Below are 42,898 nucleotides of genomic sequence, written 5' to 3' on the forward strand. Positions count from 1 at the left end.
GGTGGTTTTCAGTTTGCTCTGGCAACAGCCGCCAACTCTACCTATGATGACGAAAGCTTTGATCTTTACCATGCCGCTGTAAAATATAGCAACGGCGGGTTCTATGGCGCTCTGGGTTACATCGACTACAACTCTGAAGCCATGAATGGTGACAAAGAGAGCGAAATGGGTCTTGCCCTGGAGTATGACTTTGGTGTCGGTACTATCGCGGGTGTCTACTCACACGTTAAAAATGACGTCGCTGATGACTACAAGCCTTGGGATATTGCGGCCACTTACAACGTCGCAGAAAACACTACTTTGAAAGCCGCTTATGCTGATTTCAAAGACGGTGCTAAAGGCTTTGGTGTTGAAGTTCAGCACGACCTGAGCAAAATGGTTAACCTGTTCGTAGGTTATGGCGATGCCAATGAAGACCTTGGCGATGGCGACATTTTCAGCACCGGTATCCGTGTACGTTTCTAACAAGTAGAAGCTGATTTGAAAAAAGGCCCTCATTTATATGAGGGCCTTTTTTATGTACAGAATGTACGGGCAAGAAAAGCTTTATTCACAGATTAAATCAGAATCCTGCAATAACAAAACCCCTCTGCTTTTTTAGATTGTTTTTTTGCATCGGCGGCAAAGTCAGCTATCTGGTCCGGCTTGTAATCGCACGGGGATTCAATGCGAATAACGGCGGACGCTATAGAAGTGAGTGGAAAATTGCGCTGCATACCGTCACGATCCAGAGCAGTCATATACCCCTGCTGAATCATCGCCTGAGGGTACAGAGAGTGCGTTGCTGCTTTGAAAGCGAACTGCACTTCACGAGTCAGCGCCTCCACGCCCTCTCTTTCCGTCATAACGACAAAGTCGTCTCCACCTATGTGACCGACAAAATCAGTGCTGCTATTAAAGTGTTTCAACAGCAAATCCGCTATCCGGGTAATAACCAAATCACCTATCTGGTATCCAAGCACATCATTGAGTGGTTTGAAATCATTGATGTCGATATAAATGAATGAAAAGGGCAGTTGCCGTTTTAAGCGCTTATCCAACTCGTTATTGATCGGCACATTACCAGGCAGTTGTGTCAGCGGGTTAGCATAGCGTGCTTTCTCGATACGCTCCTGGGTAATCTGTTTTAACAGGGTGCGAGCGGTACCCATTCCCGTATAGATGCCTTGATTGACAACAATAAAATGCTGTTTAAGGTAGTGGAAATCTTCTTCGATCAGTTTACGACTGATCTCATCCAGTGTGGAGTTCTGATCGACCACCAGTGAATCACGCCCGATAAAGTGAATAACCGGACGCTTCTCAAAGAGTGCCCGACCATACTGACTGCCATAGAGTTCCAATACCCGCCACTTATGCAGCAACCCCAACGGCCTACCTTCATGCACAACAGGTAAGGAGAAAATATTAATCTCCTTTTGCAAACGCTCCCAGGCTTCACGCAACGAAACATCCGGCTCTACAGGCTCTATGTATTTACACAGGTCTCGAGCCAGCTTACCTGTCGTTTTATGCACCACCTGTTGTCTATCCGGCAGGCAACTCAGATCGGCTGTTGGATAGGGTTTGGGACGCCCTACCAAAAAGCCCTGAATCAACACAATACCCAGGTCCATAACTACATTTAGCTCGGCCTGATTTTCGACACCTTCGGCGATCAGGGCACAACCTAAGCGACTGGACAAATCCACCAGTGAGCGCACAAATTCGAGTTTTACCAGATCATCGTGAATATCACGAATAAAGTGCCGGTCTATTTTGACAAAGTCAGGCTTGAGGTCAGACCAGAGCTTCAGGCCGGAATACCCCGTTCCCAGATCATCAATGGCTATTCGAAAGCCCTGCAGTTTAAGCGCATTTATGGCGTTTTTCAGCTCCTGAAGCTGCAACGCAGGGTAACGCTCAGAGATTTCTATCACTATCTGCTGCGGCTGTAAATTGTACTGCCGGATCAGTTCCATCAGTCGGATGCCGCGGAAGCGTGAGGGCAACAACATGCTTGGGCTCATATTGACAAACAAATAACTGTCGAGCGCATGAGCCGCCCAGTTCTTCGCCGCCGCTGTCAGACAGGCCTCTTCCAGATCCCCTGAAGAACCTGACTTTTCAGCCACATCAAATAAAATCGGAGCAGCGTGCAATGGACTGTCGGACGGCCCTCGACTCAGCGACTCATAACCAAACACTTCCTGCTTATCAATATCGACGATGGGCTGAAACAATGAGGTTATCAGCCCATCACTCAGAATGTGTTTAAGTTCGTCCTGTAGTCTGTCTTTCATAGATGCCTTCTGCTTCGCAAATACCAACTGGCGTAATCAATTGAGCCGCGCTTTACACAAGCATCAGAGACAGGATTAGGACGCCTCTTGTTTAAAATGCTCTGTACACAGAACTGTAACGAGATTATGTGACAAAAATATTACTGATGATTTTATAGGGTTTTTTACTCACTGATTTTTCTGTGTATTTACACTGATGGTGAGTACATCATGCAACCAAAACTCTTCATCAAATTCAATACAGGCACCATCGTCTGTTTTACCTATACGGGTAATATATAAGCCAGGACAGCCAGAATTCACCCCCAATGCCGCTGCAATGCTACCGGTCAAGGCTGTCGGGGTAATGGTGATCTGTTTGCGGGTCAACCTGATGCCATATTTATCAGCCAACAACTTCCACAAAGACTCAAACCGCTCCTGTTCGATTCCCGGCAAGTAGCGTGGATTCAGCCAGATAGTCTCAACAAACACCAAACGCTCATCCACGAAGCGGCGACGACGCAGCAGGTAAACATCATCCCCTGGCTGCAATGCCAAGGCTGTCGCTACTGAGGTACTAGCCTGCATTTTCTCGATACCCAGCACCTCCGTACGCGGTACTCGCCCCTGTTCAGCAACGTAATGAGTAAAGCTGACATCATTTACCGGCTCATAGGTCAGGCGTGGCGAGGACACAAACCAGCCGCGCCGATTACTGCGATAAATAGTCCCTTCACTTTCCAGTTGTGCCAATGCCTGACGCAGGGTAATGCGCGTAGTATTAAAGCTATCGGCCAACATACGTTCTGCGGGCAAGCGCGAGCCCACCGGCAGATCGCCGGAGGTAATGCGCTGCATCAATTGATCTCTAAGCTGCAGATATAACGGTTGTTCTGCCATGAACCGGTCCATATCAAATAATTGCTACAATATTAACGGATTATTGACTCAATATGACAGTATATGGCTCGAATGACGCTGGTCATAAAAACGCCATATTACTGTCATCACCCGGTCACCTGTATCAGCAATGATCCATAAGGTTATTATCCCGGGGGTGAATCATGTTGAATATAGAAGCGTTGGTATCTGAAAAATACCCGGCGCTGGCACACAAGCCTGCAGTGCTGAAAACACCCGTGATGCAATTATTGCGTCACCTGTTCCATGAAGACGAGGTCAATCAGTTTCTTCACACCCATCAGGACCTGGGCGCGTTTGAATTCACCGATAAGGTGCTCGAACATTTCCGCATCAGCTATTTAGTCTCTGCTCGGGAAAAAGAAAATATACCCTCTGAGGGGCGTGTCGTGATTGTTTCCAACCATCCGCTCGGAACGCTGGATGGGCTGGTATTACTTAAGTTAGTCGGCGAGGTAAGGCGTGATATCAAGATCCTGGCCAATGATCTTCTATGGCAATTTGCCCCGCTGAGACCGCTACTGCTACCTGTGGATAATTTGACCCAAAGCGGTTATCGCAAGACCGTCAGAGAAGTCACCGATTGTCTGAAAAAAGAGCAGGCGGTGATCATTTTTCCAGCCGGTGAAGTCTCCCGAGCCACGGCTACCGGCATCAAGGATGGTCCTTGGCAAAGTGGCTTTGTACATTTTGCCCGTAAGACCAATGCGCCAATCCTGCCAATTCATTTAAACAGTAAAAATTCGGCCATTTTCTATTCGCTGTCGATGATCTACCGCCCGATTGGCGGACTGATGCTGGTCAACGAAATGTTTAAGAAAAATGCCGAAGATATGCCGGTCAGAATCGGGGAACTCATCCCGCTGGAACGTTTTGATAATAACGAGTTACCGTTAAAAACCCGGCTAAAATTATTACGTAAACATGTATACAGACTGCCAAAAAACAAAAAGTCCCTGTTTGTAACTGAAAAACCTATTGCTCACCCTGAAGAGCGTCAGTTACTGCGGCAGGAATTACGTAAAGCCGAATGCCTGGGGAAAACCCAGGATGGAATGCAGATTTACCTGTTTGATTATGCCTCAGACTCCCCGGTGATGCGTGAGCTAGGCCGCCTTAGAGAATTAACCTTCCGTCGGGTAGGTGAAGGTACCGGCCAGCGCTTTGATCTCGACAGCTATGACCGTAACTATAAACACCTGATTCTCTGGGATGAAGAAGCACTTGAACTGGTCGGCGCTTACCGTATTGGCGAGTGTGCTTCCGTTATCAGGGATAACGGCTTACAGAGTCTCTATGCCGCCAGTCTGTTCAGCTATCAGCCGGAACTCGAGCCACTGCTGGAAAATGCCGTCGAGTTGGGGCGCAGCTTCGTTCAGCCCCGCTACTGGGGACGTCGCAGCCTGGATTATCTCTGGTACGGAATAGGGGCTTACTTGAAAAGCCGACCGCATATTGACCGTATGCTGGGCCCCGTATCGATATCGGCCAAGCTACCACAAATTGCCCGGGATTTGCTGGTGATCTACTACCGCCACTACTTTGGCCTTGAACAGATGGCCAAAGCCAACGCGCCTTACTGCCCGTCTGACGCTGGACTGAGTGAAGCACAACGGCTGTTTTGCTTCAACGATGCCCGCGAAGATTTTATTGCACTGAAAGAGCGACTGGATCTCTACGGTGTCACTGTGCCTACACTGTACAAACAATATACTGAGCTCTGCGAAGACCAGGGAGTTAACTTCCTGGACTTCAGTGTCGATGCAGACTTCGGTTACTGTATTGATGGTCTGGTGATGGTGAACGTCGCGCAAATCAAGGCGAAAAAGCGCCAGCGCTATATGGGTGATCTGAACGCTTGATGACTAAACTCTTGGTAAGTGGATGGGGCTTAAGGCAACCGGGTCAACCCCACCCACTCTACCTGTGAAAAGCTGCCATAGGGAGTTTCTTCTTGGCGGATCCGGGTCAATCCGGCATAAGGCAAATCAAAGAACAAGGCTTTTTCAATCGGCTGCTGCAGAATCTGGCGCAACAAAAAATTACAGGTAAACAGATGGGCTACGATAAGCAGATGCTTACCTGGGTATGTCTCGGCCAACATCTTCCACACGCCGCGAATGCGGAAATCAAAGTCATGCAAGGTTTCACCCTGAGGTGGGGGGTTTAGCAGCGGGTCGACCCAAAAGGCGGTCACGCCATCCGGTTTATTGACCAGCGCAGGGAACGACTGACGCGCTTCTACATGAGTCAGACCTTCCCACTGGCCTAGAAACAGCTCGGCCAGGTCCTTGTGCTCCTGCACCGGAATTTGATGCTGGGCACCTAACCAAGTGGCAAACTCGCGGCAACGGCGCAGTGGCGAGGTGATAATGATATCCCAGGGCGCCTGATCTCCGACGGCCTGGCGCATCTGCAACCAACCTTCACGACTGAGCGGATCATCCGTTGCACCGCGGAACTTTCGTCCACCTTCAGGCTCACCGTGACGGATCAAATCAAACGTTGTCACTACCGCATCCATTGATCGCATTGCAATTCCTTAAATAAACGCTTTGCGCACTTTGGCAGAAATATATTCTGAAACCAGCACCGTGGCAAAAATCATAATAAAGATAATACTGACCTTGTCCCAGGCCAAGGTATTGATAGCCGCATTCAACTGCAGACCAATACCACCGGCACCTACCAATCCCAGCACAGTTGATTCTCTGATATTAATATCCCAGCGATAAATACTGATCCCTGCGAAAGCTGGCATTACCTGTGGTAACACGGCGTAGTTCATTACCTGCAGGCGGCTGGCACCCGTTGCGGTGATGGCTTCTACCGGTGTGGGATGAATTTCCTCTATCGCTTCATAAAGTAATTTACCCACAAAGCCTATAGAACGCAGAGCAATGGCAAGAATACCAGCCAGCAAGCCAGGTCCCAGAATAGTCACCAGCAGCATGGCCCAGATCAGTGAGTTGATTGACCTGGATGATACGATGATCATCAGCGCCACACTACGAATCAAAGGGTGTGGCGTGGTGTTACGTGCCGCCAGGAAGGCACAGGGAAAAGCCATCAGAATACCCAGCAGGGTTCCCAGCGTAGCGATATTGATGGTGTCCCAAAGCGGCTGCCAAAGGCGGCTGGCATAGCCCCACTCAGGCGGCATCATCCGGCTTAACAGATCAGCGCCCTGACGTGGAGCATCCTCGACAAACACCCACATGGTATTATCAGAAATCTGCTTCCAGCACAGTAGAAACAACGACACGCCAGCTAACCAACCCAGCCAGATCAACCATTGCTAACGCGAAGTACGCAAGGTCCATTGAGCAGGGCTCGAACCTGTATCTGTTTGTATGTATTTAACCGGCATTACTGCACCCACTTACGCACATAACCCGACGCATATTCCGTCAGCATTACGATACCAATAATAATTAACAGAACCGCTGCCGCCGTATCATATTCATAACGACTCAGAGAGGTATTCAAGGTGGCCCCTATCCCCCCAGCACCGACGATACCGATCACCGCCGATTCACGAAAATTAATATCCAGCCGGTACATAGACAAGCCGATCAGTCGCGGCATAACCTGTGGCTGCACCGCATAGTTCATTAGCTGCAACCAGCTACCGCCGGTGGCCCGAATGGCCTCAACCTGACGTTCATCAATATCTTCAATATCTTCAGCCAACAACTTGGCCATAAAGCCGATCGTGGCAAACGCCAAGGTTATCATTCCCGCCAATGGTCCAAACCCAAACATCACCACAAACAAAATGGCGATAATAACCTCCTGAAAGGTGCGTGAGACGGCAATAATAGATCGGCAAAACAGATATATCGGCCAGGGAGCCATATTGCGCGCGGCACCGATACCGACAGGGATCGCCAGTAAAATACCGATGGTGGTCGAGGTGAAGGTCATGGTCAGGGATTCAATGATGCCCTGCTGTATATCACCCCAGCGACTAGTAAAGTCTGGCCTGAGAAAGGCGGCAAAGAAATTCAAACCACGAGAGGCACCTTCCGCCACTCTCGCCCAGTTCACCTCAATACTGAGAGTAGCTAAAACCAGGTAAATCAGGCATACCGCTACCAATGCCAAGCGATAACGCCAATCGGCAATTAAGGGCGGACGTCGCCAACGCCCCTGCGCTGCCATGGCCTGTCGATCAGTGGATTGATGCACAAGTCGACTACTCATAGGGCGGCGGTCCGCATCAGACTGGACATGGTTGTAGCGGTTTTACCAGGTTGTTCCTCTGACTCCCCTGCCTCTGCATCAGGCCGGGTATTCCAATCCTCTTCGCCATAGATACGGGTCAGAATCTCGGCATCCAACTGGTCTGGCAAGCCATCAAACACCAGTTCGCCGGCACGCAGTCCGATGATCCGATCAGCATATAACTGCGCCAGCTGGACATCATGTATATTGATGATGGCGGCGAGCTGTCGCTCGGCACAAAGTTCTTTAATCAAGCGCATAATCTGCCGCGAGGTTTTCGGATCGAGACTGGCGGTCGGCTCATCGACCAGCAGAATATCCGGGCTTTGCAGCAATGCACGGGCAATACCGACACGCTGGCGCTGACCACCGGAAAGCTCATCGGCACGCTTATCAATAAAATCGCTAAGCCCCACACGTTCCAGCAAGCGAAAGGCTTCTTTGATCACATCCTGGGGGTAACGGCGTAAATAACTGCGCCAGAAGCCGGTATAACCTAAATAACCGGACAGCACATTTTCCATTACAGTAAGGCGATCGATCAGTGCATATTCCTGAAAAATCATCCCCATGCGGCGCCGTGCTTTGCGTAACTGACGCTGACTCAAACCAGTCAATTCGGTCTCACCCAGAAACACCTGTCCCTGCGTGGGCTCGACCAGCCGGTTAACACAACGGATCAGCGTGCTTTTACCAGCACCCGACGGGCCAATTAAAGCGGTCACCTGACCGGCGGGTATTTCCAGCGACACGTCTGTCAGGGCTCTGTCACCCGTGTTATAGCGTTTAGTTAATTGCTTCAGTATCAGCATAACGTCCCCAGTTTTAACTTATCTAACAGTCTGCGCATCCATGCGACCGCTGCATCGCACATCCTGTACATAAAAAAGCCTCTCATCCTTGAGAGGCGAAGAGCCCTGATCATTGAACTCTAGTATGTTGAACTCTAAGTGCCTATACGTGGATCAATCGCAGTTATAGGTCACATCCATAGCCTTATCGATGGTACGAACCACAGCCCAATGCTGCTGGTAAGTAATCGGGATAAACTGTGCTTCACCCGAGTTTTTAAACTCTTCCTGCAGTGCACTGCCATTCCAGTCATAACTGAAGAAGGCTTCCTGAACTTTTTCAGCCAGCTCAGGCTTCAGGTTATACACATAGCCGTAACCGGTAGTTGGGAAAGTCTCTGACTTATAGACCGTGGTATAGCTCTCTGGCTTAACCACATCACGTGCGACCATGCGATTCAAAACAGAGTTGGCTACTGCCGCTGCATCGTAGTCATTATTGATTACGCCCAGGATGGAGTTGTCATGCCCGCCAGAAAAAGAGGGTTCAAAATCACGTTCGGCAACCATGTCAAACTCAGCTTCTAGCAAAGCAGACGGTGCTTTAAAGCCGGAATTAGATGTCGGTGAGGTGAATGCCAGGCTACGGCCTTTAATATCTTCTATCGTTTCGATGCCTGAATCTGGACGAGTGATAATCTCCATTTCATAACCGAATGTACCATCTTCACGCGCCATCATGGTGAAAGGCACGAAGCCGGCACAGTTTACAGCCAGGGGATTAGAACCTGTGTTGAATCCGGCTACATGCAGGCGACCCGCACGCATGGCTTCTAGCTGAGCCGCATTGGACTGAACTGGAAAGAACTGAACCCGCTTACCAGTCACACTTTCCATGTGTTTCAGAAAACCATCCCAAACCTGCGCATAGACGGCTGGATCTTCAACTGGTGTATAAGCAAATACCAGTGTATCTGGATCAACCCAGTCTTTTGCATCAGCAGGTGCATCCGCAACCATATTACCGTCAGCATCGGTAAAGCGTGATGACATATCACTGGCAACCGCTGTAAATGAAGCACTGATAGCCAAAAGTCCCATTGCCAGTGGGGTATGTAAAGGTAGTGTCATTTTCGTAAGTATGCGCATCATAAACCTCATCTAAGCATTCTAAGTTAGCGCTACTTTAGTCGCGAAATATGACGATGACATGTCACACAGATGATGAATTTATGTCAGTTAGATGAATGCAAATAGCGGTCTTGTCAAAACTCTGTCATCTAGTTTTCATAAGATAGGTGTTCACCGGCCCAATATGGAGAGCTCCGATGACCGGCAGTGATTTTCATGCCCGTACCCGTTCTGAATTTCAAGCGTTTCTGGCTCAACAGGCCCTGCGTTTTCCGGCACCCAATCGTTTACGTGTCGACCTGCATTGCCATGATCACAACAGTGACGTACCTGACGAGCTATGGGGGCGGTTGCTCAAACTGCCAGAAACCTGGTTGCCCACCGATAAACTGGTGCAGCGTTTACAGCAAGCAGGCACCGATCTGGTCACCATTACCAATCACAACAATGCCCGCTCTTGCTGGGAATTGATGGATCAGGGTATGGATGTATTGTCGGCGGCTGAGTTCACCTGCCATTTTCCGGATGAAAGCCTGAGTATTCATGTACTGGTTTATGGCTTTAATCCGCAGCAGGAAAGTCGTCTTAACCGGCTACGGCAGAATATTTATCACTTTGCCGCCTATGCACTGGAGCAGGATCTACCCACCGTACTGCCTCATCCGTTGTTTTTCTACAGTGCTAAAAACAGTCGTGGCATTGAAGCGCTGGAAAAGCTGGCACTGCTGTTTGAGCGCTATGAAGTACTCAATGGCCAACGCGGCTTCTGGCAAAATCGTATGACCCAGTTATGGGTCGATAGCCTGACAGAAGAAAAAATACACCAGTTAACACTGAAGCATAAAATCAACCCCCAGGATTTTTGTGCGCACCCCTTCCACAAATGCGTGACGGGTGGCTCTGATGACCACAATGGCATTTTTGCCGGTGAATGCGGCAGCTTTCTGTTTGTGGATAACCTGGAAGAGCGGCGTAAAACAGAGCCGTTATCGGCATTGGCTCTGGAAGCGCTACGCGCTGGCTATATCGCCCCTTACGGTGAACCTGGCGAAGAAGAACGCCTGACTACAACCTTCCTGGATTATTTTTCTCAGGTGGCCATCCACATGAAAGATCCGGGGTTACTCCGGCTGATGCTGCACAAGGGTAGTCTGAAGGATAAGCTGCTGTGCTTAGGTATAAGCAACGCCATGCAGGAGCTGCAACGGCATAAATACACCCTGACCTTTTTAAAAACCTTTCATCAGGCACTGGGAGGCAAGGCTCCCGCCCTGCTAACCAACTTGGGCGTACCGAAAGAGTTTAAGCCCACGCTGAAGATCGTCAAGCAACTGGCAAAGGCACGGCGCAAGCAGCCCGAGCAATTTTCCCTTACCCTGCGAGACAGTATTCCTTCACTGTACCGCGAAGTGACCAGCATCTTCTTTCGTCGTTTGGAGCGTGAGCTGGATAGTTTCAAGGGGAAGCGCTTCTCTCGGGTTAATCTAAATACCCTGATCAACCAGTTTGAAATACCGACCAGTTTCAGACACCTGGCTGCCAGCAAGGCATCCGCACAGTCGCATATGAGCCATGTACAGGTGTTCAAAGTGATGGATGAACTGACCTTTCCAGCCCTTGCCGCACTGGTAATTGGTGGTGCATCCTTTACGGCTAGCCAGGTGCTTTTCGCCAATCGACAGCTGATGAATCAGCTAGCCGAAAACCTGAATGCAGGCCATCACTCTAAACGCATTCTATGGTTGACCGATAGCCTCTGTGACAGCAATGGCGTGTCATCCTTTCTCAAAAATGTATTAACCGAAATACAAACCCGCGACCTGCCGATAGACCTGCTCACCTGTCATCCCGATCTACCGGCCGAAGATCACCTGCAGGTGCTGCGTCCGGTTAGCCGATGCAGCTTACCACCACCATTTGAACAAACCTTTTACCTGCCCGACATGCTGGAGCTGCAGCGTGTATTTGAGCAAGGCGGCTATGATCGCATCATCTGCTCTACAGAGCTGATCATGGGACCGGTAGCTCTCTACCTGAAGCATGCCTTTTCTGTACCTGTGTGGTTTTATATGCACACTGACTGGAATGAGTTCTTTAGCCGTAGTGCCGGACTCAAACCCCAGCAGAGTGACCGATTGCGACGGCTATTACGTGCATTTTATAGCCGATTCGATGGGTTACTGGTGCTGAATAATGAACATAAAGCCTGGCTGGCATCGCCCGCCATGGGGGTGGATGCCAGCAAACTGCAACTGACAGCCCATTGGGTCGATGATTCCTTCCACCAGATCAGCCACCAACGGCGCTTACCTGAGACACGTCCTACCTTACTTTATGCTGGCCGGATCAGTCGTGAGAAAGGGGTGCTGGATCTGCCAGCGGTGCTGGACAGCATCCGTGCTCAACTACCCGATATTCGACTGATTGTTGCCGGTGATGGCCCCGCGCTGAAGAAGCTGCGTAAGAAAATGCCGGATGCTGAGTATACCGGCTGGGTTGCTGCTGAACAGATGGCCGAGCTCTACCTGCAAGCGGACCTACTGCTGATGCCCTCGCGCTTTGATACCTTTGGCTGTGTGGTGCTGGAAGCCCTGGCTACCGGCTTGCCGGTGGTTGCCTATGCCAGCAAGGGACCGGCTGATATTATTCGTCATAATCAGGAAGGCTTTCTGTGCGACACAGCCAAGCAGATGGCTGAGCAGGCAGTACACTATCTCCAGCTCCCGTCCCTACAGAAAAAAACACTGCAAAATTCCGCCATTGCCCGCTATGCTGATTACCGACCTCAGCCGATCCTGGATCAGTTAATGCACGATATCGGCCTGTATAGCAAAACAGACAGCCGCCAAGAGCCCATATATGACACACCATCCACCTGAACCGGATAAACGCTTTCTGGAAGTATTCATCACCTTTCTGCAACTGGGATTTACTTCATTTGGTGGCCCAATAGCGCATCTGGGTTTTTTTCAAACCGTGTTTGTGCAACAGAAACGCTGGATCAGCGCCGAAGCCTATGCTGAACTGGTCGCCTTGTGTCAGTTTATCCCTGGGCCTGCCAGTAGCCAGGTAGGGTTTGGCATAGGACTACAGCGTGCTGGAGTAGCCGGGGCACTGGCCGCCTGGGTGGGTTTTACCCTGCCCTCTGCTCTGCTGATGCTGTTACTCGGAGTCACCCTGGTTAATCTCGATCTGTCCGCCTATCAAGGATTGATTCAAGGCCTCAAAATTACCGCCGTAGCAGTCGTATGCTGGGCACTCTGGAACATGGCCAAGAGCCTGACCCCGGACTACCGACGCCGTAGCATTGCGTTACTCGCCGCAGGGGTTGCCTTAATCCTTCCTGGTATATTCGGCCAATTGGGTGCGTTACTACTTGGGGTACTCCTGGCACCCTGGCTGGTTAAAACGACCACACTCGCGACCGATCAGGCCGGGTTACAAATTCCAATTTCGACAAGTCTGGCGGTCACTGCGGCGGTGTTATTCAGCAGTGGCCTTCTGCTCTTGCCTCTACTGGCAATTTACACTCAGGACAGCTCTCTACTGATCAGTGATGCCATGTACCGTGCGGGTGCACTGGTGTTCGGTGGCGGGCATGTGGTGTTACCCTTGCTCCACGCCGAAACCGTCAGCACAGGTCTGATCAATGCCAATGACTTCCTTGCAGGTTACGGTGTCGCTCAAGCAATGCCCGGCCCCCTGTTCAGTTTTGCGGCCTTTATCGGAGCCCATACTGGCGGTGCACTGATGGCGCTGGTGGCATTAGTGGCAATCTTCCTGCCTGGATGCTTGTTGTTAATCGCCATACTGCCCGTTTGGCAAAAACTTCGCCGACATCACTGGCTCCGGCAGGCCCTGGGTGGAGTCAATGCCGCGGTAGTTGGCTTGCTGGCAGCCGCGCTCTATGATCCGGTGATCACCGCCGGGATTCACCAGTGGCAGGATGCCCTGCTGGCTCTGGTGTTGCTCGGCCTGCTAGCCACCGGCCGGATCCCCGTCTGGCTACTGGTTCCCTTAGGCGCACTGGCAGGCTATACCCTGCTCTAACACACTCAATCAGACGACAAGAGCACATTATGCCAACCGCCTCAACCCTGACAGAGACCCGTATTCGGTTTGTCTGCCTTGCACGTGTTCTACTCTTTGCAACCTTTATGACGGTGGCGGCCACCTTACCCTTGTTGATCCGGGACTGGTCGCTCAGTGCCACAGCGGCTGGGGCACTGATCACCGCCTTTACTCTGGGCTACGCCTTGTCTCTATTTCTGTTTGCCTGGGCATCCGATCACCTGGGGGCCAAACGGGTGGTGGCCAGCTCGGCACTGGCAGCAGGTATCAGTAGCCTGCTGTTTGCTTTTCTGGCACGCGACTGGAACAGCGCCTTTTGGCTCTACGGTCTAATTGGCCTGTGTCAGGGCGGTATCTATACACCACTGATCGTGCTGATTTCCGATGAAATTGATCCGGCTAAACGCGGTCATGCTATGGGTATGCTGATTGCGTCGACATCCGTTGGCTATGCAGCCTCTCTGGCGCTGTGTGGCTTAGGCATTGCCTTGGGAGGCTGGCCGATGGCCTTTATCCTCACCGGCATGCTGCCGATCTTCGGAGCAATGCTATTAATCTGGACACTCGGCCCACTCACCAATCGGATTCACCCTGCTCAGGTAAACCTGAGAATCACCGACGAGCTGTTACGAAACCGGCAGGCGCGGCTGCTGAACACCGGCTACATTGCCCATAACTGGGAGCTGTTAGGCATGTGGGCCTGGATACCTGGTTTTCTGGCCGCTGGATTCGCGCTGAAAGGTCTGGACAGTGCACAGGCCAGCATGAGTGGCGCCTACCTGTCGGGTTTCATGCACCTGTTCGGGGCGGTTGCGGCGCTAAGCATGGGACGGTTATCGGATCGGCTGGGGCGTCAAAAGCTGCTGTTGCTGTTAGCGGCCAGCAGTACGCTGCTATCCTTCAGTATCGGCTGGCTAATCCACTTGCCCCTGGTGCTGCTGATGCTGCTGGTACTGGCTTATGCTTTTACTTGCCTGGGTGATTCACCCATTCTCACCACGGCCCTCTCCGAAGCTGTGCGCCCAGGCTACCTGGGGCGTGTTCTGGCATGGCGATCCTTGCTTGGTTTTATTGCTGGCGCCCTGGCACCCTTGGCGTTTGGCGGTGTGCTGGATCTGTTTCAACAGGCAAAACCCGCTATCGCTTGGGGTATGGCCTTTGCCACGCTTGGCATCGGTGGAGTGGTTGCCAGTTACTGTGCCGTGCGTTTGCAAAGCAACCCAGTACCTGCGAGCACCTTGAACAAAGAGCTTTGACAAGCCTAGGCTTAACACCAATAATATATGGAATTTCATATATTGTTACCAGAATCCTCTATGGGTTTTATTGAACAACAAGCAGGATATTGAATATGTCACACGAGGATTCAGCACAACAAACACCCTCAACTGAAAGCATGGGTATGTTTGGTCGCTTTCTGTCAGTTTGGGTAGCTCTGGCTATTGTAGCGGGCATTCTACTGGGTCAATTCGCTCCGGCTATACCCGAAGCCCTGGCGGCCTATGAGTATGCGCAGGTATCCATCCCAGTAGCGATCCTGATCTGGGCAATGATCTTCCCGATGATGGTGCAGATTGATTTTTCTGCACTGCTGGAAGTGCGCAAACAGCCCAAAGGATTGCTGATCACCACCAGCGTCAACTGGCTGATCAAGCCTTTCAGCATGTTTGCAATCAGTTGGTTTTTTCTATTGGTCGTGTTCCGACCTCTCATCCCCGAAAACCTGGCCTATGAATACTTAGCTGGAGCCATACTGCTCGGTGCAGCGCCCTGCACTGCGATGGTATTTGTATGGAGCTATCTGACCCGTGGTGATGCTGCCTATACCCTGGTTCAGGTAGCGGTGAATGATCTGATCATGCTGTTTGCCTTTGCACCCATCGTGGTGCTTTTGCTCGGTATCTCCAATATTCCAGTGCCCTGGGATACAGTGGTCTTGTCGGTGATTCTGTATATCGTAATTCCATTGGGTGCCGGTTATCTGACTCGAGTCACTCTTATTCGGCAGCATGGTCAGGCATGGTTTGATCAGGTCTTTATGCCACGTATCGGTTCAGTAACACCTGTCGCGTTAATCATCACCCTGGTCTTGTTGTTTGCTTTTCAGGGTGAAGTCATCCTTAACAACCCGTTACATATTCTGTTGATTGCCGTCCCACTGATTATTCAAACTGTACTGATCTTCCTGTTTGCCTACTATTGGGCAAAAAGCTGGAAGGTACCGCATAACATTGCAGCACCCGGTGCGATGATCGGAGCGAGTAATTTTTTTGAGCTGGCCGTTGCTGCCGCCATTGCACTGTTTGGATTACAATCAGGGGCCGCCTTGGCAACGGTGGTAGGTGTGTTAGTCGAAGTGCCGCTTATGTTGGCGCTGGTTCGTTACGCCAACCGTACCAGAGGCCAGTTTGTACAAACTGCCACAGAGTAAGCCTTTTAGGGCTTAAGACCCGTTAAAGCAAGCGGCTTAACACGGTTATGAGTAGTAGTGTTAGTAAACGCTCTAGAACACATGCAATGAATGAGCTTTGAGGCTGAGGGAGACAGGCATCCCTTCATGTAACTGCTGTCGTTCGACATAATGTAGAGGAATAAAAAAACTCAAAGGCAGTTCAGGAGCATGAGTGGGTAAGACACGCACACTGGCATGGGGTCCCATAATCACCAGTTCAGTGATATGCCCTGCTATCGGATTTTCACTGTCTCCCGGAACCGGCCTATCTGGACGCTGAAGAAGTATGCTCTGCGGTGGGGCAATCCAACTGACTTGCTCACCCAGTAGGCTCGGCCCCCCCTGCTGCGCCACACTGACTCGGTGGCCAGCCCAATCTAAAACGATTGTATCCTGCTCAACACCTGATACCCTTGCATTAAATATATTCTGCAAACCCAACAACCTAGCCACATCCGGGCTAGCCGGGTGCAGCATCAGATGGACTGGATCAGCACACTGCAATTGTTGCCCGTGGTGTATCACACAGATACGATCTGCCAGTTGCAGCGCTTCATCCAGATCATGAGTGACCAGTAATATGGGAATATCGATCTGCTTACGCAGCAACGCCAGTTCGCGGCGTAAACGAAAACGGGTCACCTGATCTACCGCCGAAAAAGGCTCATCCAGCAATAACAGATCCGGCTTTGAAGCCAGCGCACGTGCCAGCGCCACCCGCTGACGCTGGCCACCGGATAACTGGGTTGACAGTCGATTATGCAACCCCGACAGATTGACCCGCTCCAGCCAGGCAAGGGCAGCCGCTTCACGCGCCTGTCGTGGTAGGTGAGACATGGTCAGAGTCAGATTTTGCAGCGCAGTCAAATGCGGAAAAAGCGCATACTGCTGAAACACCATACCGACGCGTCGCTGCTCCGGTTTGAGGCAAATGCGTTGCTGACTATCCAGCCAGACACGCCCCTGGCAGCTAATCTGCCCCTCAACATCGGTATAGAGACCCGCCAAGGCACGCAGTAGCGTGGTTTTACCACTGCCAGACGGTCCGATCAGCGCGACAATTTCTCCCGGCGCACAACCCAGATCCATCTCTAATGGAATACTCTCCTGTGCACGTAGACTCATCTCCAGTCCGCGATTCATAGACGACCCTTCTCTGAATAGCCTTGGGTCTTCCATTGCACCAGCAACAGGCTGGCAAACGCCAGAGTTAACAAGAGTAGCGACATCTGACCTGCCGCCGTCATATTCAGCGCTTGAACTTCATCATAAATAGCGATCGATAGGGTACGTGTTTCTCCTGCGAGATTGCCGCCCACCATTAACACCACCCCAAATTCTCCGAGGGTATGGGTGAAGGTCAGCAAAAATGCACTGAGCAGACCGGGCCAGGCCAAGGGTAGCTCTACCCGCCACAAGGCCTGCCAAAAGTTCAAACCACACACTCTCGCCGCATCACGGACATCCGGGTCTATCGCAGCAAAACTGTTCTGCACCGGTTGAATGGCGAAGGGTAAATTGGCTACCAGCGAAACCAGCAGCAGGCCTTCAAAACTAAAGGCTAACTGTCGTCCCGTCAGCCACTGCCAACTGGCGCCGAAGGTGGCATCCGGTGCAATAGCAACCAGAAAGTAATAACCCAATACGGTGGGCGGTAAGACTAAGGGTAGAAAAATAAGACTTTGAATAAAGGGCCGAAGCGGCAGTTGGCGCACAGCCAGCGCACGACCCATAAAAATACCGACTGGAAACAGCACAATGCTGGTCCAGAAGGCCAGTTTCAGTGATATTTGCAGGGCCTGCCAATCCATCAGTCGGGGAGTCCAAAACCGTGGCGCGTTAAAATCTGTTTTGCTTCTGGTTGCTGAATATAGTCAAAAAATACCTGTGCAGTTTCACCGGCCCCCTTTATCAAAGCGACACGCTGAATAAGTGGCGGATGTTCAGTGGCCGGGATAAGCCAGGTTTGTCCCTGTAAATCCTCACGCCCCTTAAGTAATGACCAGGCCACCACACCTGTTTCTGCCGCACCAGAAAGTACAAACTGGACCGCTTGCGCCACATTTTCTCCTTGTACCAGAAAGCTACTGGCCTGCTCAACTGGGTGTATGTGAGACAACCATGCCATTGCGGCCACACCAAAAGGCGCATGTCGAGGGTTAGCAATTGCCAGCTTTGCGTTAGGGGATCTTTTTTCTAACCATTGCTTCAGTGCGCTATCAGCCGCATCAGCCGAAAGGGTTTGACGACTGTAGAAGGCAATTCGGCCCAAGGCATAATCATAGGGTTGGCCTTGTACCAGTCCGAGAGATTGCAATTGATCAATATGAGCCACATCAGCTGAGAAAAACAACTCAAACGGTGCTCCTTGCTGTACCTGGCTAGTAATAACACCGGATGAGCCAAATGTCAGGCTGATATCATACTGTGGAAACGCTTGATTAAATTGCACTGCTATTTCTTTCAAGGCTAACTGGAGACTTGCCGCAGCAGCGATTCGCGTCGAGGCAAGTGCCTGAAAGCTGAGAAGCAGGCTCAGTAATAACAATCCAGCTAAACCAACCTTATACAAGTGCCTATTATTTCTCATTCAAATTAACCCACAAGTTCGGTGTATCATCGCCGGGTCAGCCCAACAGACTAGACACCTCTTCCGCACTGGCGACCTTACCTTCAATCACTATTTCATCATCAATTGCCAAAGCCGGTGTTCTCATAATACCCGCATCAATAATTGCATTGGTATCGGTTACTTTAACCAGCTCATAGGCTATGCCTTTGTTGTTTGCGGCCAGCTCGGTGTTTTCGGTCAATTGCTTACATTTAGCACAGCCACTGCCATAGATAGTAAATTTCATTTTGATCTTTCCCTAATTAATTAACTATTTATAAACACACTACCACCAATTTCCGTAAATAAAACCGGTAATCGTGGCCATCACAACCACCAACGCACAGTAAACCAGGGTTTTTTCGGTACCTAATATGGTTCTGATCACCAGCATATTGGGCAAGGACAAGGCTGGACCGGCCAAGAGCAAGGCCAGGGCGGGCCCTTTTCCCATGCCGGCACCCAAAAGTGCTTCGACGATGGGCACTTCAGTCAGTGTAGAGAAATACATTAATGCACCCAGTACAGATGCAAGAATTGTTGAAATTAGAGAGTTATCACCTACAGCAGCAGCCACCCACTGTGAAGGAATAATCCCTTCATGACCGGGACGCCCCAGAGCAAAGCCTGCTACAAATACACCAGCTAGAAGCAAGGGCATGATCTGCTTGGCAAAATCCCAGCTTTGTACTGCCCATTCACGATCCTGATCACGCAGTGATGAGATTAGCATTAACCCACCAATACCGATTACAAAGGGCAATTCAGGAACTGATGGCAGGGTCACCGCAAATGCAACGACCAGGCCTGCCAATATGAATACTGGCAACACCGGCCACTGCCAGCGCCAAACCAATAGTGCGGCTAACGCAACTGATAGCAGCGACGTAATTGACCACTTCCAGGCATAGATTTGCATCCAGACGACACTGTCCGCGGCGGCCCAGTTAGCAAACACCAGAATACCTACCATTAAAGCAAAAAACAGCGCGACTATGCCCATGGATCTATCGCTACTACCGCCTGCGAAGCCACGTTTATTGGTGACTGAACGCTGAGCTTCTTCCTTACGATAGATAAAATGCATGATGGTGCCGATCACCAAGGCAAAGACTATGGCACCCACAGCACGAGCGATACCAATTTCGGCGCCCAGTACTTTAGCTGTCACCACCACCGCCATGACATTAATAGCAGGACCGGAATACAGAAACGCAATCGCAGCGCCCAGGCCCGCCCCGCGTTTATAAATACCACCAAATAAAGGTAAAACTGTACAGGAGCAAACGGCCAACAAAGTACCGGATACGGAGGCAACACCAAAGGCTACCGGTTTTGAGGCATCAGGTCCCAGATAGCGCATCACCGCATCCTGGCTTAGATAGGCCGCCATCGCACCGGCAATCAAAAAGGCGGGCAGCAAGCATAAAATCACATGCTCGCGTGCATACCAATTAGTCAATCTGAAGGCTTCCAGAACGGCATTATCAAAGCGTTCTGTTCCGGCGGGCAGAAAATAGATCAGCAAAAAAGCCGCTATCATCAACAGCAACACCAGCCCTTCGCGAGGGTTGCTGCGATAAAGTGCCAAAAGTCGGGTATACACGGCAGAACTCCCTAGTGTCCGGTTCATCCTTGATGGGTTAACTTGCTCCTTCAGTATAGAAGACGCATCAACCACAAAAAAGATGCACACTAAATCCCTTTAACGCAGGACAGTTAAACCGTGTCATTCTCCAAACGTCCGGGAGCAAGTGCCAGAGAGATCAGCACCGCTATCAACACCAGGCCAGTGGATATCCACAGACAGGCCTGTAATCCCCATTGCATATAGACCCACCCGGACAGCAGTGTACCCAGCAGTCGACCCATGGCATTGGCCATGTAATAAAAGCCAACATCCAGCGACACACCATCGCCACGGGCATAGCTGACAATCAGATAGCTATGTAATGAGGAATTAACCGCAAACACCACGCCAAAGCAGAGTAAACCAATGACCAAGACCCAACCCGGATGCCAGGATTGGTAGAGTGCAAGTGCGATCATCATGGGTAAGAAAGCCAGTAAACTTCCCCAGACAACAACTTCAGTACGTCCAGGAATTCGGCCACTGCGCTTACCCGTGAAGTAGGGAGCGACTGACTGAACCGCACCATAACCTACGACCCAACAGGCCATAAAAAATCCTACCTGCCAGAAATCCCAACCCAGTACCTCTTTGAGAAACACTGGCAGGGCGATGACAAACCAGACATCCCGAGAGGCGAACAGGAACATGCGCGCTGCCGCCAGTACATTAATGGCGCGGCTTTTGGAGAACACATCGCGAAATTTGGGCTTCTGCTTCATCCGCCCAAGATCCTGCTTCAACAGCAGAAGCGATGCCAACCAGACCAATGCCAACATGATGGCCATGACCAGAACAGCACCGGCAAAGCCGAGCAAACTCAACAACACCGCACCGAGAAAAAAGCCAACGCCTTTCAGTGCATTTTTTGAACCGGTAAGAATCGCCACCCATTTGTACAGGGTACCCTGGGCACTTTCCGGAACCAGCAGTTTGATCGAGCTTTTGGCGCTCATCTTGTTAAGATCTTTGGCAATACCTGACAGGGCCTGAGCCACCATCACCCAAACAACACTTAACCACTCTGGCGGAACGGTTAGCATCAGCAGGGCAAACACCTGCAGTCCCAATCCCAGATTCATCGTTCGATTAAGGCCCAATCGGGCGCCTAGCCAACCACCCACCAGATTGGTTACCACGCCAAAGACTTCATAAAAGACGAAGAGCAACGCGATCTGCAGGGGACTGTATCCCAATTGATGGAAATACAGCACCACCAGCATGCGCAAGGCGCCATCCGTTAACGTGAAGGCCCAATAGTTACCGGTAACAACCAGGTACTGCCTGACACCGGCTGAAAGTCCTGCCAACATGGTGATTACTCGCTATCCATCAAGCCAACCTTGCGGCCCAGCTCTGCCATTCTGAGAACATAACCCCATTCGTTGTCATACCAGGCATAGATCTTCACATGGGTTTCATTCACCACCATGGTAGACAAGGCATCGATAATGCTGGAACGGGAATCACCACGATAATCCACGGATACCAGGGGACGCTCCTCATAGCCAAGAATGCCGTCAAGTGGTCCTTCTGCCGCCGCTTTAAGCAGCGTATTAACCTCTTCCACACTGGTCGGACGCATGACTTCAAATACACAATCAGTCAAAGACGCATTGGCCAGTGGTACACGCACAGCATGGCCGTTAATACGGCCGGCCAGCTCTGGAAAAATTTCAATAATGGCTTTAGCGGAACCCGTAGTTGTAGGAATCAGGCTGCTACCACAGGCTCGTGCCCGGCGCAGGTCTTTGTGAGGTGCATCCAGAATGGTCTGCGTATTGGTCAGATCATGGATGGTGGTCATGCTGGCATGGCGAATACCCAGTGACTCATGAATCACCTTCACCACTGGTGCCAGGCAGTTGGTGGTACAAGAGGCGGCGGTGACGATCGAATGCAACGACGGATCATACAGATGATCATTGACGCCCATCACCACATTCAGCACACCCGGCTCTTTGACAGGCGCAGAGACTACCACGCGCTTAACACCCTGATTCAGGTAGACTTGCAACTGGGCCTTGGTTTTCATCTTGCCAGAGCACTCGAACACCAGATCACAGCCTGACCAGTCATTACCCTCAAGCGTTTTTTCCTGCGTTACTCGGATGCGCTTGCCTGCAATCACCAGTTGACCATCTTCAGCACCCGCTTCATGACCCCAGCGACCATGTACCGAATCGAAGTTAAGCAAGTGGGCCAGACTCTCGGCGCCAGCGGCCGGTTCATTAACCTGGACAAACTCAAATTCTGGCCAGTCCCAGGCCGCCCGTAACGCCAGACGACCCATACGACCAAAACCATTGATACCCACTTTAATCGCCATCGGTCAGCTCTCCACAGTATATATGCATGTAAGTATATGCTAGCTTGGCAGGAATATATGACAAAAAAATGACAAAAAAGCCCGTTCTCCAAAGAAAACAGGCTTATTTAGATCGAATAGAACCAGGTTCAGTTATCGCGTACGATCGCCTGCAACTCTTCATCGTTGGTGTGGCGAACATCACGTCCTTTTACGAAATAAATCGTATACTCACAGACGTTGCGGGCATGGTCTCCGATACGCTCAATGGCACGTCCTACCCATGTCATTTCGACCATACGGGTAATATTGCGAGGATCTTCCAGCATATAGGTCATATTCTGGCGCAGGATCGCCTCATAATCACTATCAACCTGCTTATCCAGCAAAGCCACCTTCAGAGCTTCATCGGCATCCATTCGACGAAAGGCACTCATTGCTCCGTGCAGCATCTGGGTAACATGACCACCCATGGTTGCAAATTCACTGAACTCTTTAGGCGGCAACACATTGTTATCCGACTTAGCCGCCATGCGGGCAATACGTTTTGCCTGGTCACCAATACGCTCTAAATCTTTGATCGTTTTGATCACCGCGATCACGGCACGCAGGTCACCGGCGGCAGGTTGGCGCTTGACCAGTATCTGCACACATTTATCATCAATCTCTACTTCCATATCATTGATTGAGGTGTCAGCACTGATCACTTCTTGAGCTAAAGTGGCATCGGCATTGATGAAAGCATTTAAGGCTCTCTCCACCTGCTGGATTACCAGCTCGCCCATGGCCAATACATCATTGACCACTTCATTCATTTCGGCATTATACGCCTGGGAAGTATGCCCATCGACACGTTGAATACTCATTCTTGCTCCTGATCCTGTGGATTTAACCGAAACGGCCGGTTATGTAATCTTCAGTACGTGAATCTTTTGGATTGGTAAAGATCTCACGTGTTTCGTTGATTTCAACCAGATCACCCAGGTGGAAAAAGCCGGTTTTGTCGGACACACGCGCTGCCTGCTGCATATTATGCGTTACGATGGCAATGGTGTAGCTGCCCTTGAGTTCATCAATCAACTCTTCGATGATCGACGTAGCAATGGGATCCAAAGCTGAACAAGGCTCATCCATTAAGATCACTTCAGGACTGACCGCAATCGCACGCGCAATACACAAACGCTGCTGTTGTCCGCCTGAGAGGCCGGTACCGGGTGCATCCAGACGATCCTTCACCTCTTTCCACAGACCCGCACGCTGCAAGCTGGTTTCCACTATCTCATCCAGATCGCTTTTATTGTTATCCACCAGGCCATGCAAACGTGGACCATAGGCGATATTTTCATATATGGACTTGGGGAAAGGGTTGGGTTTCTGGAATACCATACCCACCTGTGCCCGTAACTGCACTACATCGAGCTTTTTGTCGTGTATATCGCGACCATCCAAGAGGATCTCGCCGGTAACCCGTGCCGAATCGATCGTGTCATTCATACGGTTGAAGCAGCGCAGGAAAGTCGACTTACCGCAGCCAGATGGCCCGATAAAAGCTACCACTTCGTTTTCATACAGGTCCATATTGATGCCGTGCAGGGCTTCAGCATCACCATAGAAGACCTTGACATCACGGGCACTCATCTTGATGGTGCTTGAGGTTGCCGAGTTTTTTTGTTTGTCATCAAAACTCATCTGCATGGCACCCATTGTTGGCTGTTCCATTTTCATCTCTCTCACCACCGTGTTTCAAAATGTTTGCGCAGCCAGATGGCTACAGCATTCAACGAGATCATCAGCGCCAGTAGTACAACAATGGCTGCAGAGGTTCTCGCCTCGAAAAAGTTACGTAGCTCGTTACCTTGCCACAAAAAGATCTGCACAGGGAGTGCCGTTGATTGCTCAAACGGTGTCGATGGCACACTCGCTACAAAGGAGCTCATACCGATCAGCAACAAGGGTGCCGCCTCACCCAGCGCCTGAGCAATACCGAGAATCGCTCCAGTCAAAATACCCGGTATCGCCAAGGGCAATACATGATGTAACACGGCCTGCACTTTAGAAGCACCAAGACCCAGCGCGGCTGAACGAATCGACGGTGGAATAGCCTTTAGTGTCGAACGCGTAGCGATAATAACCGTCGGCAATGTCATCAAGGTCAGCACCAAACCACCGACTATGGGTGCAGAAAGCGGTAACTTGAACCAAAGAATAAATACCGATGCACCGAGCAAACCAAACACAATGGAAGGTACGGCGGCCAGGTTATTTATATTCACCTCGATGAGGTCAGTTAGCTTGTTCTGCGGTGCAAACTCTTCAAGATAAATCGCCGATGCAACCCCGATAGGTACGGCGAGGAACATCACGATTAACATCATCATCAACGAGCCCATAAAGGCACCCGCCAGACCGGCCGAGGCTAAAGAGCTACGTGAGTCAGGGTTCATAAATAACGATGTGCTGAAGCGATTTTCAATCACACCACGGTCTGCCAGCTCATCCGCCCATTCTTGAGTAAGCGTTGAAATCTGTTGCTGTGACGTAGGTAAGTCGCGATCAACATTTCCCTTGACCCAAACATCGATATTAGCATCAGCCAGCAGCGTTAAACGCTGCGTTGTCCCGATAATGGACGGATCATCTCGTACCATATCGCGTAGAGCAAAGCGCTCACCTGACGTCACCAACTGCATGGCATCACGTGGATGATCAGCCGCTTCAGGGATCTCGTTAGCAATCGCATTGAGAATAATTCTATTAAAATTAATAAAGCCTAGCTGAGTCTGCCATGCCAGGAAGCGCTGATTAAACTCAGCTTCCGATTCACTCGCCATGCGAACCGGTTTTTCATCAATTTTAATTATCTGCTCATCAAAATGTATATCAAGAGTGATATGCGCTTGCCAAAATGCAGGCACACCTTTTGACAAGATGGTGATGAATAGCAGTGCCACAAAAGCCAGCGCCATTGCCACGGCCGCAATACCCATCATTCTAAAGCGTTGTTCTTGAGAATGACGACGCTTCAGTGACTTTGTAACACGCTGCTGCATCAGATCCCGTTTTTTCGCCAAATCGTTCTGATCTGGCATATTCACTGTTTCAGTATTCATAATTTACTCGTACTGTTCACGGTATTTACGAACGATGACCAATGCCACAACGTTCAGACATAAGGTGATCACAAACAGAGTCAAACCCAAAGCAAAGGCTACCAAGGACTGTGGACTAGCAAAGTCCTGGTCACCTGTCAGCTGATTGACGATGGTCACCGTCATGGTAGAGACTGCTTCAAAAGGATTTGCCGTCAGTACCGGACTGTTACCCGCGGCCAAAACTACAATCATGGTTTCACCGATTGCGCGGCTGGCTGCCAACAAGATCGCACCGACAATCCCCGGCAAGGCCGCTGGAAAAACAACTTTGCGAACGGTTTCGGATTTGGTTGCGCCTAACCCTAAGGACCCATCTCGCATGGCTTTAGGTACTTGGGTGATAATGTCATCTGATAGGGATGAAATGAATGGAATAATCATAATCCCCATAACAATCCCCGCTGTTAGCGCGGATGTTGCACGAATATCCAGCCCCAAGGTCGCACCCATTGTTGCCAGGAAAGGGCCCACCGTCACTAAAGCAAAAAAGCCATAAACAATCGTCGGAATACCCGCTAAAATTTCGATAACAGGTTTCGCAATCGCTCTTACTTTCGGGTGCGCATACTCAGCAAGATATATCGCGGTCATCAACCCCACAGGCACAGCCACTAGCAATGCAATGATGGCGATCATCAGGGTGCCCCAAAGCAGTGGCAGCATGCCAAAGCCACCCTGGCCTTCAGTTCCTATGGTTGAGAAACGCGGATTCCATGTGGTTCCAAAAAAGAAGTCCATTGGACTGACAAACGAAAAGAAACGCATCGCTTCGCCAAACATAGACATAACGATACCAATCGTGGTCAAAATCGCGACCGTTGAGCAGGCAATCAACAGGAATCGAACGACACGTTCTACAGAGTTTCGAGCGCGTAAATCTGGGTGGATACGCTTTAAATTAAAGACAAGTGCGGCAGCGGCAACCGAGGCCATCAATGCCAACATTAACAAATTCCCTGTGGTTTTTAGCTTTTGCATATGCTCCGCAGCCGCTAATTCATAGGGTAAGGCTTCATCAGTCAGACCAAAGCCTGAGGATAAGTTTGTAATTCTTTGCAGTACATTGCGTATATCATTAACACTACCTGATATAACCTCTGGTGGTAACTGCGAAACCACCATCGATTCAATGATACCCGGCTGTGTAAAAGTCCAGCCTACAAAAATGATAGCGGCGGGGACCACTGTCCATAGCGCCAGTAACATGCCATGGTATACAGGGCGAGAATGCAATCTAACTTTATCACCCGAAGTTGTGATAGCGACCTTACGACTGCGTACCAGTCCCACTTGATATACAAAGGCCATCATCATCAACAGTACGGCAATCAGTACCAGGTTACTCATATCGGCTCCAGCGTCGATAAGGTTTCATTTACAGCAATTTGCATCAACATCCTGGACAAAAAAACCGAGAATGCTGTGACATTCTCGGTTTTTTGATTCAGCGATTTGCTTAGTCCAACAATGTCCGAGACATTACAGCGGCGGTGATTTCATCACGCTCTGTCATGTCCATAGGAATCAAACCAGCAGATTCAAGCATGCTACCCATACCACCTACTTGCTCGCTCAAGAAGTACTGAGCATATTCAAGCAGACCAGGAATCACACCAACGTGCTGGTTTTTGATGTAGAAATACAAAGGACGAGACACTGGGTATTCGCCAGTACCAATGGTTTCCAGACTTGGAATTACACCACCAACAGTTCCCACTTTCAGACGGTCACGGTTCTGATCATAAAAACTTAGACCAAATACACCCAAGGCATCTTTCTGTGCATCCAGACGAGCCAGAGTTTCAGTGTAGTTACCAGCGATTTCTACAACGCGGCCATCGGTACGAATGGCATTACAGAAATTGGTTTTGGCTTCTTTTTCCAGTGCATTAACTTCTTCAAAAGTTTCACATCCAGGGTGAACAACTTTTTCTTCATAAACTTCACGGGTACCGTGGTTAGAGCCAGGAATAACCAGTACGATTTCCTGATCTGGCAGCGAGCTGTCGATCTCAGACCAGCGAGTATAAGGGTTGGCTACCATTTCACCATTCTGTGGAATCTGTGCAGCGCCAGCCAGGAATACATGATGCGGTTCAAGTGCAAAAGTACCGCTATCTGTACGTGAAGCGAACACAATACCATCGTAGCCAAACTTCACTTCAATGATTTCAGTTACGCCATTTGCGGCACAGCTTTCAACTTCGGCAGGACGAATCGCACGGGAAGAGTTGGCAATATCGATAGTGTTTTCGCCAACACCCTGGCAAAACTGGCGCAAACCGCCACTGGAGCCACCCGAACCTACAACAGGCGTGTTAAACTGTGGAAAAGAGTTACCGAACTCTTCAGCAACAATCGAAGCAAAAGGTAGTACAGTTGAAGAACCAGCGATCTGAATGGTATCACGCGCCATAGCTGGTGCAGTGAAGGCAACGGCAGCGGCTGCGGTCATCGCGATGGCGAGAGCTTTGTTACGAAACGTCATTGAGGCATCCTCGTTTAGTTTTGTTAATACGACCCGAATGCTGTTCAAGTGATCACCCAGGTCGCTAATTCTTACAAGGTGGTATTCTGACAAGGAAATATTTCAGCAAAGTGAAGGAAATATTACATTTTTATTACAAGGCAATCGGCCTCAGCAAACACTTACTGCTACTGCTATTGCTGGTTAGCCAAAACACTTTGGCGGCAGACAAAACATCGTCTTTAAACGGAGTTATTTCAACGGTCGGATCAGATACGCTGAGCCGTTTGATCAGCCAATGGAGTGAAGCTTTCCAGCAGCAGCATCCACAAATATTGCTGGAGTTGCATACCGGTGGCTCATCCTCAGCGGCAACCGCTCTGATCAGTGGAACGACCTTACTCGCGCCGATGAGCCGACGCATGAGCTCACAGGAATCGCGTCAGTTTCAGGCCAATCATGGCTACAACGTCACCGAAGTACCACTGGCAGAAGATCGTATCGCCGTTTTTGTACACCCAGACAACCCGCTCAGTCATCTGACACTGACACAACTCGATGCAATCTTTTCTTCAACCCGTCTGCGAGGCCACCCGACAGCCCTGTCACACTGGAATCAATTGCAGGACAGCGCGGCCTGGTCCAACCGCCATATTGCTGTATTCAGTCGTAGCGTGACCTCCGGTACCTATGGTGATTTCCGCGAGCTGGCCTTAGCCGGTGGTGACTTTATCAACCGCTTGATTGAACTGCCTGGCTCCATCGCCGTGGTCCGAGGTGTCGCAGCGACCGAAAATGCTATCGGCTACGCCAGCGTGGCCTACCGGGACCCCAGCATTAAGCTGCTATCCTTGCAGGTACAGACTTCGTCGCCACTCAGCCATCCATTGGATACCCTTACTGATTATCCGCTTGCACGTACTCTCTATCTCTATATTAATCAACCACCCGATACCCCCCTGCCTGCTCATTATCACGCCTGGTTACGGTTTATTTTTTCGGCCGAAGGGCAAGCCATTTTACAGGCTTCAGGATTGCGCCCCCTGCCAGTAAACCAGTATGAAACACAGTTACAAATTTTTGAGGCCGCTGCATCATGACACAGCCGCGCCGCCATCTGTCTCCAGGCTATCAACGTTACCGACGCCTCAAAGATAGACTCATACGCCAACTAATTCGCCTGGCTGCAACCAGTGTGATCCTGGCACTAGCCAGTCTGTTTATCTTCCTTTTCTGGGAAACACTGCCTTTATTTGGTTCAGCAGATATGCGTGAAGTGCCTAATACCCAGGAAAGTGTTGAGCTTGTCCCGTCAGCCCATGCTGAACAAATGCCCCCTCTCCCCTCGGGAAGCGCCTCCTCGGCCCATGCCATCTGGCTTTATGGTCAGGCCTCGGTGATATTGGTCGATTCACAAGGCCAGATCAGCCAGTGGCTGATCAACCCCTTGCAACCTGAAAGCTCAGCTATGATTTTAGCCAAACAATTTCCAACACAGCACTCAGACACCCGGCTACTTGCGCTGCCCGGCAGCAAAGGATTTATCAGCTACGACCCCTCGGGGCTGGTTCGTCTACACCATGCCACCAGTGGCAGAATGCTGGCCGAGTACCAGAGCCAGGTATTACCGCTGGAGCAGATACATATCTCTGAAAAGGGTGACAGTATTCAGTTACAAAATGTAATCGGACAACAGCAAACCCTGCAACTGCACAATCCCCATCCGGAATTCTCCTGGTCGCTGCTGTGGAAACCCTGGCTCTATGAGGGCCACCGACAGGCCGATTATATCTGGCAAACCTCGGCTAATACCGACCGTTTTGAAGCCAAATACAGCTTTGTACCGCTCTCCATCGGAACCTTCAAGGCAGCGGCTTACGCGATGTTATTTGCCATTCCGTTGGCTATCTTAGCTGCCATTTATACCGCCTGTTTTCTGAATGAGCGAACTCGGGCCTGGGTCAAACCAGCCGTGGAGCTTGCAGAAGCCTTCCCGACGGTGGTGCTGGGCTTTATTGCCGGGCTCTGGCTGGCTCCTCTGATGGAGCAACATCTCGCCACCGCACTCAGTTTGCTGCTGTTGACCCCCTTGTTGTTGATTCTGATCCATGCACTACTGTATTCCCTAAACCTACTCCGTGAGTCACAAACAACCCAGTGGTCAGGGCTCTCACGCATATTGGTCTTACTGCTGTTAGCGCTGCTGCTAGCCTGGCAGTTTGGGCATTGGCTGGAAGTCTGGCTGTTTCAAGGCAATATGATTGAGTGGTTGGCTATACAAGGGATAGATTATCAACAGCGCAATGGTCTGGTGATCGGGTTAATGATGGGACTGGCCATCATGCCGGTGATTTTCTCTCTGACGGAGGACGCGCTGATCAGTGTTCCGGATAGTTTGCGCCAGGGTGCGATGGCGCTCGGTGCCAGCCCCTGGCAAGCGGTAATCCGGGTGATCGTCCCCACGGCGGCGGCAGGTATTTTTGCTGCTATCATGATCGGTACTGGACGGGCGCTGGGTGAAACCATGATTCTATTAATGGCCAGTGGTAACAGCCCGGTCAGCGATTTTAGTTTGTTTGAAGGCATGCGCAGTCTGGCAGCAAATCTGGCTATAGAAACCCCTGAAGCCATGCAGGGTTCAACCCATTACCGGGTTTTGATACTCTCCGCTACACTGTTGTTCTTATTGACCTTCATTATGAACACCTTGGCAGCCGTGGTTCGTGAGAACCTTTACCGTCACTACAGGCATTCTTGAGGTTATTCATGCGACTAGGCTGGTTTAGACAGGATTTGCTCTGGCTTTGGCTGTGTGGCTCCATGCTTCTGCTGTCACTGATGCTGGTCGCCGCGTTGTTACTGTTGATTGGTATCCAGGGACTCAGTCATTTCTGGCCAGAGGCTGGTGAGCCACAACGCCTGGTGCGTTTCCTGCAGAATATCTGGCTGTTTCTCAGCGAACCGCCGCATGAAAATAATCAGGCAGGCGGTATTTTTCCAGCCCTGTTCGGCACCATGACCATGGTCTTCCTGATGACACTGCTGGTGACTCCCATCGGGGTTCTGGCCGCTATTTACTTGAGCGAATACGCCCGTCAGAATCTGATGACGAGGGTATTGCGAATTGCCATCTACAACCTGGCTGGCGTGCCATCGATTGTCTTTGGTGTATTTGGTCTGGTGTTCTTTGTTTATATTATGGGGGGTTCCATTGATAAGCTCTTTTATTCTGAACAGCTGCCTACACCCACCTATGGTACACCAGGGCTGATCTGGGTATCCCTGACGCTGGCATTGCTAACGCTACCCGTGGTCATCGTAGCGACCGAAGAAGGCCTGTCACGGATCCCTAAAGACTATCGCAGTGGTTGCCTGGCACTCGGGGCCACTCAGACAGAAATGCTGTGGCGTGTGGTGCTACCCATGACCACGCCCGCTATTCTGACCGGTATCATCCTGGCAATTGCCAGAGCGGCTGGCGAGGTAGCTCCGCTGATGCTGGTAGGTGTGGTCCGTACAGCACCGCAACTGCCGATTGATACAACCTTTCCCTATTTGCACCTGGATCGTAATGTGATGCATCTTGGGTATCATATATTTGATGTCGGCATGCAGAGTCCGGCCGGTAGTAATGTGATGCCACTGGTGTTTGCTGCCGCTCTGGTTCTGGTCACACTGGTTATTACGCTAAACCTTACTGCTATCATTATCCGTCAGCGCCTGCGCCAGCGTTTTCGCCAATTCACCCTTCATCATTGAGAAACAGTGCCATGAAGCCAGCAAAAATCGAGATCACAGACTTAAGCCTGCGTTTTGGTGATCGAACCGTGCTGGAACAGATTAATCTGCAGCTGCCTGCACATCAGGTAACCGCTTTTATCGGTGCATCCGGTTGTGGTAAATCCACCCTATTGAAGTGCATCAATCGCTTGAACGATCTGAATGATCTTTGCCATATTCAAGGTTCGGTCTGTCTTGACGGTGAAGATATTTATCAAAAATATTACGATCTACCCGAGTTAAGACGCCGGGTAGGCATGGTCTTTCAGTCGCCCAATCCCTTCCCTATGTCGATTTATGACAATGTCGTATTTGGCTTGCGGCTCTTGGGTGTCCGCAAGCGTCATCAACTACATGAGGCCGCCGAACGCTCCTTACGTCAGGCAGCGCTCTGGGATGAAGTCAAAGACCAACTGAATCGCAATGCCAACGAACTTTCCGGAGGCCAGCAACAGCGTCTGGTGATTGCCAGAGCGCTCGCTGTAGAACCCGATGTACTGATGCTGGATGAACCCGCTTCAGCACTGGATCCCATTTCCACGTTAAAAATTGAAGAGCTAATCACCGAACTGAAACAAAGCTATACTATTGTATTGGTGACACATAACATGCATCAGGCTGCCAGGGTTTCCGATTTTACCGCCTTTTTGGATCAAGGACGGATTCTGGAAACAGGTCTAACTCGAGACCTGTTCACCAATCCACGCCACAAGGCCACAGAGGATTACATCACCGGACGTTATGCCTGAAGCCACCTAACAATAACGAAACACCGAGGTGTAAACTATGCAAACGCAACCGGAAGGCTTTTCCCGCCATATTTCACAGCAATTCAACCATGAACTGGAAAGCATCCGTACCGAAATGCTGGCGATGGGCGGTATCGTCGAACGCCAGGTTCGTGATGCAATCAGAGCACTGACTGAAAACAATCCTAAGCTGGCAGAAGAATCCCGGCAGTTGGACCAGCAAACCAATCAGATGGAGTTGAGTATTGATGATCAGTGCACCAAGACAATTGCGATACGTCAGCCTACTGCCAGCGATCTGCGTCTGATTGTCTCGATCAGCCGCTCGGTCTCTGACCTGGAAAGAATCGGTGATGAAGCCAGCCGCATCTGCAAACATGCTATAGAAATCTATAATAGCGGTGAAAAACCTCAAGGTTATCAGGAGGTACGACATATCAGTGCGTTAGTGACCGAGATGGTCAGCGATGTGCTCACGGCCTTTGCTCGTCGAGACTTAGCTATGGCCTACCGTGTGGCCAAACAGGACATACGTGTCGATACAGAATACCGTTCCGCCATGCGCTCCCTGGTGACCTACATGATGGAAGACCCTCGTTCTATTTCTGTTGTACTGAATATCATGTGGGTATTACGCAGCCTGGAGCGGATCGGAGATCATGCGCGTAATCTGTCTGAGCACCTGATCTATCAGGTCAGTGGTTCCGATGTCCGCCACCAGACGCTAAAAAGCATTAAACAAGCACTGCGTGATGACTCCCCGGATGATGAGCTGGACTTGAATCCGAACAGCGAGTAAACCCTAAACACCCTCTTAATCAGGCAGTACACATATTCAGGGGCGCAGATTAAAATGCTACACTCTGCGCTCACTGATGATGCGGACTGACCTGACTTGAATCGATCCATGGCAAGGGACACACGGTACAACCAGACCCACTGGCAATCAATCCGACGACGCCCGGCCATACCCATGCACTGGCGCCCTTGGCTCTGTGAGCGAGGTTCACTGACTCACCAACTGCGCCTGGCCAGCCACAACCAACTGGACGTTGAACTGCTCAAGTTAACCTGGGCACAGCCAACCCGTTCGGAAGCCAGATTGTTGGGAATTCCGCAGCGACAGATGGCATTGATTCGTGAAGTACACCTTAGCGGAGCTGGTACTCCCTGGGTATTTGCCCGCTCAGTAATCCCCTCGAGAACACTCAGAGGCCCTGATCGACGCCTGCTGTTACTCGGCAATCGCTCTCTTGGCAGCCTGTTGTTCAAAGATCCAGCGATTCGCCGAGGCCCGCTGCAAGTCTGCCGGTTACAGCATCAGCAGCATCACTGCTGGGCGCGACGCTCAGTGTTCCAGCTAAGCCATGGCCCCTTACTGGTCAGTGAAGTATTTTTGCCTGCCATGGCGGACATTTCTTATCCTTCATTAAAAGCTGACGATCATGTTTGACTTACTACTCAACAAAGCAGCCGTATATATACGGCTGATGCGCCTGAACCGCCCCATTGGCACCCTGCTGCTGCTCTGGCCAACACTCTGGGCTCTGTGGATCGCCAGCGAAGGTGTTCCCACCCCTAAGCTGCTGATTATATTTCTGTTGGGTGTATTACTAACCCGCTCAGCAGGCTGTGTCATCAATGATTTCGCTGATCGCCATATTGACGGACATGTTAAGCGCACAGCTACCCGGCCTTTGGCAACGGGAGCCGCCACCGCGTGCGAAGCGATAATATTATTTGTAGCATTAATGCTGCTGGCGTTCGCACTGGTGCTGTTTACCAATACGCTAACACTGATGATGTCGTTTATTGGCATAGCGCTGGCTTTCTGCTATCCCTTCATGAAACGCTATACCCATTACCCGCAGCTGGTATTGGGTGCGGCTTTTGGCTGGGCCATCCCGATGGCCTTCACAGCCGTGACCGACAGCCTGCCCTGGATTGCTTGGCTGCTTTACCTGACTAAAATTATTTGGACCGTGGCATACGACACCCAATATGCCATGGTGGACCGGGATGACGACCTGCGTATTGGCGTCAAGTCAACGGCGGTGCGCTTTGGTCAGGCTGACCGTCTGATTATTGGATTGATGCAACTGACCGTTGTTGGGCTACTGATTTGGATAGGATTAATGCAGCAATTTTCCGGCTGGTACTTCACTGGCGTTGCCATTGCAGCCGGTTGCTTTATCTATCAACAATGGCTGACCCTGCACCGCGCTCGCGATGGCTGCTTCAAAGCCTTTCTGAATAACCACCTGGCCGAGCTGGCCGTTCTGGTGGGGATCGTGTTGCACTATGCCGCCTGAGATCGGGGGGAATTTTACATTTGTTTCAGTCTGTCATATTACTGTAACAGAAAAGACTTGTAATACGTTCACCACTAAAACAGCTATGGAGTGATTTCATGTCAGTTGCCAAGCGTGTGCTGATCGTAGATGACGAAGCCCCCATCCGCGAAATGATTGCCGTTGCCCTGGAAATGGCGGGTTATGAATGCATTGAAGCGGAGAATGCTCAACAAGCACATGCAGCCGTTCTGGATCAAATGCCCGATATGGTATTGCTTGACTGGATGATGCCAGGTACCAATGGTATTGATTTTGCGCGTCGTTTACGCCGTGATGAAACTACCGCCAATGTACCTATTATTATGCTGACGGCCAAAGCTGAAGAAGACAATAAGGTGCAGGGGCTGGAAGCCGGTGTAGATGACTACATCACCAAACCTTTTTCTCCACGTGAACTTGTTGCTCGGCTGAAAACTGTATTGCGCCGGACCACACCCAAGGGCATTGAAGAGCCGGTCACGGTCGATGAGCTGACATTAGATCCCATATCACACCGGGTGACCTCCGTAGAACAGTCTGTTGATCTTGGCCCCACTGAGTTTCGTCTGCTGCAGTTTTTCATGACCCACCCTGATCGAGCCTATTCCCGCAGTCAGTTGCTCGATATGGTCTGGGGCGGTAATGTGTATGTTGAAGAGCGCACTGTCGATGTGCATATCAGACGTTTGCGCAAGGCCCTGGGTAACCGCCATGATTATCTTATTCAAACGGTGCGTGGTACAGGCTACCGTTTCTCTGTTCAAGGCGGATAAACACGGATATTCATAACTGAAAAATGAAATCGCCCTTTCGCATCATCTACAGTCTACTGCTGATACTGCTGTTTGCAGCCGTTACGGGCGTGATGCTGGGCCAGTTTTTTCCTGTACTGACACTGGTGCTACTGGTTTGGAGCTTTTACCAGGCGTGGCTTCTGGTACGCACCCTTCGCTGGATTATGAACAAAGACATAGAGCCCCCAGACTTACCCGGTAGTTGGGGTGACTTGCTCTACACAATTTATCGCAAACAAAAAAGCAGCCGCGACCGGGAACAAAAGCTGACGGCGGTCATTCACCGTTACCAACAATCATCGGCCGCACTAGAAGATTGCGTCGTTATTATCGATACCAAGGACCGGCTTGAGTGGTGGAATACAGCAGCCGAAACCCTTCTCGGATTACAGCCACGAGTCGACAAAGGAAAATCCATCCTCAACCTGTTGCGTGACCCCCGTTTTATCCGTTACTACAAGAAACGCAATTACCACGACCCACTCGAACTCAACTCCCCGATCAACGAACAGATCACACTGCAGTACCACATCACCCTGTTTGGCCAGGGTGATCGGCTACTGGTAGCACGGGATATCTCACGCTTGAAAAAACTGGAACAAACCCGCCAGAGTTTTGTATCCAATGCCTCTCATGAGCTACGCACACCGCTGACAGTGATTCGTGGCTACCTGGAAACCTTCCTCGACCAGCCCCTGCCCAGCCCCATACTGCGTGGCATGAAGCAGATGGAACAACAAACACAACGTATGGAAGGCCTGGTCCGAGACATGCTGATGCTATCGCGCCTGGAGTCCACCGAACACCTCACCGAAGACATGCCGGTGGATATCCAGTTAATGCTGAAAGAGATCAAACGTGATGCCCTGGTTCTCAGCGGTGACAAACAACATCGAATCAGCATTGAAGTTGACCCGAATTATGACCTGCTAGGCCAGGACAATGAATTGCACAGCGCTTTCTCCAATCTGGTGTTCAACGCCGTACGCTATACCCCAGCAGGCAGTGAAATCCGCATCGTCTGGCATACGGATGCCCAGGGTGGCTATCTGAGTGTATATGACAATGGCCCAGGCATTGAAGCCTTCCACATTCCACGCCTGACCGAACGCTTTTATCGGGTGGACGAAGGGCGCGCCAGTGAGAGTGGTGGCACTGGGCTAGGATTGTCGATTGTAAAGTACGTAATGGTTCGCCATGGTGGCCAGCTTAAAATCCGCAGCACCCTGGGTAAAGGCAGCTGCTTTAGCTGCCAGTTTCCAGCCGATATGCTCATCGCACTGGAAAAACTGGCGACAGCAACCGATAATGCCTGATCGATTCAGGCCAGTTCGGCCAAGAGTTTTGTAAGTGGAGTAAGCCATGCACGTAATCCAGATCCATGCCCATGAACCCGATAACCTGCGCTTCGAAACTATCGATATGCCACAACCGGGACCCGGCGAAGTACTGATCCGTAATCAAGCTGCAGGCGTTAACCCCATCGACTGGAAAACCTGCTCCGGCGGTGGTGCTTCTGGTTTTATTGAATCCTTTCCTTTTATTCCTGGCTGGGAGTTCAGCGGTGTCGTCGAAGCACTCGGCGAGGGTGTCAGTGATTATAAACCGGGGGATGCTGTACTCGGGTTAGTTCGCTTTCCCCATCCGGCAGGCTGCTATGCTGAACAACTCTGTGTACCAGCAGATCAAATTACCTTGCGCCCGGAAGGTTTGGATGCCACGACGGCTGCCGGATTAGGGCTGGCAGGCCTGACAGCCTGGCAAGCACTGTTTGATAAAGGCCAGCTGCAGGCTGGCGAGTCGGTGTTGATACTGGCCGGTGCAGGTGGCGTGGGTCATCTGGCAGTGCAGTTGGCGGTATTGGAAGGTGCTCAGGTCAGTGCCACCTGTTCGGCCGCCAACCGAAATTACCTGACATCACTGGGCTGTCATCAAGTGATTGATTACCGCGACCTGGATATGGGCACCCTGGCTGGCCAGTTTGAACTGATTCTCGATGGTGTCGGGGGTGATACGGCCATAGAGGCTTTGATAACCCTGAAACCGGGTGGTCGACTGGTTACCCTGCCCTCTGTGACAGCCGCACAGGTCAGTGCTGCCGCCGAAGGTACCGATGTTGAGGTGATATCTATCCGCGTTGAACCCAATGCCAGCCAGCTTGGCAAGCTTGCCGGGCTCTGTGCCAGCGGCCAGCTTAAGCTGAAAGTGGCACAGGTGTTGCCGTTACAGGATGCCGCTCAAGCCCACAAGCTTAGTGCCAGCGGGCATATTAGCGGTAAATTAATTCTGCAAACCGGCTGACGTCGACGTGGAACCGAGGGCATCGCAGAACTCTATGCGTTGACGCAACAGCAGTCTGCAGCCCTCACCACGTATATCCATATCCCAACAGTTGTACTTAGCCCAATCCTTTTCTTCTTCCGTGGCCTTATCATGGAAGGCTGGCACACCGTCACAAAAACCATTTGTGGGTGCAGCAACCTCAAAGCAGGATTTCAAGAAAACTCCCTGATTGACGGTACAGACAAAGTTAGAGTCTGAGCAGGCGGCAAAGCCCGTCAAGGCCTGATCCTGACATCCCTGTTGATCCATTTGTTCGCCCGCTGTCAAACCCTGCTGACGAAAAACACTCGCTTCATCAGCACGCTGCTGATTGAACCCTTCAAGCCATTGCGGCGAAAAAAACACCGCCCAGATAACAAACAACAAACTCAATGCCAGTAGGGTCCAGACTATTTTCTTACGCATATCTATCCATTAATTATCGGCGCCGACGATAGAGTCCGGCAATCGTTAGCAAAAGTCCGAGACAGCTGAGCAACATACCACCATTCACCAACAGTGGACGCCGAACCATCAGGGGGATAAAAGAGTGTTGCTGTTGCAGATCACACTGCCCCTGGAGATAGTTCCAGTAACCACCGACCTGAGCACAATCACTAATGTGCATCTGTTCAACAAAGAACATCCCCATCAATGACAGCGCTGGCAGCACCAGCAGTAGCAGACCGACTCGCAGCATTATTCGTTATCACTGATTCCAAGATTACTGACACCCTGATTACCCGCCAGTTCGCGGATGTCACGGATAAACGCCTTATTAGGCTGTTGCTGATCCTGTAGGCGCTCCAGCACCTCTTCTTGAAAGGCATCTTCATCCTGCATCAAATCATGCGCGGCGATAAAGCGCATCAGTTCGGCATCGGACAGCTGAGGATCGGCCTCGTTAACTTCAATAAAGGTGGCCACACACTCACGTGACAGGTCAGCAATATTAGCCGCTTCAGCCGGATCTGATTCCAGGATACACACCAGAGTGGAATAGAGGGCTACCACCGCATCCAGCGCAGGCATGGCACCATACATGTCGAACTCGTCCAGCGACGGCATATTGTCTTCGACATGATCCAGCTGCACTTCAAAGTTCATCGAAGCCCCGCCGGCAAGATGTTCCCAAACACCATCCAGTATCCGCCGCACCTGTTGGGCATCACCAAACTCCAACAACCGTGAAAACAGGGTGAAGTTTGGCAGCATACGCTCAGTCAGCGCCGCTGCAAACGCCGTCAGCTGCCAGGGTTTCAGTTTGCCGAGTTGTGCTTCCAGTTGCTGGATATCACTCATTCAAAGACTCCGTCGAGGGGTTTAGTCAATCAATGTCTATTGTACGTGGTCTATGTCAGGATCTGTAGTCATAACATGGCTGATTTCAGTCCCCTAGCAACCACGGAGGTTAGGCGCGGGAAGATTTCATTGCTATACTAAGGCCTGATTAACGGCCAGCAGCTGACAGGTATCCGTGTTGAACTCCTTCAATCTTCTAAAATCCATCGCCGATTCACGGGAAAAACTCCGTAAGTCTGAACAGAAGGTGGCCGATTTTGTACTGGCACAGCCCAGTGACGTGATTCATATGCGCATTGTTGATCTTGCCTCGGAAGCCAATGTCAGCGAACCGACCGTGGTACGTTTCTGTCGCGCGCTGAATTACGATGGCTTTCAAGACTTCAAGCTCACTCTCGCTCAAGGCCTTGCCAGTAATGCCAGCTTTGAAAAGTTCTCGATGGACACTAAAGATACGGTGATCGAGTTCAAGCAGAAAATCTTCGACTCGATGATTGGCAATCTGATCAATATCCGTGAGCAACTTGATCCGCAACTACTCGAAGAAGCAATCGATGCGCTGGCTAAAGCCAATCGTGTCGAGTTTTACGGCTTTGGTGCATCAGCGCCCGTCTGCGCCGATGCGCAACACAAGTTCTACCGCCTGATGGTGTCAGCCGCCGCTTATTCCGATCCCCATATGCAGACTATTTCAGCCGTGACACTGGGGCTAGGCGATGTCGTTGTGGCCATCTCCCAGACAGGGCGTACCAAAGATCTGCTGCACACGGTAAAACTGGTGCGTGAAACCGGTGCCACCGTCATTACCCTCTGCCCAGGTACAACCCCTCTGGCTGAACTGGCCACCATCCCCATCCATGTCGATGTGGAAGAAGATAAAGACCTCAGCACACTGATGTCTTCACGGGTCGTACACCTGGTAGTCATAGATATTCTCGCCGTTGGCGTTGCCATGAAGCTGGGGCCAGCCTTGTTTGACCACCTCAAAACCATCAAACGCAGCCTGCGTAGCCTGCGTCAGAATGACCGGTTGATGCCCACTCGTCGCCAAGCCGACGATAACGACTGAAACATTCCTGTCACTTTTTTTGCCTAAAATCAGCCTATCACTGTTAAATCCTATTTGAAATCGATGCCAAAATCGGTTAAAAAAAGAGTCAGGACAGTGTTACAGCCGGGAGACGGCTTATATCAGGCCGCCTCCTCTTCAATCTGCATCACAGATCGGAGTTAAATCGTATGCTGATACGTCAGGAGCAGGACCTAGACCCCATTCAGACCGAAGTGTTTGACCTTCTGGTTGGTTATGATGTCGAGGAAAAAAACCGTCGTAAACAGACCGCCACCCGCCGCCTGTTTGAAGCCCGTCGCGCCATAGAAAAGCGCCGTGAAGAGGCTGCCCTAGCCGCCTTCATAGACCGTGAAAGGTGGTTCGACGACGAATAACCTGACCTGCGTGTAGGAGCTCGGTCTCCGAACGAATCCGCACCTTGTTTGTAGGAGCTCGGTCTCCGAGCGAATGCGCATCTTGTTTGTAGGAGCTCGGTCTCCGAGCGAATGCGCATCTTGTTTGTAGGAGCTCGGTCTCCGAGCGAATTATTTCTCCTACAGCTCCGAGCAACCAATATACCCACCCAATTCCGCAGGGTCCCCGCATGCTCTGTAACCCCCCCTCCCTCAACCTTGGTAGCTTCTAAGCAATACTGAAACCTTCAGCATTGACGAATAACATTTTTACGTTTTTTTTACGCTCATGGCAGTTTTACTATCTCGAATTGTTACACGCTACCAACATATACTCTTCATCTTCTAGTCCACAAGCACAGGCTGAAGCAAACAAAACAGCTGCTACAGCCAGGAATTGGCTATTTCTGAAGGAGTGACAGGATGAAGCTATTCCGCCCGGTCCTTTTTGTCAGTGGCATACTCTCTTTTATTATGGCGGGGCTGCTGCTTGTACCTGGAGTTTTCGCCTCGATGACCAATGATGAAGAATACAGCACCTTCTTTTTGTCATCCGGCTTGGCTGCCTTGGCGGGTCTACTATTGATGCTGCCGAGCTATGGTCACAGATTTGCACTGAATGCACGTCAGCTTTATCTGCTGACCAGCCTAAGCTGGCTGTCACTTTCATTCTATGGCGCCCTACCGTTGATGCTTAGTCACCACCCCCTATCCCTGACAGATGCCGTGTTTGAAGCCGTTTCTGGTATCACTACAACCGGGTCGACAGTGATGTCTAAGTTAGACACTCTGCCACACTCTATATTACTGTGGCGCTCCATGTTGCAGTGGGTGGGGGGACTGGGTGTAATAGGAATGGCGGTTTCGATCCTGCCATTTTTGCAAGTCGGCGGCATGCGCTTATTCCAGACCGAGTCTTCCGACTGGTCGGAAAAGTCCTTACCACGGTTTCATGCAATGGCCCGTAGCCTATTGCTGGTCTATCTTGGTGTTACCCTGGCTTGTGCACTTTCCTATTTTGCCGCCAGCATGACCTTATTCGATGCAATCAATCATGCCCTGACAACCGTATCTACAGGGGGATACGCCACCGACGATAGTTCCATGGGGCGTTTTAGCAACAGTATTTTGTGGATATCTGTAGTCTTCATGCTGATTGGTGGCATGCCATTCATGCTGTATATCCGCTTTTTGAATCAGCCTAGTCTGGCTATTTTCAGGGATCAGCAGGCACAAGGTTTCCTGCTGCTGGTATTAACTTTAATCAGTGTGCTAACACTGCAACAACTGCTGACCACCGAGCGTGCGCCTTTTGAGGTGCTAACACATGCCGCTTTCAATATCGTATCGGTGATCACTACCACTGGCTATGCTTCAACAGATTACACGCTTTGGGGTTATTTCAGCATAAGCTTTTTCTTCATCGTAACCTTTATCGGAGGCTGCTCAGGGTCCACCAGTGGGGGGATGAAAATTTTCCGTTTCCAGCTGTCCTGGTTATTCCTTCGTGATCAAATGAATAAGCTTGTACACCCTCGTGGGGTGTTTTCTATCCGCTACAATGGCAAAGCAGTATCAGACGATATCATGGTGTCGGCCGTGGCTTTTTCGTTTCTATTTTTTTTGATATTAGCACTTGTCACACTGGCACTAGCGGCAACAGGCCTGGATTTTGTCACCGCACTTAGCGGAGCTGCCACAGCCCTGACCAATGTGGGGCCGGGCCTGGGGGACATGATCGGACCAGCTGGTAACTTTGCAGCCGTATCAGATATTGGCAAGTGGATTCTCGGATTCACTATGATTCTGGGGCGCCTGGAATTATTGACGGTAATGGTACTACTGACACCTGTGTTTTGGAGAGGCTAGACATAAGCGCTCGGGCACATTTTGCTCACAGAGTGAGCTCCTACACTCCTAGAAAATTCTCACCCCAAAAGTAGGCGCCCGGTCTCCGGGCGAATGCGCACCTTGTTTGTAGGAGCCCAATCTCCGGGTGAATGCGCACCTTGTTGTAGGAGCCCGGTCTCCGGGCGAATCATTTCGCTCACGGAGTGAGCTTATATGGACCCGCCCGTGTTGCAAGCTATTTTTGACTCGAGCAGATGTGTTGCACGCTTATATCCGAC

Annotated in this window: 41 protein-coding genes; 19 read left to right on the top strand and 22 right to left on the bottom strand. The window is 50.7% G+C overall.

From position 1 onward, the window contains the following. On the top strand, positions 1-465 hold a 465-nt coding region (locus tag ACN0R1_RS16770), incomplete at its 5' end, for a porin (protein WP_417584949.1). 92 nt (positions 466-557) lie between these two features. Here ACN0R1_RS16770 and ACN0R1_RS16775 read toward each other — a convergent pair. Both ACN0R1_RS16775 and ACN0R1_RS16780 read right to left on the bottom strand, forming a co-directional pair. Next, complete coding sequence (locus ACN0R1_RS16775; protein ID WP_417584951.1) at positions 558-2,282, bottom strand: GGDEF domain-containing protein; 1,725 nt, start codon at positions 2,280-2,282, stop codon at positions 558-560. Positions 2,283-2,450: 168 nt separating this feature from the next. Further along, complete coding sequence (locus ACN0R1_RS16780) at positions 2,451-3,164, bottom strand: UTRA domain-containing protein (protein ID WP_417584953.1); 714 nt, start codon at positions 3,162-3,164, stop codon at positions 2,451-2,453. Positions 3,165-3,328: 164 nt separating this feature from the next. On the opposite strand from ACN0R1_RS16780, the gene ACN0R1_RS16785 reads away from it, so the two are divergent. After that, on the top strand, positions 3,329-5,047 hold the full coding sequence (locus ACN0R1_RS16785) for a lysophospholipid acyltransferase family protein (protein ID WP_417584955.1): 1,719 nt from the start codon (positions 3,329-3,331) through the stop codon (positions 5,045-5,047). A 29-nt stretch (positions 5,048-5,076) separates the two neighbouring features. On the opposite strand, the gene ACN0R1_RS16790 is transcribed toward ACN0R1_RS16785, so the two are convergent. The 5 genes from ACN0R1_RS16790 to phnD all read right to left on the bottom strand — a co-directional run bounded on the left by ACN0R1_RS16790 (position 5,077) and on the right by phnD (position 9,352). After that, the gene (locus ACN0R1_RS16790) at positions 5,077-5,718 is read right to left on the bottom strand and encodes a histidine phosphatase family protein (RefSeq protein ID WP_417584957.1); all 642 of its coding nucleotides are present in this window, start codon (positions 5,716-5,718) and stop codon (positions 5,077-5,079) included. A 9-nt stretch (positions 5,719-5,727) separates the two neighbouring features. After that, on the bottom strand, positions 5,728-6,477 hold the full coding sequence (phnE, locus tag ACN0R1_RS16795) for a phosphonate ABC transporter, permease protein PhnE (protein WP_417584959.1): 750 nt from the start codon (positions 6,475-6,477) through the stop codon (positions 5,728-5,730). A 77-nt stretch (positions 6,478-6,554) separates the two neighbouring features. After that, a complete protein-coding gene (gene phnE, locus ACN0R1_RS16800) occupies positions 6,555-7,391 on the bottom strand; it encodes a phosphonate ABC transporter, permease protein PhnE (RefSeq protein WP_417584961.1) in 837 nt (278 codons plus the stop codon). Next, entirely contained in the window at positions 7,388-8,224 is an 837-nt protein-coding gene (gene phnC / locus ACN0R1_RS16805; protein WP_417584963.1) for a phosphonate ABC transporter ATP-binding protein, read from the bottom strand. Before phnC ends, phnE (ACN0R1_RS16800) begins: the two co-directional genes overlap by 4 nt. Positions 8,225-8,377: 153 nt before the next feature. Further along, the gene (gene phnD, locus ACN0R1_RS16810) at positions 8,378-9,352 is read right to left on the bottom strand and encodes a phosphate/phosphite/phosphonate ABC transporter substrate-binding protein (protein WP_417584965.1); all 975 of its coding nucleotides are present in this window, start codon (positions 9,350-9,352) and stop codon (positions 8,378-8,380) included. A 179-nt stretch (positions 9,353-9,531) separates the two neighbouring features. Here phnD and ACN0R1_RS16815 point away from each other — a divergent pair, with 179 nt between their 5' ends. The 4 genes from ACN0R1_RS16815 (at position 9,532) to arsB (ending at position 15,836) form a co-directional block, all read left to right on the top strand. After that, complete coding sequence (locus tag ACN0R1_RS16815; RefSeq protein WP_417584967.1) at positions 9,532-12,213, top strand: glycosyltransferase; 2,682 nt, start codon at positions 9,532-9,534, stop codon at positions 12,211-12,213. Beyond that, positions 12,194-13,384 (top strand): chromate efflux transporter, encoded by a 1,191-nt coding sequence (gene chrA / locus ACN0R1_RS16820; protein ID WP_417584969.1) that lies wholly within the window; start codon positions 12,194-12,196, stop codon positions 13,382-13,384. Before ACN0R1_RS16815 ends, chrA begins: the two co-directional genes overlap by 20 nt. 29 nt (positions 13,385-13,413) lie before the next feature. Beyond that, positions 13,414-14,661 (top strand): MFS transporter, encoded by a 1,248-nt coding sequence (locus ACN0R1_RS16825; protein ID WP_417584971.1) that lies wholly within the window; start codon positions 13,414-13,416, stop codon positions 14,659-14,661. A 95-nt stretch (positions 14,662-14,756) separates the two neighbouring features. Then, complete coding sequence (gene arsB / locus ACN0R1_RS16830) at positions 14,757-15,836, top strand: ACR3 family arsenite efflux transporter (RefSeq protein WP_417584973.1); 1,080 nt, start codon at positions 14,757-14,759, stop codon at positions 15,834-15,836. A gap of 72 nt (positions 15,837-15,908) precedes the next feature. Here arsB and ACN0R1_RS16835 read toward each other — a convergent pair whose 3' ends face one another. The 12 genes from ACN0R1_RS16835 to ACN0R1_RS16890 form a co-directional block, all read right to left on the bottom strand. After that, the gene (locus ACN0R1_RS16835) at positions 15,909-17,000 is read right to left on the bottom strand and encodes an ABC transporter ATP-binding protein (RefSeq protein WP_417584975.1); all 1,092 of its coding nucleotides are present in this window, start codon (positions 16,998-17,000) and stop codon (positions 15,909-15,911) included. Further along, positions 16,997-17,668, bottom strand: a complete 672-nt coding sequence (modB, locus tag ACN0R1_RS16840) for a molybdate ABC transporter permease subunit (protein ID WP_417584977.1) — start codon at positions 17,666-17,668, stop codon at positions 16,997-16,999. Before modB ends, ACN0R1_RS16835 begins: the two co-directional genes overlap by 4 nt. After that, positions 17,668-18,447, bottom strand: coding sequence for a molybdate ABC transporter substrate-binding protein (modA, locus tag ACN0R1_RS16845; RefSeq protein ID WP_417584979.1), 780 nt, complete (start codon positions 18,445-18,447; stop codon positions 17,668-17,670). Before modA ends, modB begins: the two co-directional genes overlap by 1 nt. A 37-nt stretch (positions 18,448-18,484) precedes the next feature. Continuing rightward, a complete protein-coding gene (locus ACN0R1_RS16850; protein WP_417584980.1) occupies positions 18,485-18,715 on the bottom strand; it encodes a thioredoxin family protein in 231 nt (76 codons plus the stop codon). 39 nt (positions 18,716-18,754) lie between these two features. After that, positions 18,755-20,074: a permease gene (locus tag ACN0R1_RS16855; RefSeq protein WP_417584982.1), complete on the bottom strand. Its 1,320-nt coding sequence runs from the start codon at positions 20,072-20,074 to the stop codon at positions 18,755-18,757. 113 nt (positions 20,075-20,187) lie between these two features. Then, complete coding sequence (gene arsJ / locus ACN0R1_RS16860; RefSeq protein ID WP_417584984.1) at positions 20,188-21,411, bottom strand: organoarsenical effux MFS transporter ArsJ; 1,224 nt, start codon at positions 21,409-21,411, stop codon at positions 20,188-20,190. Positions 21,412-21,416: 5 nt separating this feature from the next. After that, complete coding sequence (locus ACN0R1_RS16865; protein WP_417584986.1) at positions 21,417-22,427, bottom strand: ArsJ-associated glyceraldehyde-3-phosphate dehydrogenase; 1,011 nt, start codon at positions 22,425-22,427, stop codon at positions 21,417-21,419. 128 nt (positions 22,428-22,555) lie between these two features. Beyond that, a complete protein-coding gene (gene phoU, locus ACN0R1_RS16870; RefSeq protein ID WP_417584988.1) occupies positions 22,556-23,272 on the bottom strand; it encodes a phosphate signaling complex protein PhoU in 717 nt (238 codons plus the stop codon). 22 nt (positions 23,273-23,294) lie between these two features. After that, positions 23,295-24,101, bottom strand: coding sequence for a phosphate ABC transporter ATP-binding protein PstB (gene pstB, locus ACN0R1_RS16875; protein WP_417585028.1), 807 nt, complete (start codon positions 24,099-24,101; stop codon positions 23,295-23,297). Between the two features lie 35 nt (positions 24,102-24,136). Continuing rightward, a complete protein-coding gene (gene pstA / locus ACN0R1_RS16880; protein ID WP_417584990.1) occupies positions 24,137-25,516 on the bottom strand; it encodes a phosphate ABC transporter permease PstA in 1,380 nt (459 codons plus the stop codon). 3 nt (positions 25,517-25,519) lie between these two features. Then, positions 25,520-26,905, bottom strand: coding sequence for a phosphate ABC transporter permease subunit PstC (pstC, locus tag ACN0R1_RS16885; RefSeq protein ID WP_417584992.1), 1,386 nt, complete (start codon positions 26,903-26,905; stop codon positions 25,520-25,522). Positions 26,906-27,014: 109 nt separating this feature from the next. Further along, positions 27,015-28,046: a substrate-binding domain-containing protein gene (locus ACN0R1_RS16890; RefSeq protein ID WP_417584994.1), complete on the bottom strand. Its 1,032-nt coding sequence runs from the start codon at positions 28,044-28,046 to the stop codon at positions 27,015-27,017. Between the two features lie 110 nt (positions 28,047-28,156). Between ACN0R1_RS16890 and ACN0R1_RS16895 the strand changes: the two genes are divergently transcribed. The 10 genes from ACN0R1_RS16895 (at position 28,157) to ACN0R1_RS16940 (ending at position 37,982) form a co-directional block, all read left to right on the top strand. Continuing rightward, positions 28,157-29,125, top strand: coding sequence for a PstS family phosphate ABC transporter substrate-binding protein (locus tag ACN0R1_RS16895; RefSeq protein ID WP_417584996.1), 969 nt, complete (start codon positions 28,157-28,159; stop codon positions 29,123-29,125). Continuing rightward, a complete protein-coding gene (locus tag ACN0R1_RS16900; protein WP_417584998.1) occupies positions 29,122-30,783 on the top strand; it encodes an ABC transporter permease subunit in 1,662 nt (553 codons plus the stop codon). Before ACN0R1_RS16895 ends, ACN0R1_RS16900 begins: the two co-directional genes overlap by 4 nt. An 8-nt stretch (positions 30,784-30,791) precedes the next feature. After that, a complete protein-coding gene (gene pstA / locus ACN0R1_RS16905; protein ID WP_417585000.1) occupies positions 30,792-31,784 on the top strand; it encodes a phosphate ABC transporter permease PstA in 993 nt (330 codons plus the stop codon). A gap of 11 nt (positions 31,785-31,795) precedes the next feature. Further along, positions 31,796-32,554, top strand: coding sequence for a phosphate ABC transporter ATP-binding protein PstB (gene pstB / locus ACN0R1_RS16910; RefSeq protein WP_417585002.1), 759 nt, complete (start codon positions 31,796-31,798; stop codon positions 32,552-32,554). A 37-nt stretch (positions 32,555-32,591) separates the two neighbouring features. Next, complete coding sequence (gene phoU / locus ACN0R1_RS16915) at positions 32,592-33,353, top strand: phosphate signaling complex protein PhoU (RefSeq protein ID WP_417585004.1); 762 nt, start codon at positions 32,592-32,594, stop codon at positions 33,351-33,353. A 108-nt stretch (positions 33,354-33,461) separates the two neighbouring features. Then, entirely contained in the window at positions 33,462-34,007 is a 546-nt protein-coding gene (locus ACN0R1_RS16920; protein WP_417585006.1) for a chorismate--pyruvate lyase family protein, read from the top strand. Then, positions 34,000-34,866, top strand: a complete 867-nt coding sequence (gene ubiA, locus ACN0R1_RS16925; RefSeq protein ID WP_417585008.1) for a 4-hydroxybenzoate octaprenyltransferase — start codon at positions 34,000-34,002, stop codon at positions 34,864-34,866. Before ACN0R1_RS16920 ends, ubiA begins: the two co-directional genes overlap by 8 nt. A 98-nt stretch (positions 34,867-34,964) precedes the next feature. Then, the gene (gene phoB / locus ACN0R1_RS16930) at positions 34,965-35,660 is read left to right on the top strand and encodes a phosphate regulon transcriptional regulator PhoB (protein WP_417585010.1); all 696 of its coding nucleotides are present in this window, start codon (positions 34,965-34,967) and stop codon (positions 35,658-35,660) included. 23 nt (positions 35,661-35,683) lie between these two features. Continuing rightward, on the top strand, positions 35,684-36,997 hold the full coding sequence (gene phoR, locus ACN0R1_RS16935; RefSeq protein WP_417585012.1) for a phosphate regulon sensor histidine kinase PhoR: 1,314 nt from the start codon (positions 35,684-35,686) through the stop codon (positions 36,995-36,997). A 46-nt stretch (positions 36,998-37,043) separates the two neighbouring features. After that, positions 37,044-37,982 (top strand): NADP-dependent oxidoreductase, encoded by a 939-nt coding sequence (locus tag ACN0R1_RS16940; protein ID WP_417585014.1) that lies wholly within the window; start codon positions 37,044-37,046, stop codon positions 37,980-37,982. On the opposite strand, the gene ACN0R1_RS16945 is transcribed toward ACN0R1_RS16940, so the two are convergent. From ACN0R1_RS16945 to ACN0R1_RS16955, 3 genes are read right to left on the bottom strand one after another with little or no spacing between them, the layout of a single operon-like run. Continuing rightward, positions 37,962-38,429, bottom strand: a complete 468-nt coding sequence (locus tag ACN0R1_RS16945; RefSeq protein WP_417585016.1) for a hypothetical protein — start codon at positions 38,427-38,429, stop codon at positions 37,962-37,964. The two genes, ACN0R1_RS16940 and ACN0R1_RS16945, sit on opposite strands and share 21 nt — an antisense overlap. A gap of 13 nt (positions 38,430-38,442) precedes the next feature. Further along, positions 38,443-38,703 (bottom strand): hypothetical protein, encoded by a 261-nt coding sequence (locus tag ACN0R1_RS16950; RefSeq protein ID WP_417585018.1) that lies wholly within the window; start codon positions 38,701-38,703, stop codon positions 38,443-38,445. Continuing rightward, on the bottom strand, positions 38,703-39,305 hold the full coding sequence (locus tag ACN0R1_RS16955) for a YjaG family protein (protein ID WP_417585020.1): 603 nt from the start codon (positions 39,303-39,305) through the stop codon (positions 38,703-38,705). The genes ACN0R1_RS16950 and ACN0R1_RS16955 overlap by 1 nt, the downstream gene beginning before the upstream one ends. Positions 39,306-39,483: 178 nt before the next feature. Between ACN0R1_RS16955 and hexR the strand changes: the two genes are divergently transcribed. The 3 genes from hexR to ACN0R1_RS16970 all read left to right on the top strand — a co-directional run bounded on the left by hexR (position 39,484) and on the right by ACN0R1_RS16970 (position 42,638). Continuing rightward, a complete protein-coding gene (hexR, locus tag ACN0R1_RS16960; RefSeq protein WP_417585022.1) occupies positions 39,484-40,374 on the top strand; it encodes a transcriptional regulator HexR in 891 nt (296 codons plus the stop codon). A gap of 170 nt (positions 40,375-40,544) precedes the next feature. After that, positions 40,545-40,751: a PA3496 family putative envelope integrity protein gene (locus ACN0R1_RS16965; RefSeq protein WP_417585024.1), complete on the top strand. Its 207-nt coding sequence runs from the start codon at positions 40,545-40,547 to the stop codon at positions 40,749-40,751. 441 nt (positions 40,752-41,192) lie between these two features. After that, a complete protein-coding gene (locus tag ACN0R1_RS16970) occupies positions 41,193-42,638 on the top strand; it encodes a TrkH family potassium uptake protein (RefSeq protein ID WP_417585026.1) in 1,446 nt (481 codons plus the stop codon). The last annotated feature ends 260 nt before the right edge of the window (positions 42,639-42,898 follow it).

It is taken from the genome of Nitrincola sp. (assembly GCF_048264025.1).
GTDB lineage: Bacteria > Pseudomonadota > Gammaproteobacteria > Pseudomonadales > Balneatricaceae > Nitrincola.

Coding starts and splice junctions, on each gene's coding strand:
- ACN0R1_RS16775 (WP_417584951.1), bottom strand. CDS start 2,282: ATGAAAGACAGACTACAGGACGAACTTAAACACATTCTGAGTGATGGG.
- ACN0R1_RS16780 (WP_417584953.1), bottom strand. CDS start 3,164: ATGGCAGAACAACCGTTATATCTGCAGCTTAGAGATCAATTGATGCAG.
- ACN0R1_RS16785 (WP_417584955.1), top strand. CDS start 3,329: ATGTTGAATATAGAAGCGTTGGTATCTGAAAAATACCCGGCGCTGGCA.
- ACN0R1_RS16790 (WP_417584957.1), bottom strand. CDS start 5,718: ATGCGATCAATGGATGCGGTAGTGACAACGTTTGATTTGATCCGTCAC.
- phnE (WP_417584961.1), bottom strand. CDS start 7,391: ATGAGTAGTCGACTTGTGCATCAATCCACTGATCGACAGGCCATGGCA.
- phnC (WP_417584963.1), bottom strand. CDS start 8,224: ATGCTGATACTGAAGCAATTAACTAAACGCTATAACACGGGTGACAGA.
- phnD (WP_417584965.1), bottom strand. CDS start 9,352: ATGCGCATACTTACGAAAATGACACTACCTTTACATACCCCACTGGCA.
- ACN0R1_RS16815 (WP_417584967.1), top strand. CDS start 9,532: ATGACCGGCAGTGATTTTCATGCCCGTACCCGTTCTGAATTTCAAGCG.
- chrA (WP_417584969.1), top strand. CDS start 12,194: ATGACACACCATCCACCTGAACCGGATAAACGCTTTCTGGAAGTATTC.
- ACN0R1_RS16825 (WP_417584971.1), top strand. CDS start 13,414: ATGCCAACCGCCTCAACCCTGACAGAGACCCGTATTCGGTTTGTCTGC.
- arsB (WP_417584973.1), top strand. CDS start 14,757: ATGTCACACGAGGATTCAGCACAACAAACACCCTCAACTGAAAGCATG.
- ACN0R1_RS16835 (WP_417584975.1), bottom strand. CDS start 17,000: ATGAATCGCGGACTGGAGATGAGTCTACGTGCACAGGAGAGTATTCCA.
- modB (WP_417584977.1), bottom strand. CDS start 17,668: ATGGATTGGCAGGCCCTGCAAATATCACTGAAACTGGCCTTCTGGACC.
- modA (WP_417584979.1), bottom strand. CDS start 18,447: ATGAGAAATAATAGGCACTTGTATAAGGTTGGTTTAGCTGGATTGTTA.
- ACN0R1_RS16850 (WP_417584980.1), bottom strand. CDS start 18,715: ATGAAATTTACTATCTATGGCAGTGGCTGTGCTAAATGTAAGCAATTG.
- arsJ (WP_417584984.1), bottom strand. CDS start 21,411: ATGTTGGCAGGACTTTCAGCCGGTGTCAGGCAGTACCTGGTTGTTACC.
- ACN0R1_RS16865 (WP_417584986.1), bottom strand. CDS start 22,427: ATGGCGATTAAAGTGGGTATCAATGGTTTTGGTCGTATGGGTCGTCTG.
- phoU (WP_417584988.1), bottom strand. CDS start 23,272: ATGAGTATTCAACGTGTCGATGGGCATACTTCCCAGGCGTATAATGCC.
- pstB (WP_417585028.1), bottom strand. CDS start 24,101: ATGCAGATGAGTTTTGATGACAAACAAAAAAACTCGGCAACCTCAAGC.
- pstA (WP_417584990.1), bottom strand. CDS start 25,516: ATGAATACTGAAACAGTGAATATGCCAGATCAGAACGATTTGGCGAAA.
- pstC (WP_417584992.1), bottom strand. CDS start 26,905: ATGAGTAACCTGGTACTGATTGCCGTACTGTTGATGATGATGGCCTTT.
- ACN0R1_RS16890 (WP_417584994.1), bottom strand. CDS start 28,046: ATGACGTTTCGTAACAAAGCTCTCGCCATCGCGATGACCGCAGCCGCT.
- ACN0R1_RS16900 (WP_417584998.1), top strand. CDS start 29,122: ATGACACAGCCGCGCCGCCATCTGTCTCCAGGCTATCAACGTTACCGA.
- pstA (WP_417585000.1), top strand. CDS start 30,792: ATGCGACTAGGCTGGTTTAGACAGGATTTGCTCTGGCTTTGGCTGTGT.
- pstB (WP_417585002.1), top strand. CDS start 31,796: ATGAAGCCAGCAAAAATCGAGATCACAGACTTAAGCCTGCGTTTTGGT.
- phoU (WP_417585004.1), top strand. CDS start 32,592: ATGCAAACGCAACCGGAAGGCTTTTCCCGCCATATTTCACAGCAATTC.
- ACN0R1_RS16920 (WP_417585006.1), top strand. CDS start 33,462: ATGGCAAGGGACACACGGTACAACCAGACCCACTGGCAATCAATCCGA.
- ubiA (WP_417585008.1), top strand. CDS start 34,000: ATGTTTGACTTACTACTCAACAAAGCAGCCGTATATATACGGCTGATG.
- phoB (WP_417585010.1), top strand. CDS start 34,965: ATGTCAGTTGCCAAGCGTGTGCTGATCGTAGATGACGAAGCCCCCATC.
- phoR (WP_417585012.1), top strand. CDS start 35,684: ATGAAATCGCCCTTTCGCATCATCTACAGTCTACTGCTGATACTGCTG.
- ACN0R1_RS16940 (WP_417585014.1), top strand. CDS start 37,044: ATGCACGTAATCCAGATCCATGCCCATGAACCCGATAACCTGCGCTTC.
- ACN0R1_RS16945 (WP_417585016.1), bottom strand. CDS start 38,429: ATGCGTAAGAAAATAGTCTGGACCCTACTGGCATTGAGTTTGTTGTTT.
- ACN0R1_RS16950 (WP_417585018.1), bottom strand. CDS start 38,703: ATGCTGCGAGTCGGTCTGCTACTGCTGGTGCTGCCAGCGCTGTCATTG.
- ACN0R1_RS16955 (WP_417585020.1), bottom strand. CDS start 39,305: ATGAGTGATATCCAGCAACTGGAAGCACAACTCGGCAAACTGAAACCC.
- ACN0R1_RS16965 (WP_417585024.1), top strand. CDS start 40,545: ATGCTGATACGTCAGGAGCAGGACCTAGACCCCATTCAGACCGAAGTG.
- ACN0R1_RS16970 (WP_417585026.1), top strand. CDS start 41,193: ATGAAGCTATTCCGCCCGGTCCTTTTTGTCAGTGGCATACTCTCTTTT.